Raw genomic sequence first — 57,671 nt, forward strand, 5'->3', positions numbered from 1 at the left:
GAGCAGCCCTTGATGGGTGACAATTCGTTCGATCAACTCCGACTTCGTCATATTTTTCCCTTCTTTTTCAAGCAGCTAGATCAGCGCTTGAAAGGTTTTAGCACGCCCGGAAGATTTTGAACAGCCCAGGGATTGACATATCTTCCTCGGCGTCGAAACGCCCATTTTCAGGACACAAGAGCACCAAACCGGATCAGCGCGCAGTCAGCGACACATCACCAGCATGGTTCGGGTTACATAGCCTGCGGGATTGAAGCCAAATGGAAACTCATCGTCATCCTTTGCGTCATCTGATCGAGTGATCACTTTATAACCCGCCCCCTTGCACTCCTTCGCCGCACGCCTTTGGCACTTCTCCCACCCCGAGCCCAAGCCGGAACAGTCGATCTCGATACCGCTGACCCCACGCACCGCATGCGTCTTGGCACTCGTGGTACAGCCAGCCAATACCAACACCGCCATGAAGACTATAAATCTGTTCATCCACTTCCTTATGCCAGGCAACGCCCGACTACTGCACGACTAACACCTAGCTTAGTCGCGAATAGGCGATTGATCCGATTAAAGAAACAGACAACCAGGCAACGGGATTGGTTTCACCTCCAACCCAATACATCCAGGTCGCACCACACCCGCCAAATCGCAGGCACAAAAAAGGGCGACCGAAGTCGCCCTTTTTCATGATCAAGCAGAACTTAGTTCTGTTTGGCCATTGCTTGCTTCAGCAGAGCAGCCATAGTGGTATCGGCTGGAGCTTCCTGAACAGAGTTCAGGCTCTGGATAGCTTCTTTCTCTTCAGCATCGTCTTTCGATTTGATCGACAGCTGGATTACGCGGCTCTTGCGATCAACGCTGATGATCTTGGCTTCTACTTGCTGGCCTTCTTTCAGAACGTTGCGCGCGTCTTCAACGCGGTCACGGCTGATTTCGGAGGCTTTCAGAGTCGCTTCGATATCGTCGGCCAGAACGATGATGGCGCCTTTGGCGTCAACTTCTTTCACGGTGCCAGTAACGATTGCGCCTTTGTCGTTAACCGAGACGTACTCGGAGAACGGATCGCTTTCCAGTTGCTTGATGCCCAGGGAGATGCGCTCGCGCTCTGGGTCAACCGACAGGATAACGGTGTCCAGCTCGTCGCCCTTCTTGAAACGACGAACAGCTTCTTCGCCAACTTCGTTCCAGGAGATGTCGGACAGGTGAACCAGACCGTCGATGCCGCCGTCCAGACCAATGAAGATACCGAAATCGGTGATCGACTTGATGGTGCCGGAGATCTTGTCGCCCTTGTTGAACTGGCCAGAGAAGTCTTCCCACGGGTTCGACTTGCACTGCTTGATGCCCAGGGAGATACGACGACGCTCTTCGTCGATGTCCAGAACCATGACTTCCACTTCGTCGCCGACTTGTACGACTTTCGAAGGGTGGATGTTCTTGTTGGTCCAGTCCATTTCCGAAACGTGTACCAGACCTTCAACGCCTTCTTCCAGCTCAGCGAAGCAGCCGTAGTCGGTCAGGTTGGTTACACGAGCGGTAACGCGAGTGCTTTCTGGGTAACGGGCTTTGATAGCAACCCATGGATCTTCGCCCAGTTGCTTCAGGCCCAGGGAAACACGGTTGCGTTCGCGATCGTATTTCAGAACCTTGACGTCGATTTCGTCACCAACGTTGACGATCTCGGAAGGATGCTTGATGCGCTTCCAGGCCATGTCGGTGATGTGCAGCAGGCCGTCCACGCCACCCAGATCGACGAATGCGCCGTAATCGGTGAGGTTTTTGACGATACCTTTGACTTGCTGGCCTTCCTGCAGGGATTCCAGCAGAGCTTCACGCTCGGCGGAGTTCTCGGCTTCCAGGACGCTGCGACGGGAAACGACAACGTTGTTGCGCTTCTGGTCCAGCTTGATGACCTTGAATTCCAGCTCTTTGCCTTCCAGGTGCGTGGTGTCGCGCACTGGACGGACGTCAACCAGGGAACCTGGCAGGAACGCACGGATGCCGTTAACGTCGACAGTGAAGCCGCCTTTAACCTTACCGTTGATAACGCCCTTGACCACTTCCTCAGCTGCGAAGGCTGCTTCCAGAACGATCCAGCATTCAGCGCGCTTGGCTTTTTCACGGGACAGCTTGGTTTCACCGAAACCGTCTTCAACCGAGTCCAGAGCAACGTGAACTTCGTCACCGACATTGATAGTCAGATCGCCAGCGTCGTTGTAGAACTGCTCAAGCGGGATGAGTGCTTCAGACTTCAGGCCAGCGTGAACGGTTACCCAGCGAGCCTGGTAATCGATATCAACGATAACACCGGTGATGATGGAGCCTGCCTGAAGGTTCAGGGTTTTTAGGCTTTCTTCAAAGAGTTCCGCAAAGCTTTCGCTCATTTTAATTCCTGTAAATGAGGGCGAAGGATACGCCCATCTCCACACCCCAGACGGTGTGGGTTAGTTTCATATAAAAGAAGCGCTGCAGGACTATGACTGGTCCCCTGCGGCCTTCTTGGTCACCCGGCGATATCGCGAATGGCGATCTCGCTCATGATGCGTTCAAGCACCTGATCGATGGACAACTCCGTGGAATCCAGCTGTATCGCATCAGCCGCCGGCTTGAGCGGGGCTACTGCGCGCTGGGTATCACGCTCGTCGCGTGCACGGATCTCATCTAGCAGACTCGACAGACTAACACCCTCGACTTTGCCCTTCAACTGCAAATATCGACGGCGCGCCCTCTCCTCGGCACTGGCGGTCAGGAAAATCTTCAGCGGCGCATCAGGAAAAACCACCGTTCCCATGTCGCGACCGTCGGCCACCAGGCCCGGCGCCTCCTGAAAAGCACGCTGGCGCTGCAGCAGCGCCTCGCGCACGGCGGGCAATGCAGCCACTTGCGAGGCGCCGGAGCCGACGCTTTCGGTGCGGATGACATCGCTGACTTCGTCGCCTTCCAGAATGATTCGCTGCAACTGACCTTCGGTCGCCGCAATGAACTGAACATCCAGATGAGCGGCGAGTTTCTTCAGCAGCTCTTCATTGGTCAGATCCACACCGTGGTTGTGCGCAGCAAATGCCAGCAAGCGGTACAACGCACCGGAATCCAGCAGGTTCCAGCCCAGACGCTTGGCCAGAATCCCGGCTACGGTGCCTTTGCCCGAGCCGCTTGGCCCATCAATGGTGATGACCGGTGCAATGTTTTTCACGACTGAGCCTCTTGCGCCACACGAATACCGACCTGCCCGCACAGCGCGAGGAAGTTGGGGAACGACGTCGCGACGTTGGCGCAATCATGGATGCGGATCGGTGCGGTGGCACGCAGGGAGGCCACACTAAATGCCATCGCGATACGGTGATCGCCATGACCATGCACTTCGCCGCCGCCAATCTGGCCGCCGTCGATGATGATACCGTCCGGGGTTGGCTGGCATTTCACGCCCAGCGCCAACAGACCGTCCGCCATCACCTGAATACGATCCGATTCCTTGACCCGCAACTCTTCGGCGCCAGTCAGTACGGTACGTCCTTCAGCACAGGCAGCAGCCACGAACAGCACCGGGAATTCGTCGATAGCCAGCGGAACCAGCTCTTCAGGAATCTCGATACCTTTGAGTTTAGCTGCTCGCACGCGCAGGTCAGCCACCGGCTCGCCGCCGACTTCACGCTGGTTTTCCAGAGTGATGTCAGCGCCCATCAGACGCAGGATGTCGATGACGCCGGTGCGGGTCGGGTTGATGCCGACGTGCTCGAGCACCAGTTCCGAACCTTCGGCGATCGAGGCCGCGACGAGGAAGAACGCCGACGACGAGATGTCGCCCGGCACTTCAATGTGAGTTGCGGTAAGTTTGCCGCCGGTTTCAACCGAAGCCGTAGCGCCTTCAACGCTGACCGGGTAGCCGAAGCCACGCAGCATGCGTTCGGTGTGGTCGCGAGTCGGAGCCGGCTCGGTCACGGTGGTCTTGCCTTCAGCGTACAGACCGGCGAGCAGCAGGCAGGATTTCACCTGCGCACTGGCCATCGGCATGGTGTAGGTCAGGCCCTTGAGCTTGTGGCCGCCGCGGATGGTCATCGGTGGACGACCTTCGGCGGCGGTTTCGATCACGGCGCCCATTTCACGCAGCGGATTGGCCACGCGATTCATTGGACGCTTGGACAGCGAAGCATCGCCCGTCAGCGTGCTGTCGAAGTTCTGCGCAGCCAGCAGGCCGGACAGCAGACGCATCGAGGTGCCGGAGTTGCCCAGATAGATCGGGCCCGGCGCAGGTTTCAGACCGTGCAGGCCGACACCGTGAATGGTCACGCGACCGTGGTGCGGACCTTCAATGACCACGCCCATGTCACGGAACGCTTGCAAGGTCGCCAGAGCGTCTTCGCCCTCAAGGAAACCTTCGACTTCGGTCACGCCTTCGGCCAGTGAGCCGAGCATGATCGAGCGATGGGAAATCGATTTGTCACCTGGTACGCGAATCCGACCGGACAGGCGGCCACCAGGTTGAGCCAGGAAAATCAGATCGTTGGAATTCATAGCGTCCACATAGGCCCTGCGGGCCAGGATTTTACTGAAATGCTCGCGGGCAACCCGGGCGCGCGTGAAGACGCCCAACAATTGGTGCCCATCCCCTGCATCGACCGCGTCGCGCAAGGCGTCGAGGTCGCTGCGAAATGTATCGAGTGTGCGCAGGACAGCCTCGCGATTGGCGAGGAAGATGTCGTGCCACATCACCGGGTCGCTTCCGGCGATTCTTGTGAAATCGCGGAAACCGCCCGCAGCGTAACGGAAGATCTCAAGGTTTTCATTGCGTTTGGCCAACGAGTCGACCAGACCGAAAGCCAGCAGGTGCGGCAAATGGCTGGTCGCAGCCAGCACTTCATCGTGACGCTCGACCTGCATGTGCTCGACGTCGGCGCCCAATTCGCGCCACAAGCGATCAACCACCGCCAGTGCGGCCGGGTCGGTTTGCTCGAGCGGCGTCAGAATCACCTTGTGCCGACGGAACAGCTCGGAGTTGGAAGCTTCCACCCCGCTCTGCTCGGAGCCGGCAATCGGATGGCCCGGGACGAAACGCGCCGGCATGCCGCCGAACGCTTCGGTCGCCGCACGCACCACATTGCCCTTGGCGCTGCCGACATCGGTCAGAATCGCCTGACCCAGATCAACGCTCGCCAAACGGGCCAGCACTTTCTCCATGGCCAGGATCGGCACCGCCAGTTGAATCACGTCGGCGCCCTGACAGGCAGCGATCAGGTCGTCCTCACAACGATCCACCACACCCAACTCGACTGCCAGCTTGCGCGATTGCGGATCGAGATCGACCCCGACCACTTCGCGGCAGATACCGCTTTCACGCAAGCCTTTGGCAAACGAACCACCGATCAACCCCAGACCGACCACCACAAGGCGACCGATCATAGGTGCAGCAGATTGCAGAGCAGTGACATCACCCACGAGCCAGAACCTTACGCAGCGCTTCGAGGAAGCGGCTGTTTTCCGCCGGCAGACCGATGGTCACCCGCAAATGGTTCGGCATGCCGTAGTTGGCCACCGGACGCACGATCACGCCTTCGCGCAGCAGGCCCTGGAAAACCGGCGCAGCTACCTGACCGAGGTCGACGCAGATGAAGTTGCCTTTGGACTCGATCCAGCTCAGGCCCAGCTCACGGAAACCGGCTTGCAGCTGCTGCATGCCCGATTCGTTGAGCTGACGGCTTTGCGCCAGATACTCTTCGTCCTTCAACGCCGCGCAGGCTGCCGCCAAAGCGAGGCTGTTGACGTTGAATGGCTGACGAACGCGGTTCAGCACGTCAGCAACAACCGGAGTCGACAGACCATAACCCACGCGCAACGCCGCCAGACCATAAGCCTTGGAGAAAGTGCGCGAAACCAGCAGGTTCGGATACGCCGCGAGGAAGTCCAGACCGTCCGGCAGGTCACTGCCTTCGGCGTACTCGATGTACGCCTCATCCAGCACCACCAGCACGTGCTCCGGTACGTCCTGCAGGAACTCGTCCAGCGCTTCGGCGCCGAACCAGGTGCCGGTCGGGTTGTTCGGGTTGGCGATGAACACCACGCGGGTGTTGGCATCGATGGCCGCGAGCATTGCCGGCAGGTCATGCCCCCAATCTTTGGCCGGAACCACTTTGGCCTCAGCACCCACCGCCTGGGTCGCGATCGGGTAAACGGCGAACGCATGCTCGCTGAATACCGCGTTCAGGCCCGGCGCCAGATAGGCGCGCGCCACCAGCTCGAGAATGTCGTTGGAACCGTTACCCAGAGTCACCTGATTCAGCTCGACGCGGCACTGCTCGGCCAGCAGGGATTTCAGCGCGAAGCCGTTGCCGTCCGGATAGCGGGTCAGCTCGGTCAGCGCTTCGCGGATTGCCGCCAGCGCTTTCGGGCTGGCGCCCAGCGGATTTTCGTTGCTCGCCAGTTTGACGATTTTGGCCGGATCCAGGTCCAGCTCGTCCACAGGCTTGCCCGGAACGTACGGCGAAAGTTGTTGCACGCCCGGCTGTGCCAGAGCGAGGAAGTTGCCACTCATTTGCTACCGCCCCTTAGAGAACTGCTTTCGGGTAGGAACCCAGCACTTTGAGTGCTACCGCTTCCTGACTGATCTTTTCCAGCACACTCTTGACCAATGGGTCGCGGTGGTGGCCGACGAAGTCAATGAAGAACACATACGTCCATTTGCCACTGCGCGACGGACGGGTTTCGATACGAGTCAGGTCGATGCCATTGTCGTGGAACGGCACCAGCAACTCGTGGAGCGCGCCAGGCTTGTTGCTCATCGAGACGATGATCGAGGTCTTGTCGTCGCCAGTCGGCGGCACTTCCTGGTTGCCGATCATCAGGAAGCGCGTCGAGTTGTCAGGACGGTCTTCGATCTTCTCGGCCAGACGCGTCAGGCCATACAAACCTGCGGCCATGTCGCCGGCAATCGCCGCCGAGTTCCACTCACCCTTGACCCGTTTCGCCGCTTCGGCGTTGCTGGACACCGCCACGCGCTCGACATTCGGATAATGTGCATCCAGCCACTTGCGGCACTGGGCCAGCGACTGGGCGTGGGAATAGATACGACTGATGCTGTCGGTCTTGGTGTTTTCACCAACCAACAGGTGATGGTGAATACGCAGCTCGACTTCGCCACAGATCACCATGTCGTGCTCGAGGAAACTGTCGAGGGTGTGATTGACCGCGCCTTCGGTGGAGTTCTCCACCGGCACCACGCCAAAATTCACCGCACCGGCTGCCACTTCACGGAAGACTTCGTCGATCGCCGCCATCGGCTTGCTGATCACCGCGTGACCGAAGTGCTTCATGGCCGCGGCCTGGGTGAAGGTGCCTTCAGGGCCGAGGTAAGCCACTTTAAGCGGCTGCTCCAGCGCCAGACACGAAGACATGATTTCGCGGAACAACCGCGCCATCTCTTCGTTACCCAGCGGCCCCTGATTACGCTCCATCACGCGCTTGAGCACCTGAGCTTCGCGCTCGGGACGATAGAACACCGGCACTTCGCCTTCGGCCAGCGAGGCCATCTTTACTCGCGCGACTTCCTGGGCGCAACGCGCACGCTCACTGATCAGCTCGAGGACTTTGGTGTCCAGAGCGTCGATGCGAACGCGCAGTGCCTTGAGTTCTTGCTCGGACATCAGCCGTGTTCCTTCTCGAATTCAGCCATGTACGCCACCAGCGCGTTGACGGCGTTGATGTCGACGGCGTTGTAGATGGAGGCGCGCATACCGCCCACGGAGCGGTGGCCCTTGAGGTTGAGCAGACCGCGCGCGTCGGCACCGGCCAGGAACGGCTTGTCCAGACGATCGTCAGCCAGACGGAACGGCACGTTCATCCACGAGCGATCCGACTTGTTGATCGGGTTGCTGTAGAGGCCGCTGGCGTCGATGAAGCCGTACAGCGTGCGCTGCTTGGCGTCATTGAGTTTGGCGATCGCTTCGACGCCACCCTGCTCTTTCAGCCACTGGAAGACCAGACCGGACAGGTACCAGGCCAGGGTCGGCGGGGTGTTGTACATCGAGCCGTTATCGGCCGCGACTTTGTAGTCGAGCATGGTCGGGCACAGCGCACGCGCCTTGCCCAGCAGGTCTTCGCGGATGATGTTGACGACGATGCCGCTCGGGCCGATGTTCTTCTGCGCGCCGGCGTAGATCATGCCGAAACGCGAGATATCGACCGGACGCGAGAGAATGTCCGAGGACATGTCGGCCACCAGCGGCACATCACCGGTTTCCGGGATCCACTGGAATTCCAGACCGCCGATGGTTTCGTTTGGCGCGTAGTGAACATAAGCGGCGTCTTTCGACAGGTTCCACTCGTTCTGGCCCGGGATGGCGAAATAATCGTAAGGCTTGGCGGTAGCGGCGACGTTGACGCGGCCGTAACGCGAGGCTTCTTCAATGGCTTTCTGCGACCAGATACCGGTGTCGATGTAATCGGCAGAACCGTTTTCCGGCAGCAGGTTCAGTGGAATCTGCGCAAATTGCTGGCTGGCGCCACCTTGCAGAAACAGCACTTTATAGTTCGACGGGATATTCAGCAGGTCACGCAGATCCTGCTCGGCCTGGGTGGCAATGGACACGAACTCATCGCTGCGATGGCTCATTTCCATGACCGACAAACCTTTGCCGTGCCAATCAAGGAGTTCACCTTGAGCACGTTGCAGGACAGCTTCAGGAAGCGCCGCAGGACCGGCGCAGAAGTTATAGGCTCGCTTGCTCACATCCAATCTCGCTCTGATTTGATATCACGCATTAAATCGCATTAATCGTCGACACCGGAACGGCACTGAAGCGCATCCCCCTGTAGGAGTGAGCCTGCTCGCGATTGCATCACTGCGGTGTTTCAGATGCACCGCGGCGCCTGCATCGCGAGCAGGCTCACTCCTACAAGAGATCTCCGATGTTTCATACCGGACAAATAACAAGGGGGCGAATTTTCATCCGCCCCCTCGCTTATCCGCTTATTCCTGCGGCTCTTCGTCAGCTGCGGCGTCGAGTTGCTGGTCTTCGGCAGCATCGTCGTTCACGACAGAGCCTTCGAATTCCTCACCCTCTTCACCTTCAAACTCTTCACCTTCGACTTCCGAAGGCTCCTGAACCCGCTCCAGACCGACCAGGGTTTCATCCTTGGCCAGCTTGATCAGGGTCACGCCCTGCGTGTTACGACCCAGGCTCGACACTTCGTCGACACGGGTACGCACCAGGGTGCCCTGATCGGAGATCAGCATGATTTCTTCGCCGTCCTGCACCTGAACCGCACCGACCAGACGGCCGTTACGCTCGTTGCTGACCATGGCGATAACGCCCTGACCGCCACGCTTGTATTCAGGGAACTCGGTGATGGCTGTACGCTTGCCATAACCGCGCTCGGAAGCGGTGAGGATCTCGCTGCCTTCTTCCGGGATCAGCATGGAGATCAGCTTCTGCCCTTCCGGCAGACGCATGCCACGCACACCGCGAGCGGTACGGCCCATGGCACGAACTTCAGATTCCTTGAAGCGCGTCACTTTACCGCCATCGGAGAACAGCATGATTTCCTGCTCGCCATCAGTGATGGCTGCGGAAATCAGGATGTCACCTTCGTCCAACTCCAGCGCGATCAGACCGACGCTGCGCTGACGACTGAAGGCCACCAGAGGAGTCTTCTTCACGGTACCGTTAGCGGTCGACATGAAGATGAACGGAGCCTTCTTGCGGTCAGCAGCCTTGATACGCGCACGACGCTCTTCGTCGGTCTCGTTGCTGTTTTCGATTTCTTCTACGTCAGTCTCGGCACCTTCAGCCTCTTCTTCGTCAGCCTGACGCTTCATGGCTTCGAGATCGACCGGCAGCATCGTGGTGATGTATTCGCCTTCGCTCAACGGCAACAGGTTGACCAACGGACGGCCACGGGCAGCACGGGATGCTTCCGGAATTTCGTAGGTCTTGAGCCAGTAAACCTTGCCCTTGCTGGAGAACAGCAGCAGCGTGGTGTGGCTGTTGGCAACCAGCAGGTGAGCGATGTAGTCCTCATCCTTGACGCCGGTCGCCGACTTGCCCTTGCCGCCACGACGCTGAGCCTGGTACGCAGCCAGCGGCTGGGTCTTGGCGTAGCCACCGTGGGAAATGGTCACGACGCGCTCTTCTTCCGGGATCATGTCACCCAGGGTCAGGTCGAGACGCGCATCGAGAATTTCGGTGCGACGCACGTCGCCGTATTCGGCACGGATCACTTCCAGTTCTTCGCGGATCACTTCCATCAGACGCACAGCGCTGTTGAGGATGCGGATCAGCTCGCCGATCTGGTTGAGGATCTCTTGATACTCGGCCAGCAGCTTCTCGTGTTCCAGACCGGTCAGACGGTGCAGACGCAGTTCCAGAATGGCTTGCGCCTGCTCTGGCGACAGGAAGTACTTGCCTTCGCGCAGACCGTATTGCGGATCGAGGTTTTCCGGACGGCACGAATCGGCACCGGCACGTTCCACCATCGCCACCACGGCCGAGGATTCCCACGGCGTGCTGACCAGCGCTTCTTTTGCTTCCGACGGGGTCGGCGAAGCCTTGATCAGGGCGATGACCGGGTCGATGTTCGACAGGGCAACGGCCTGCCCTTCGAGAATGTGACCACGCTCACGAGCCTTGCGCAGTTCGAACACGGTACGGCGGGTAACCACTTCGCGACGGTGACGGACGAAGGCTTCCAGCAGATCCTTGAGGTTAAGGATGCGTGGACGACCGTCGATCAGCGCCACGATGTTGATGCCGAATACCGATTGCAGCTGGGTCTGGGCGTAGAGGTTGTTGAGGATCACCTCAGGCACTTCACCGCGACGCAGTTCGATCACGACGCGCATACCGTCCTTGTCGGACTCGTCGCGCAGTTCAGTGATGCCTTCGAGCTTCTTCTCTTTTACCAGCTCGGCGATCTTCTCGATCAGACGCGCCTTGTTCAGTTGGTAAGGCAGCTCAGTGATGACGATCTGCTGACGGCCACCGACTTTGTCGATGTCTTCGATGATCGAGCGGGCACGCATGTAAATGCGCCCGCGACCGGTGCGGTAGGCTTCGATGATGCCGGCACGACCGTTGATGATCGCGGCAGTCGGGAAGTCCGGACCGGGGATGTATTGCATCAGCTCATCGACGGTCAGCTCAGGGTTGTCGATGAGGGCCAGGCAACCGTCGATGACTTCACCGAGGTTGTGCGGCGGAATGTTGGTCGCCATGCCCACGGCGATACCACTGGAACCGTTGACCAGCAGGTTGGGGATACGGGTCGGCATGACCGCCGGGATCATTTCGGTGCCGTCGTAGTTCGGCACCCAATCCACGGTTTCTTTGTGCAGGTCAGCCAGCAGCTCGTGCGCCAGCTTGGTCATGCGCACTTCGGTGTATCGCATGGCCGCAGCGTTGTCGCCGTCGACCGAACCGAAGTTGCCCTGACCGTCGACCAGCAGGTAGCGCAGGGAGAAAGGCTGAGCCATACGAACGATGGTGTCGTACACCGCAGTATCACCGTGCGGGTGATACTTACCGATCACGTCGCCGACAACACGGGCAGATTTCTTGTACGGCTTGTTGAAGTCGTTGCCCAGCTCGCTCATCGCGAACAGTACGCGACGGTGCACGGGCTTGAGGCCATCGCGCGCATCCGGCAGTGCACGGCCGACGATTACGCTCATTGCGTAGTCGAGGTAGGACTGTTTCAGCTCGTCTTCGATATTGACCGGGAGGATTTCTTTGGCCAGTTCGCCCATGAGAAGCCTGATTCCTTTTTCTGGTGAAACTTCGTCATGTCCATATGGGATGAACGAAGCTCGTCGGGGCAGGCTGAGTGCCGTGCGCCGACTTACGACAAATCAACTGGTTGAACCGTGGATTTGCGCAGTAAAGACAGCTCCGTGAAGCTGCCTCGGAAAACGCCGGATGTTATCACAAGAGCCGCCACGCACCTATCCCCCAGATGCGCATGGAGCATAGTTAGTTGACCGATGACAGGCGTAAAGGGGACGAGAGAGGCTCAGAGCCGCTGCGAATGCAGAATCGGGGGTTAATTTACCGATGTTTATTGACTTTTAGGGACCCTTCGCGAGCAAGCTCGCTCCCACAATGTTCTGTGGCGGTCACAAAACCTGTGGGAGCGAGCCTGCTCGCGAAGGGGGCGACGCAGGATTCAAGCCCCGTCAATGCAGGCGCTTACGGCACATCAACTGGGCCATTTTCGCCGTATCCGGACGCTCGACGATGCCCTTCTCCGTCACGATCGCATCGATCAGATCCGCCGGGGTCACGTCAAACACCGGGTTGAATGCCTCGACATCCGCGCCGACCCGCTTGCCACCCACTTCCAGCAACTCGGCACCGTCACGCTCCTCGATCGGGATCTCGTCGCCACTGGCCAGGTTCATGTCGATGGTCGAGCTCGGCGCCACCACCATGAACCGCACGCCGTGGTGCATGGCGTTGACTGCCAGTTGATAGGTGCCGATCTTGTTCGCCACGTCGCCATTGGCGGTGATGCGGTCAGCGCCGACGATCACCCAGGTCACGCCCTTGGTTTTCATGATGTGCGCGGCGGCGGAGTCGGCATTGAGCGTTACCGGAATGCCTTCGTTCGCCAGCTCCCACGCAGTCAGACGCGAGCCCTGCAGCCACGGCCGGGTTTCGTCGGCATAGACCCGCTCGACCATGCCTTCAAGGTAAGCCGCGCGAATCACCCCCAGCGCCGTACCGAAACCGCCAGTGGCCAGCGCGCCAGTGTTGCAGTGGGTCAGGATCGCCTGGGCGTTGCCCTGATGCTTGCGGATCAGATCGACACCAAGCTGGGCCATGGTCAGGTTGGCTTCGCGGTCGCTTTCATGAATGGCGATGGCCTCGGCTTCCAGCGCCGCCAACGGATCGGCGTTGCCCTTCAGTCGATCCAGTCGGTCGTGCATACGATTCAGCGCCCAGAACAGGTTGACCGCGGTCGGGCGGGAATCCGCCAGCAGCGCGAAATCCTCTTCCAGCGCTGCGTACCAGTCTCCGCCTTGCGCCACGCGGGCACGGGCCGCCAGCACCATGCCATAGGCCGCGCTGATGCCGATGGCCGGCGCGCCTCGCACCACCATCGAACGAATCGCCTCAGCCACGCCGGCAGCGCTGGTGTAGGCAATCCAGGTTTCTTCGAACGGCAAAATACGCTGATCCAGCAGGTGGAGCGCGCCATCTCGCCAATCGATGGCCTTTACTTTCTCCGCAGCCAACAGTCGATCGCGCATCCCTCACCCCGCACTCATGAACAAAAGCCGCCGATTATAGCGATCCCCCCGCGAAGACGCTCGGGTATACTTCGCCATCCTTTACAAAAGCACTGGAACCGACCCTCGATGCCGAAACCTGCCATTGCGCTCGACTTACTATTACTGCCAACCTGGCTGGTACCCGTCGAACCCGCAGGCGTTGTGCTCAAGGAGCACGGCCTGGGCATCCGCGACGGTCGCATCGTGTTTATCGGCCCACGCGCCGAAGCACTGAAGTGTAACGCCACTGAAATCCGTGAATTGCCGGACGTGCTCCTGGCCCCAGGTTTGATCAACGCCCACGGCCATGCGGCGATGACCCTGTTCCGTGGCCTGGCCGACGATCTGCCACTGATGACCTGGCTGGAAAACCACATCTGGCCGGCCGAGGCCAAATGGGTCGATGAAGATTTCGTGCGTGATGGCACCGATCTGGCGATTGCCGAGCAGATCAAAGGTGGCATCACCTGCTTCTCGGACATGTATTTCTTCCCGAAAGTCGCCAGCGAGCGCGTGCACAACAGCGGTATTCGCGCGCAGATCGCGATTCCGATCCTCGATTTCCCGATCCCGGGCGCCAGCAGTGCCGATGAGGCCATTCGTCAGGGCGTCGAGCTGTTCGGCGATCTGAAGCATCACGACCGGATCAAGATCACTTTCGGCCCTCATGCACCCTACACCGTGGGCGACGAGAATCTGGAAAAAATCCGCGTGATTGCCGAAGAGCTGGACGCGTCGATCCACATGCATGTCCACGAAACCGCCTTCGAAGTGCAGCAATCGCTGGAACAGCGCGGTGAGCGGCCACTGGCCCGTCTCGATCGTCTGGGCTTGCTCGGTCCGCGCTTCCAGGCGGTGCACATGACCCAGATCAGCGATGACGATCTCGCATTGCTGGTAGAAAGCAACACCAGCGTGATCCACTGTCCCGAGTCGAATCTCAAGCTGGCCAGCGGTTTCTGCCTGGTGGAGCGCCTGTGGCAGGCCGGGGTCAATGTGGCAGTCGGCACCGATGGCGCGGCGAGTAACAACGATCTCGACCTGCTCGGCGAAACCCGCACCGCCGCCCTGCTGGCCAAAGCCGTCGCCGGTTCGGCCACTGCGCTGGACGCCCATCGCGCGCTGCGCATGGCCACGCTCAACGGCGCCCGCGCATTGGGCATCGAAGCGCAGGTCGGCTCGCTGGAGATTGGCAAAGCCGCCGACATCGTCGCCTTCGACCTGTCCGGCCTGGCCCAGCAACCGGTCTACGACCCGGTCTCGCAGCTTATATATGCCACCGGCCGCGATTGCGTGAAACACCTGTGGGTCGCCGGCAAACAGTTACTCGACGACCGGCGCCTGACCCGCCTGGATGAACAACAGCTGGGCGCTACCGCCCGAGCCTGGGGCCAGCGCATCAGCGGCCATACCGAATCGTAAACACCCCGGCGCAGACTCCGGGGCTACAGCCTTTTTCAAGTTTTAGAGGAATACATCATGAGCAACGTCGACCACGCCGAAATCGCCAAATTCGAAGCCCTGGCCCATCGCTGGTGGGACCGCGAAAGCGAGTTCAAACCGCTGCACGACATCAACCCGCTGCGGGTGAACTGGATTGACGAGCGGGTCAATCTGGCCGGCAAGAAGGTCCTCGACGTCGGTTGCGGCGGCGGCATCCTCAGCGAAGCCATGGCTCAACGCGGCGCAACCGTGATGGGTATCGATATGGGCGAAGCGCCACTGGCGGTCGCACAGTTGCATCAGCTGGAATCCGGCGTCAGCGTCGAATACCGCCAGATCACCGCCGAAGCCCTGGCCGAGGAAATGCCCGAGCAGTTCGACGTCGTGACTTGCCTGGAAATGCTGGAACACGTGCCGGACCCGTCGTCGGTGATCCGCGCCTGCTTCCGCATGGTCAAGCCGGGTGGCCAGGTGTTCTTCTCGACCATCAACCGCAACCCGAAGGCGTATCTGTTCGCCATCGTCGGCGCCGAATACATCATGAAGCTGCTGCCGCGCGGCACCCACGACTTCAAGAAATTCATCCGCCCTTCCGAGCTGGGCGCCTGGAGCCGCATCGCCGGCCTGACCGTCAAGGACATCATCGGCCTGACCTACAACCCGCTGACCAAGCACTACAAGCTGGCCAACGATGTTGACGTCAACTACATGATCCAGACCCTGCGCGAGGAGTAAGCCGATGGCCATCAGAGCAGTTCTTTTCGACATGGACGGCACCCTGCTCGACACCGCGCCGGATTTCATCGCCATTTGCCAGGCGATGCGCGCGGATCGTGGCTTGCCGCCGATGAATGACCAGCACATCCGCGACGAGATCTCCGGCGGCGCCAAAGCCATGGTCGCCGTGACCTTTTCGATGGACCCGGAATCGCCGGGGTTCGAGGAACTGCGCCTGGATTTTCTCGAGCGCTATCTGGTGGGTTGTGCGGTGCACAGCAAACTGTTCGACGGCATGGGCGAACTGTTGGCAGATATCGAAAAGGCCAACCTGATCTGGGGCGTGGTCACCAACAAGCCGCTGCGCTTTGCCGAGCCGATCATGCAACAGCTGGGGCTGGCCGAGCGTTCGGCGCTGCTGATCTGCCCGGATCACGTGAAGAACAGCAAGCCGGACCCGGAACCGTTGATCCTCGCGTGCAAGATGCTTGATCTGGATCCATCGACCGTTCTGTTTGTCGGCGATGATCTGCGCGATATCGAATCCGGGCGCGATGCCGGCACTAAAACGGCCGCCGTGACCTACGGCTACATCCATCCGGACGACAACCCGCGGCACTGGGGCGCGGATGTGGTGGTGGATCATCCGCTGGAATTGCGCAAGGTGCTTGATAGCGCGCTCTGCAGCTGCTGAAAACGGCCGTTGTAGCGAGGGGATTTATCCCCGATGGGTTGCCAAGCAGCCCCCGCATTCTTTCAGGTCGATTCGCCATGCAGGTTTACGACTGCTTCGCAGCCGGTCGAGGATAAATCCCCTCACCACAGGGAAGCAGGTCTTCATGAATGGATTGTGAGGTTTTTATGTTTGATTACTCCGCTCGTCCCGAATTGCTCAAGGACCGGGTCATTCTGGTCACCGGTGCCGGTCGCGGCATCGGCGCGGCGGCCGCGAAAACCTATGCCGCCCACGGCGCCACGGTGCTGTTGCTGGGCAAGACCGAAGCCAATCTGACGCAGGTCTACGACGAGATCGAAGCGGCAGGCCATCCGCAACCGGCAGTGATCCCGTTCAACCTCGAGACCGCTCTGCCCCATCAGTACGATGAGCTGGCGGCGATGATCGAGACCGAATTCGGCCATCTCGACGGCCTGCTGCACAACGCCTCGATCATTGGTCCGCGCACGCCGATCGAACAGCTGTCGGGCGAGAACTTCATGCGGGTCATGCACGTCAACGTCAACGCCATGTTCATGCTGACCAGCACCCTGCTGCCGTTGCTCAAGCTGTCGCAGGACGCCTCGGTGGTGTTCACCTCCAGCAGCGTCGGACGCAAGGGCCGGGCCTACTGGGGTGCCTATGGGGTATCGAAGTTCGCCACCGAAGGCCTGATGCAAACCCTGGCCGATGAAGTCGACGGCGTGGCACCGGTACGCTCCAACAGCATCAACCCAGGCGGCACCCGCACCAGCATGCGTGCCCAGGCTTACCCGGGAGAAAATCCGCTGAACAATCCGACCCCGGAAGAGATCATGCCGCTGTACCTGTACCTGATGGGCCCGGACAGCACGGGCATCAATGGCCAGGCATTCAACGCGCAATAACTGCCATACGTCGCTTTTGTTGCCGTGGCGGATTACCGTCGCGGCACACAATTGCCGCTTCCCGTCATCACGCTTCAGTCAAATATCCGCCACCCAAGCTCAAAGCAAAACGCCATCCCATTGATTTACAACGGTTTAAATTTACATGAACCGAATGGCATGACTTTCGCTCTAATTTTCCTCAAAGCATGCCGTGTGAAAGCACTGGGGCCAGGCCGATTTCGATAGCTGACTAATCGTCATCAGGCAGACTAAACTTACGCCAAATGTCCTACGGGACTGATGGATCAGTATGACGCGCAGCCCATAGCCGCTCTCACCCAGCCTGTAAGACAGACTTACTGCTTAGGGGCTCACGCCATATGAAATCACCCTCCCAGACCAATGCAATTGACTTTGACAGTGCCAAATTGCAACGCCTGGGCTTTGGTCTGCTGCCTCCACTTCTGGAACGCCCGGCCAGTCTGGCGCAATTGCGCCAGCAAATGAGCCTGCAACTGCAAACCAGTCTTGAACCGCAACGCATCCTCGGTCTGTTTTTTCGCGAAGTTCAGCACCTCGTGCCGCTCGACGCCTTGAGCTATGTGCATCAGGGCAGCGACCTGCGCCTGGAGTTCGGCGCACGCGGTCATCATTCGGTCAGCTACAGCCTCAGCCATGAAGGCGAGCATCTGGGCGAGCTGGTGTTTCGCCGCAACCAGCGCTTCAGCGAGCAGGAACAGGGCAACCTCGAATCGCTGCTGTCGTCGCTATTGTTCCCGATGCGCAACGCCCTGCTCTACCGCGCCGCGACACAAAGCGCACTGCGCGACCCGTTGACCGGAACCGGCAACCGGATCGCCATGGAACAGACCCTGCAACGCGAGATCGACATGTCGCGGCGGCACCTGCAACCGTTGTCGGTGCTGATGCTCGACATCGACCACTTCAAACGAGTCAACGACAGCCACGGACACAGTGCCGGGGACGACGTGCTCAAGGCGGTGGCAGCGTCGATCAAGGGCCAGTTGCGCAACGTCGACATGGTGTTTCGCTATGGCGGGGAAGAGTTTCTGATCCTGCTGTCCAACACCGGGCGGGAGGCGGCAGCAATGGTCGGCGAGCGCCTGCGCCATGCCGCACAAGCCGCGGAATACTTCGCTGACGGCCATTTGATTGACCTGACCGTGAGCCTCGGATGCTCGACCCTGCTGCCGGGGGAATCGGCCGACAGCCTGCTGCGCCGCGCCGACAGCGCGTTGTATGTGGCCAAGCGCGAAGGTCGTAATCGCCTGGCGATGGCTGGCTAACGTCTGTTGACCACCGCAAAACAAATGCAGGAGCGGGCTTGCTCGCGAATGCGATCTGACATTCAACATCCAGTTGACTGAAAGTCCGCCTTCGCGAGCAAGCCCGCTCCCACATTTTTGCTGTGTGTTTCGCCGCTTGATCAGCTCTCGACTACAACCCGACGCTCTCGGCCGACCAACAGACGCTCCGAGGTTTCCAGTTGCATGCAGCGCTCAAGGAACAGGTACATGTAGTCGTAACTCTTGCAGACCGCCTGACGCAGTTCGGTCTGCAATGCCTTGCTCGGGTTCATCCCCGCCAGCGTACAGATGATTTCCAGCGCTTCCCAGGGATGGGCGTCGTCATACTGGGCATGCATCTTCAGCCACTTCATGGCGCGCTTGCGCTCCTCTTCAGGGAACGCCGCGGCGTATACGCCAGTGGAGCAGACGAGTGCCGACCATTCCCCGGTCGCGCCTTCGATTGCATAGTTGGTGGCGGCAATGGCAACGATCAGCGAATCCGCCGAACTTGTATGCCAGCACCAGTGACTCAGGGCATGCAGCTCGGGCGGTACTTGCTGGGCCTGCAGATCCTCCAGGCTCACCCCATGCGCGCGGCTCCAGTTCAGCCAATAGTCGGCATGGTTGAGCTCGACGCGGATGTTGCGCATCAGCCAGCGGCGCGCCATGTCCTCCCCAGGATGGCGGGCAAATTTGGTCTTGGTCAGGTTCTGCGCCATATACAACGCAAACTGTTCAACGACCGGCCAGCCCCCGATCAGGTACTGACGCATGGTCTTGGCGCTGAGCTTGTTATCGCGCATGCGCAGGTACAGTTCATGTTCGACAACCCGGCGCTTGCTCTCGCTGCAATCCACAATGAGCTGTTGTGCCCAGGCAGGATAACTTGCAGCTTCCATGAGTGGTCCGGTTCGGTTGAATGTGTCGATCACTGTTCGGCTCCTTTTGATTTGTGATTGTAAGGATCGGCAAGAGATTTCAACGGAACGTGCCAGGCGCCTTGAACAACAACGGCTGCGGCCTGGCGGGCCGACTTTGCAAACTGTCACAGGTAAACAATTGCGGGCGTTCGATGACATAACCCTGAGCGTAATCCACCCCGATTTCAAGCAATGCCTGCTCGATCTGGGTTGTTTCAACAAACTCGGCAATTGTCTGCTTACCCATGACATGCCCGATGTGATTGATCACTTCGACCATTGCGCGGTTAATCGGGTCGTCCAGCATATCCTTTACGAAACTCCCGTCGATCTTCAGGAAGTCTACAGGCAAATGTTTCAGATAAGCGAATGAAGACATTCCGGCACAAAAATCATCAAGTGAGAAGTAACATCCTAAGCCTTTGAGTTCATTAATAAATCGAATTGCACTCCCAAGATTTGCAATTGCACTGGTTTCGGTAATTTCAAAACAAATCATTTCAGGTGGTATGGAGTAACTAACAAACTGTTCCCGCAGAAAGTGCAAGAACGCCTCATCTCCGATAGTAATGCCTGAAAGATTAATCGCACACATTGCCAACGGGCCTTCATGTTGTTCGGCAATACATTGGGCAATGACTTTAAAAACATTCTCGACTACCCAGCGGTCGAGTTGACTCATCAGGCCATAACGTTCGGCAGCCGGAATGAAACTGTCCGGGAGAATCATCCGTCCGGACTCATCATGCAGGCGCAGGAGTATTTCGATGTGTCCTGCGCCACTCGCAGCAGGGCTCAGCGGGGCAATTTCCTGGGCGTAGAGGCAGAAACGGTTTTCTTCCAGCGCCATGTGCAGCCGCTGCACCCAGGCCATCTCGCCAAAGCGCAAGGACAGTTCGGAATCATCGGCATGGTAGACCTGCACGCGGTTCCGGCCCTTTTCCTTGGCCATGTAGCAGGCCATGTCGGCGGCGCGCAGCGAAGCTTCGAGGGTGGCCGGAGTCTGGGCGATGTGCACCAGGCCGATGCTCACGGTGGTCAGGAACGGTCGCCCCTTCCACACGAAATGCAGGTTCTGCACGGTCTGGCGCAGACTCTCGGCGATTTTCTCCGCAGCCTCCGGAGCGCAACTCTCCAGCAAGATACCGAACTCGTCCCCGCCCAGCCGCGCCAGGGTGTCGCCCTCGCGCAAGCCCGATTGCAACAACGTGCAGATGTGGCGCAACAACTCATCGCCGGCGGCGTGACCGCAGGTGTCGTTGACCAGCTTGAACTGGTCCAGGTCAAGGAACATCAGCGCATGCCGCCCGGGCTGCCGCGTCAGATTGTGCAGAGCCTGCTCCAGGCGATATTCGAATTCGCGGCGGTTGGCCAGACCCGTCAGGGCATCGTGGGTCGCCTGCCACGACAGGTTGGCGATGTACTGCCGCTCCTGGGTCATGTCATGCAGCACCAGCACCGTGCCACTGATCTTTTCGGCATTGCGGATCGGCGCGCCCACCAGTGTCACCGAAACCGTGCTGCCGTCCAGGCGCTGAATCAGCTTCGAGTGCTCGCTGCCACCGACCAGTTTGCCGCTGAGAATATGTTCGATCAGCGTCAGTCCTTCAGCCTGGGCATTGTCATCCAGCAGATTGAACAACGCCGCCAGCGGCAGACCTGCCGCGTGCTCGGCCTTCCAGTGGGTCATGGCTTCGGCTGCCGGGTTCATGTATTCGATGGCCCCGTCGACATCGGTGGTGATGACCCCGTCGCCGATCGATTGCAGGGTGATGTGCGCCCGATCTTTCTCCAACTGCAGCGCCTGGGCAAAGGCATGGCGCTGCTTGAGCAGCTTGTGCGTGCGCAACAGGGCCAGCACGATCAGCCCGAGCGCCGTGGCAAGGTTGGTGAACAGCAGCAGACGCAGAATCATCCGCGAGCCTTCGCCCAGGGCATCGCTGAACGCCTTGGCCGCTGGTGTCACACCGTCGTTGATGGCGAAAATCCGCGCTTTCCAATATTGAATATCAGCCGGTGTCGCGACGTTTTCGCTGATGCGCTGATGCATCTCGCGCGCGACGTTATCCAGCTGAACCAGATAGCCATCACCAATCGTCCAGCGATCGATCGCGGTTTCCAGATAGCTGAAATGACGAAAATTGAGATACAGCCAAATCAGGCTGGAGACGTCATCGGGATGGTTGCCGCCCTTCAGAATTCCGTCCCGCGCCGCCTGCAGATCCGGTGGCTGTCGATCAAGGGCCAGACGCAACTCATGCCCGCCCTGTGGCACGGCAATCGCTTGCTTGTACTTGAGAAAGATTGCCTCGTCGCGGCTGTCAGCGTAGAGATTCAGATAATAGATCGCGTCTTTCTGGCCCTTGGACCAGAGACTCTCACCGGCGACATAGCCACGCACGGCCGACAAGACGTAAAGACTCACGCCCCCCAATAACGCCTGAAATAACACGACGGCAATAAATGGCCAGACGATGCCCAACAGCCGTGGCGTTCCGAGAGTCCTTTTTTGCTTCATGAGGTCCTTAGTGCACGCACTGCCATCATCAAGAGGAGACCGCTGGAGCTAGCCTAGGGGGCGATCCCCCTTCCGGCAAGCCAGGATACTTTCAACCTGCGATACCTATATACCGCACCCCGGGTTCTCGATGCTTCGACACTGACGGCTTCCGATCATTTCAGAGCCGTCTCCCCCATGCAATCACCGATATCCACGCTGCAACGGCATATTGCCCAACAGGCTGAATACCGCTCGATGAACACCGCACTTCGCGCTGTTCTCGCGGCCTCGACCTCGCTGGACAGCTACTACCTGTCACCCCAAGCGCATTCGCGCCTCGGCACGGCGTACGAGCGGACGCAAACCCTTCTGCAAGCGCTGTTCGAAGAGGCGGGCAATCGGCCATTGAGCGAGTATTTGCAAGCCTCCAAAGACCGGCTGTTACAAGTCAGTGCCGTGGGCGATCAGTGTAGCTTTACGTTCAGCCGTCGCGATGACAGCGTCGCCCACCACACCATCGAGGATGTCAAAAAGGCATCCGCCAGAATTCAAGAGTTTCAGCTAGCGTTGCTGAGTATAGGCGCACACTTGCGTTCCGACAGAGTGTTGCCGCTGTCACAACTGCTGCGTGAGTCCGGGTTCACATTGCCCAGCACGCCTGACGCCGCGAGCCTGGGCCGACTGATCAACGAGGTAGAAGAACACCGCGCCAGCCACCGACTGAATCTGCGTCAGAACCCGGCGCTGACGCTACTGATGAGCGACGACGAAAAAGCCGCAGTCCAGGACCTGATTGGCGACTGGCTCACCGGCAAAACCCTGTCGGCCATCGACAGCCTGGCCGCTGAGGTCACGCCTGCGTTTACCCGCAAGCAGTTGGAGGATCAGCCTGCCACGTGCCTGGAACGCCTGCTCGATACGCCCAAGGCGCAGGATCTGGGCCGGCGTATTCTGCAAAAACTGCAGTGGTATGGCGCACAGCCTGATGAGCAGACTCTTCCTGACGTCGGCGCACGCCTGCTACTTGAAGCATTGTGCCTGTGGTACGAGGCGGCCCACGACGGCAGCTCGACCACAGTGGCTGGTTTTGCACTTGAACAACGGGCTCACTACGGAAGGAGCTACACCACCCTTCGCCGGGATTTCCTGCAACATCTGGAAGACTCCCGCCGCACGTCGACGGCGATTGAGAAACACCTGCTGGGATGGATATGTCTGACGCGCTTCCCACTGGAGTTTCAAGTCCGCGACATTCCTGAAGACTTGCCCTATGCCAGTTCGACGGTCTGGGTGAACTTCGTGCATGGCACCCACCTCGCCCACGCCCTTGATCCAGAGCTGCTGCGTTATCTGACGTTTCAACAGTTGCTTGACCTGCCCCTGACGAAAAGCGCAAACGCCAGCGCCGACTTGCAAGCCCTGATTGCCGCGACGCGTGCGCCAGCGGCGCAAACCTGGGCGCTGGCGACGGGCGCATTGACGCCCTCGGACGAGCCACAAACCGTGCAGCCTGCCATGCAAGCGCTGGAGGATCACGAGGCGCAACTGAACAAGGCAATCCTGCAACTGGATGTCGAGCCACCGCAACGCCTGCCACTGGCCAGACAGTTGCTGGAGCGCGCGCTGGCCAATGACCTTTACGACCACAAGAAAATCCACCTCAAGCGCCACCATCATCAATCCGCCAGCCGTCATCGACGCAACATTCTCGACACCCCCGACGTCGCGCTACCCACTTGGCCGTTGCTGGAGGTGTATGCCGGCGGCGGGCTGACCGCCGATGCCCGCTGGTACGTCAGCGACGATGGCAGGCGTGCCAGCGAATGGATCAGCCTGAGTGCACAACGCAAACTGCAAAGCGGATTTGTCGACAGCACAGGCCCGAGCCAACCCCCTGGCCGACGGTTGTCGAGGTTCCCGACCGATTGCACGTTGCCCGATATCAAGACCGTGTTCGACTCGCAGTTCGATACCTATCTGGCCAAGACCAAAAGTGCCTATGAGTACCTGATCAAGAGTCAACTGGTCACACTGCCATCGGCTGATCGTCAGGCGCTGGAACAGGGTGAAGTGAGAATCCTGAGCCTCAGGAAGCAGACCCGTCACATCGAGGCTCATCTGGAAACACCGGAAAACATCCTGCCCCACAGGACACGCATGGGGTTTGTGTTACAGGCCACTTATGAGGGGACATCGAGCTTCTACGAGTGCCTGCCGCGCGCCGGCATGATCCGCAAACGTTCGGACCTGACAGTCGGGCATGTCGGCGGGTTTCTGTTGCCGCCACTGCCACCAAAACGCGGGAGAACCAAGGGCCAGAGCATCAGTCGTATCGCCGCTCGCCCGCTGCCGTTCGATCACGATGCACACCGGAACGGCTCAATACCCAAACCGCAGGCCAGGTGCGTCGCCATCCTCGAACCGTTGGGCAATGCACTCGCACCGTCAACGCTGCCGTCGGCCCTTCACCCAGGCGTACCGAACCTGAACTTCACCTCGGTGCGAACCGGGCAGATCGCCTCTTTCGTCGCCACCCGGTTGTTCTATGTCGATGAACAGGCGCTGCGCCGCGAAGCCTGGGGCGAAACCCGCTTCGAGCGGGAATACAACAAGCAACACTGGATCTTCGGGCTCAAGGCATTCATCCCGTTCTGGGGCAGTCTCGACGACCTGCAATCAGACAGCCCCGGCACACGCTTGATGGGCGTGCTCGGGCTGCTGCTCGACATCGTTTCATTCGCGATTCCATTGGGCAAGTTCATCGCCGGCAGCATTCGCCTGGCCGCGGTGGCAGGAAAAATGGCGATTCGTGTCGCCCTGCCGCGCATGGCGCAACTGTCGAAAAACCTGGTGGTTGCCAGCCTGAGAAATCTCAACCCGCTGGACGCGGCGCCGGCCTTGCTCAAGCTCGGTGGCCGCGGCGTGATCAGCGCGGTGCGGGCCGCTGCACACCTGGAAAACCGTGCGCTATTGCGCCTGAAAAGACTGGCCGGCAGAAGCGGTGAATACGATTTGCTGCACAGCCTGCCGCAAACGCTGGATGCCGGAAGCTGGAAACCCCTGAGCCCGGCCGATCACCTGGCCGTGGTCAGGGGCATTGACGATGTACCGGTGCGCAACGTTGCCGTCAGCGGGATCCGGCATCACCTGCTCGACCCATTCTCCAACCGCCCCTATGGGCCGCGACTGATAGCGCAGGAACATGAGTTTTCACTCGGGCGCTCGCACTACCGTGGGGTGACGAAAACCGACGATCAAATCGTCATCGATCTGCCGCAGAACACCCGTGTGGAACATCTGCCCGAAATGAGTGGACGGACCACGGTGCTGATCGACGACGTGCCCTATCGACTCGACGGCGATGAACTGCGCCGCGTCGATCTTCTCGACGAGAGTCAGCACTGGAAGCTGTTGCCATGCCGTATCCGGCGCGCACCCGGGCCAGCAGGCGACTGCCGCGTCAGCTATATCACCGCAGAGCCGGCACCAACACCGCCCCTTGGCACGATCGACAAGGAAAAAGGCTATGCACCATGGTTCGGCGAGCGAGTCTCGGAACCGGCCCCGCTGCCCCGGCAAAATGGAACGTTCCTGGCCGTCGACGCCAAGCTGTATCGCATCGTCGACAACCGCCCGACACTGTTCACCGGTGACCTGCATCGCCTGGGGTTCAGTCGTGGCAGGCTGGTGCCGCGGCAACAGATTCAGGCCACGCTACAGTTTCGCAAAGGGATTTTCGCCCGCATCAAGACGGGTGGCACCTACGATGGAATCAACGATTCGCATCAGGTCGGTGCGGTGCTCGTGCCGGCCCTCGACGAGTCCTGCGCTCACGTGTTCTTTCGGGTGAACCACCATGAGTACTACCTCGCCAGCATTGCCAAGGGCGACATTCCCGGCAACCCGTTGACCTTCAAACGCCTGACACCTGCCGAACTGGCCGACGGCACGTTGGGCGCGGAACTGCTGACCGTCTACACCGGTTCGCTGCATGCCAACAATGTCGCGCATATCCATGGCCTCGAAGCCGTGCAACGCGCCATGCACACCATGGAACAGATCGCGATTCCCATCGGCACCCAGGCAAACCCTGCGAACAACATGAAATGGCTGAAAGTCGACACCAGTCCGGGCGAGGCGCTGATGTTCGATCACTCCACCCGGATGATCGTCACGCGCCTGCCCGAAGGTGCCGCCACCTGGGCACGCAGCAAAGAAGCACCGCAGGCCTTTCGAGAAAAAACCGCGGAAATTTTCGACACACTGTTCCTGTCACCCACCGTGCAGCCGGCCAACGCCAACGCGGCGCTGCGCATCGATGGCGCCATGCAGAAATTGCAGAACCTGCTGCCCGTGCGCGAGCGCCCGGTCAACGCACGCAACATCGCGTTCGCCGAAGTCACCACCGCCAGCGGCCAGCGTGAAATCTACGTCAGCGTCTCCGGCGCGCAAGGCAGCACGCAGCGCCTGCCGCTGTTTCGGCACATGGGCGCCAATCACGTGCGGATCGGTCAGACCACCTACATCAACATCGATTACAACCCGGCCTTCCCGCGCACTTCGCTGGAGGTGACCGAACAGAGTCAACTGTTGGCGGTGCCGCTGACCATCAAGGAGTTGAAAACCTATCAGCCGACCCAGACCAGCCGCCCCACTTCACTGGACAGCGAAAGCAAGTTGATCAGAGTGATTCGCGAAAAATACCCGGACCCGAAAGAAATACGCGCAGTCGACATCGCGACGACCATGCGCCCGTGCGAATCGTGTTCAGTAGTGATCAAGGAGTTTGGTTACGACGGCGCGGCCGATGCCCTGCAGGTTTTGTGGGGCTGACCTAAAGGCGCTGCAGATGCCCGTACAGCTTGGCGTACAAGCCGCCATCAGCGATCAGTTGCTGATGGTCGCCGTCCTCGGCCACCTGCCCGCCATCGAACACCAGCACCCGATCCGCCTGCTTCACCGCTGAGAGGCGGTGGGCAATGATCAGTGTAGTGCGACCATTGAGGAACCGCGCCATGGCCTGATGCAGGTTGTACTCGGTGGCGGCGTCGAGGGCCGAAGTGGCCTCGTCGAGGATCACCACTTTCGGCTCGGCAAGGATCATCCGCGCAATCGCCAGACGCTGACGCTGACCACCGGAAAGGCGCACACCGGAGCGGCCGACAATGCTGTCGAGGCCGTCCGGCAGTGCGCGAATTGCCGGTTCCAGCTGGGCGATTTCCAGCGCCTGCCAGCAGGCATCGTCGCTGCGGGTGCGGCCCATGGTCAGGTTGGCGCGCACGGTGTCGTTGAACAGCGCCGGGTGTTGCAGCACCACGGCGACGTTTTCCCTGACCAGCTCCAGGCCGATTTCCTGCTGGGTCGAACCACCGAAGCGGATAGTCCCGGACACTGGCGTATAGAGCCCCAACAGCAACTGCACAAGGGTACTTTTACCACCGCCACTGGCGCCGACAATTGCGACTTTTTCACCGGGTGCAATCGACAGATCCAGTTGATCCAGCACCAGCTCATCGCCATACCCGAAGCTCAAACCCTGAACCTGAATGCCCACGGTCTCGCGGCCCTTGAACGGATCGACGCCGCCGGGATATTGCGGCTCATCGGCGCGCGCCAGCAGTTCGTTGATCCGCGTCAGCGCACCGCCCGCTGCGTAGTAGGCGTATTGCAGATTGAGCAGTTGTTCGACCGGGCCGATCATGAACCACAGGTAACTGAACACCGCGAGCATCTGGCCGATCGACAGGTCGGAGAACAGCACCGTGAGCATGGCTGCGGCGCGAAAGATGTCGATACCGAACTGAAACAGCAGACCGCTGGCGCGGTTCGACGCATCGGTCTTCCACTGCGAGTTGACTGCGTAATTGCGCACTTCCTGCGCGCGCAATCCGAGTCGCCCGAGAAAGAAGCCCTGGCGGTTGCCGGCGCGCACTTCCTGGATCGCATCGAGGGTCTCGCTCAGGGCCTGAGTGAAGCGCGAGGTGCTGTCGTTTTCCAGTTTCTTCAGGTGCTTGACCCGCTTGCCCAACTGCACCGTGGCGTAAATCACCAACGGGTTGAACAGCAGGATCAGCAGCGCCAGTTTCCAGTGCATCCACATCAGGATGCTCGCGGTACCGACCAGGGTCAGCATCGCCACCAGAAAACGGCTGAGGGTTTCGCCGACGAACTTGTCGAGAGTGTCCAGATCGGTGACCAGGTGCGTGGTCACAGTGCCGCTGCCGAGACTTTCGTATTCACCGAGGGAGATACGTTTGAGGCGCTCGATCAGACGCACACGAATGCGGTAGACGATGTCCTTGGCCAACCGTGCAAACAGTCGCGCCTGCAACACGCCAAAGCACAGGGCACTGCAGCGCAGGGTCAGGGTGACCACCAGCATCAGGCCGATGTAACCCGCTGCCTGCTGCCACATCGACGGCAACACGTGGTTCATGATTTTCAGTGCAGCATCGCCATGCCCGAGCAGGACTTCGTCCACCAGCAATGGCAACAACAACGGAATCGGTACGCTGCACAGCGTCGCCAGGACGGCGACGCCGTTGGCGATCCACAGGGATTTTTTGTGATGCAGTGCCAGTCGCCGGACTTCTGCCCAGCTCAGCCGGTCGACACGCTTTACGGCTGGCGTGTCATCGGCCCGGTCAGGCACAGGCTGCGCGCTCCAGCCAGCGACCGAGTAATGGCGAGAGTTCACTGAGTGGTTGGTAGCCGTTGGTCAGCAGCGCCAGTTGGCCGTTGCGTTCGGCGAGCAAGGTCGGGAAACCGGCGATGCCCAGATCCTGCACCCAACTGAAATCGGCCTGAGTCGCCTTGTGCTGATCGGCATGATCGAACAGCGCGGCAAATTCGATACGTGGTACGCCTGCCTGCTCTGCCAGTTCCACCAGCACACCGGCCTGGGTCACATCGCGACCTTCAGCGTAGAACGCCTGCTGGATCAGGCCGACCAGTGTCCACGCGCAATCCGGCGCGAGGCTGCGCGCGGTGACGATCGCCCGGCAGGCAGGCTCGGTGTCATAGACAAAACCGTCGGGCAACGCGCCGTCGAACTTGAACGGCTGACCGGTGGCTTCGGTGACCGCTTGCCAGTGTTCAAGAATGTAGCGCCGCGTGGTCGGTTCCAGCGCCGAGCCACTGCCGGTGCGCAACCCACCGACCACCAAGTGCAGCTCGACCCCGGCTGCCTGCGCCTGCTCGACCAATGCCTTGGCCACCGGAGCGAACCCCCAGCACCAGGAACACATCGGATCCATCACATAGAGCAGGCGCGCAGACATGATCAGACCTCGGTGGATGCTTGCTTATAGTTGTAGCCGATCGGGTGCGGCATGTTGCGCGCCTTGGCCAGTTCGATCTGCTTCTGCCGATCGATGGCGCTGCGGCGGGTCTTCTCGCTCAGCTTGTCCCAGCAATGCGGGCAGCTGATGCCGGCCACGTAGTGCTCGCTGGCGCGATCTTCAACACTGACCGGTGTGCGGCAGGCATGACATTGATCGTAGTCGCCTTCGCTGAGGTCGTGACGCACGGTCACGCGGTTGTCGAACACAAAGCAGTCGCCCTGCCACTTGGTCTCTTCCTGCGGCACCTCTTCGAGGTACTTCAGGATGCCGCCCTTGAGGTGGTAAACCTCTTCGAAACCCTCGCCCAGCATGTAGCTCGAGGCTTTCTCGCAGCGAATGCCACCGGTGCAGAACATCGCGACCTTCTTGTGCACGGCCGGGTCGAAGTGCTCTTTGATGTAGTCGGGAAATTCACGAAAACTGGTGGTTTTCGGATCGATGGCACCTTCGAAGGTACCGATCGACACTTCGTAATCGTTGCGCGTGTCGATCAACAGCACTTCGGGGTCGCTGATCAACGCGTTCCAGTCTTGCGGATCAACGTAGGTGCCGACCTTTTTGTTCGGGTCCACGCCTTCGACGCCGAGGGTGACGATCTCTTTCTTCAGCTTGACCTTGGTGCGGTAGAACGGCTGCTCGTCGCAGTACGACTCTTTGTGGTCGATATCGATCATGCGCGGGTCGTTTTTCAGCCAGGCGAGCAGGCCATCGATGCCTTCACGGCTGCCGGACACCGTGCCGTTGATGCCTTCTTCGGCGATCAGCAGGGTGCCTTTGATGCCATTGTCGACCATCGCTTGCAGCAGTGGCTCGCGCAGGTTGACGTAATCTTCGAGGGTGACGAACTTATACAGTGCCGCCACGACAATCGGTTGTGTCATGGGTATTTCTCCAGGTGGCTACCCTCGCAAAGGGTGAACCGGATTCAAAAAAAAACGCGCCGCTTGAGCGGCGCGTTGCGGATTCTAGCAAAAACACAGTGTGTTTTGGATTTACTGAGGTTTCTGTGGCAACACAAAACCTGTGGTGAGGGGATTTATCCCCGATGGGCTGCGAAGCGGCCCCAAACCCTGAGAATGCGGTCTTTCAGGGAGATTGGGTTCTGTGGCTTTTGGGGCTGCTTCGCAACCCATCGGGGATAAATCCCCTCGCCACAAAAATCCAGCCACATCCAAAATCAGTGTTTGCTTCCGCCGGCACAGGTCGGCGACGCCGGAGCGGCGCCGATCTCTGCCCATTCCTGCGGCGTGTAGGTGTGCAGCGCCAACGCATGGAACTCGCCCATCAGCTCGCCAAGCGTGCCGTAGACTTTCTGGTGGCGCTTGACCCGATTGAGGCCGTCGAACTGCGCACTGACCACCACAGCCTTGAAGTGGGTCTGTAACCCGCGACTGTGCATGTGGCTTTCATCCAGCACCTGCAGATGTTCGGGCTGAAGCAGCGCCAGCGTCGATTCGATGCGTTGTTGCATGGTCATCACGAACTCCGCTTACTTCTTCTTGGCCGGTGCAGCGCCTTTCGGTGCCAGCTCGTTGGTCATGTCGTCGAGCAGCTTGTTGACAACAGGGACGGCGCTTTCCAGCTTGGCCTGAGTCATCTGGGCCGATTGCTGGGTCAGCTGAGGCATTTTTTCCAGGACTTTCTTGCCCAGTGGCGACTGGTAGAACGCGACCAGATCCTTCAGCTCGGATTCGCTGAAGTTGCTGGTGTAGAGCTTGACCATGTCCGGTTTCAGCTTGTTCCAGCCAATGGCTTGGTCCAGCGCAGCGTTGGCCTTGGCCTGATAGGTTTCCAGTACGGCTTTCTTGGCTTCCGGGGCTTTGGTCTGCTCAAAACGCTGAGCGAACATTTGCTGCACTTGCATGTACACCGGAGTGCCCAGCTTGTCAGCGTGCGCCAGGGTCAGAAAAGCTTCAGCACTGGCGTTGTGGCTGGCGGTATCGGCAAGCACCTGGCCGCTGGCGCAAACCAGTGCAACCGCGGTGCAGATGGCACGAAGACGAGTCATCGAGTTTCCTTTTCAGCTAGGCGAGGTAAAACCCCAAGGGCGACCATTCTGCGCCTAAAAAACCTCGTGGCTCAACCCCCGGCCCTTGCCGTGCTTGATTGACGGGGTTTTACCGGTCAACAATCGGTTCGAGGGAACCACCTGGGCCTGACCGGGCCTAAACTGCGCAAACAGACCAACAGGAGTGTGCACGATGAGCCGTATCGAAACCGACAGCCTGGGCCAGATCGAAGTCCCGGACGACGCCTACTGGGGTGCTCAGACGCAACGCTCGCTGATCAACTTCGCCATTGGTCAGGAACGCATGCCGCTGCCGGTACTGCACGCCCTGGCCCTGATCAAGAAAGCCGCCGCCCGGGTCAACGACCGCAACGGCGACCTGCCCGCCGACATCGCCCGCCTGATCGAACAAGCCGCCGACGAAGTCCTCGACGGCCAGCACGACGACCAGTTCCCGCTGGTGGTCTGGCAGACCGGCAGCGGCACCCAAAGCAACATGAACGTCAACGAAGTGATCGCCGGCCGCGCCAACGAACTGGCCGGCAACCCGCGCGGCGGCAAGACGCCGGTGCACCCCAACGATCACGTCAACCGCTCACAAAGCTCCAACGACTGCTTCCCCACCGCCATGAGCATCGCCACCGCCAAAGCCGTGCAGGAGCAATTGCTGCCGGCCATCGCCGAGCTGTCCGGCGGTCTGGCCGAACTGGCGGCACGCCACATGAAACTGGTCAAGACCGGCCGCACGCACATGATGGACGCGACGCCGATCACCTTCGGTCAGGAACTGTCCGGGTTTATCGCGCAGCTGGATTACGCCGAGCGGGCGATCCGCTCAGCGCTGCCAGCGGTGTGCGAACTGGCGCAGGGCGGCACCGCGGTCGGCACCGGTCTGAATTCGCCGCACGGTTTTGGCGAAGCGATTGCCGCAGAACTCGCCGCCCTGTCCGGCCTCCCGTTCGTCACCGCGCCGAACAAGTTTGCCGCACTGGCCGGACATGAACCGTTGACCAGCCTGTCCGGCGCCCTGAAGACCCTCGCCGTGGCCCTGATGAAAATCGCCAACGACCTGCGCTTGCTCGGCTCCGGCCCTCGGGCAGGTTTTGCCGAAGTGCGACTGCCGGCGAACGAGCCAGGCAGCTCGATCATGCCCGGCAAGGTCAACCCGACCCAGTGCGAAGCGCTGTCGATGCTCGCCTGCCAAGTGCTGGGTAACGACGTCACCATCGGCATCGCCGCGAGTCAGGGCCACCTGCAACTGAACGTGTTCAAACCGGTGATCATCCACAACCTGCTGCAATCGATCCGCCTGCTCGCCGACGGTTGCAGCAACTTCCAGCAGCACTGCATCGCCGGTCTTGAGCCCGACGCCGAAGTCATGGCCAAACACCTGGAACGCGGACTGATGCTGGTGACGGCGTTGAACCCGCACATCGGTTACGACAAGTCGGCAGAAATCGCCAAGAAGGCTTACAGCGAAGGCCTGACCTTGCGTGAGGCGGCGTTGGCGTTGGGGTATCTGACCGATGAAGAGTTCGACGCCTGGGTGCGGCCGGAGAACATGATCGAGGCCGGCGCCAAGGGCTGAGATTTGTAGCGCCTGAAAGTCCGTCTTCGCGAGCAGGCTCGCTCCCACAGTTGACCGCAATCCCATGTGGGGAATGCGATCCAATGTGGGAGCGGGCTTGCTCGCGAAGAACGATGACGCGGTCTAACTGGCTGCCATCTTCATTCGCCGCGCTTTCAACCCGGCAATCAACGAAGGCCCCAACGCCACCAGCGCTGACCCCAACACCACCAGCACCGCCCCACCATACCCAAGCCCATTGATCTGCTCGGCATGCACATATTCGGGCCAGACCCCCGCCGCAATCGCCACCGCGCCAAACGTCACCAACGGCGTGATCGCCAATGTCGCACTGACCCGTGACGCTTCCCAATGTGCCAGCGCTTCAGCAAAGGCGCCGTAGGCAATCAGCGTGTTCATGCAGCACGCCAGCAGCAACCAACCCTGCAGCGGATTGAGATCGAGGGCTTCCAGCGGATGCACCCACGGTGTCAGCAACAGCGCACAGAACAGGTAGATCACCATCATCACCTGCAGCGAATTCCACACCGTGAGCAATTGCTTCTGGCCCAGCGCATAGAAGGTCCACACCGTCGACGCCAACAGCACCAGCAAAACGCCTGCGGTGTAATCCGACAGTGAGGTCAGCAGCTCCGCCAGCCGCTGATTGAAGTACAGCACAAAACCGATCAGCAGCACCGCCAGACCAATCCCCTGACCGATGCTGAAACGCTCCTTGAACACGAACAGGCTGGCGATCAGCAACATGATCGGCCCCATCTGCACCACCAGTTGCGCGGTGCCGGGGCTGAGCAGGTTGAGGCCCATCAGGTACAGCACGTAGTTGCCCACCAGCCCGAGCACCGCCATCAGCACCAGCCAGCCGCCCCGGGGGCCGAGCACTTTACGGCTCGGCAGGCGCTTGACCGAGGCCAGATATATGAACAGGCAACCGCCGGAGACCAACAGGCGAAACCAGGTCACCGTGATCGGGTCCATCACCTGCAGCACTTGCTTGAGCTTGATCGGCAGGATGCCCCACAGAAACGCCGTCAGCAGCGCCAGGAACAGACCGTAGACCCAGCGACCGGATGAAATGTGCATGCGAACCCCAATGCCTGCTGACAAGAGCGGTCATTCTAGGCCCGCACGCAGGCGCAACACAGGGACAGTTCGGGCCAGGCCGCGAATGAAACTGTGCAGGTCGCAGCATTAAATTGACGAATCACCGTTGATCGCTTGCCCGGGCGTGCCAAGTGCTTCAGGCATAAGCTCATTGAAACCCTTTCAGCGCATCACTCAAGGAGGCCGATCATGTACGGAATGCGCGCCCAGGACAGCGCCCCCGCCACGCACTTTCGCAGCGACCGGATGTGTCGGGTCAATGGCGAACTGTTTTTCTGCACGCGGGAGAACACCCTTGAGGGGCCGTTCGACAGGCCGGAGACAGCCGAGCAGGAAATAAAGGCGTATATCGCGCGGATGCAGGTTCTGGATTCCAACCGATGAACCGAGTTGAAGCCTTCGCGAGCAAGCCCGCTCTCACATTTTGATCGGTGTACACCGTACTAATGTGGGAGCGGGCTTGCTCGCGAAGGCGTCCTGACAGGCATACAAATCTGCAGGGTCAGCGCACCGCCTCAAACAACCCCGTCGCCCCCATCCCGCCCCCCACGCACATGGTCACAATGCCGTAGCGCAAATTGCGCCGCTGCAACTCACGCACGAGATGCCCGACCTGCCGCGACCCGGTCATGCCGAACGGGTGGCCGATGGAAATCGAGCCGCCGTTGACGTTGTATCGGTCGTTATCGATCTCCAGACGGTCGCGGGCGTACAGACACTGCGAAGCAAACGCCTCGTTGAGTTCCCACAGATCGATATCCGCCACCTGCAAGCCTTTGGCCTTGAGCAGTTTCGGCACCGAGAACACCGGACCGATGCCCATCTCGTCCGGCTCGCAGCCAGCCACAGTGAAACCGCGGTAAAACGCCTTGGGCGTGAGTCCCAGTTGCAGGGCTTTTTCCAGGCTCATCACCAGGGTCATCGACGCACCGTCAGACAGCTGTGACGAGTTGCCGGCCGTCACTGAACCGTCCTCGGCAAACACCGGTTTCAGTCCAGCGAGGCTTTCGTAGGTGGTGTCCGGCCGGTTGCAGTCGTCGTGATCGACGATGCTGTCGAGGATCTGCACCTCACCGCTGTTTTTGTCCTCGACCCGGTACTTGACCGCCATCGGCACGATTTCATCATTGAACAGCCCGGCGGCCTGCGCCTGGGCGGTGCGCAGCTGGCTTTGCAGCGCGTAGCGGTCCTGTGCCTCGCGGCTGACGTCATAACGGCGCGCGACCACTTCGGCGGTCTGGCCCATCGTGCAATAGATGCCCGGCACCTGCTGCTTGAGCAGCGGGTTGATCAGGTGATCGGTGTTGACGCTTTTCAGGGTCAGGCTGATCGACTCGACGCCACCGGCAACAATGATGTCGCTGCAACCGGAAGCGATCTGGTTGGCAGCAATCGCAATCGCCTGCAGACCCGAAGAGCAAAAGCGATTGAGGGTCATGCCGGCCACATTCGTGCCCAGGCGCGAGAGCACCGCCACGTTGCGGCCGATGTTGTAACCCTGCGCGCCCTCGTTGGAGCCGGCACCGACGATGCAGTCCTCGACGCTGGCCGGGTCGATGTCGTTGCGCGACAGCAGCGCGTTGACGCAATGGGCCGCCATGTCGTCGGGACGGGTCTGGTTGAACTTGCCGCGAAAGGACTTGGCCAGGCCGGTCCGCACGCTGTCGACGATCACCACTTCACGCATGGCATACCTCAATTGTTGTTGTCGCAGGAGAGTGAACCGAGGATAAGTCCACCCCGCCGCCGACCGCGACAATCATTCACCCCGCGTATACGTGTCCATCGGTTCAGTCCTTGTGCTTTTTCGCGCGCTTGTCGGACTTCTCGAACGCCTCTTCGAGGGCGCGGTTGATCGTGCGCAGCACCTTGACTCGCGCCCAGCGCTTGTCATTGGCCTCGACCAGTGTCCACGGCGAAATCTCGGTGCTGGTGCGGTCGACCATGTCGCCCACGGCCGCACGATAAGCGTCCCACTTGTCGCGGTTGCGCCAGTCGTCCTCGGTGATCTTGAAGCGCTTGAACGGAATCTGTTCCCGGGCCTGGAACCGCTCCATCTGCGTGTCCTTGTCGATCGCCAGCCAGAACTTGACGACGATCACCCCGGCGTCGGCGATCTGCTCTTCGAAGTCATTGATTTCGCTGTAGGCCCGCAGCCAGTCGGCCGGGCTGCAAAAGCCCTCGACCCGCTCCACCAGCACCCGGCCATACCAGGAGCGATCGAACACGGTGAACTTGCCCCGCGCCGGCAGATGCCGCCAGAAACGCCACAAGTACGGCTGCGCGCGCTCCTCTTCGGTTGGCGCAGCAATCGGCACGATGCTGTACTGGCGCGGATCGAGCGCCGCGGCGACACGGCGAATTGCCCCGCCCTTGCCCGCCGCATCATTGCCTTCGAACACTGCCACCAAGGCGTGGCGGCGCATGCGCTTGTCGCGCATCAACCCGGACAGCCTCGCCTGCTCGGTGATCAGTTGTTCTTCGTAGTCTTTCTTTTCCAACTGCCGGTTCAGGTCGAGACTGTCGAGCAGGTTCAGTTGATCGACTGCGGTGCCCAGCGGTGCGGCGTTGACTTCCTCGGTATGAACATCCGGGCGTTTCAAGGCATTCTGCAAACCTTCGAGCAGAATCTTGCCGACCGCCAGACTGCGGTAATTGGCGTCCATGCCTTCGATGATGTGCCACGGCGCGTAATCCCGGCTGGTGCGGCGCAGCACACGCTCGCCGTATTTGACGAACTTGTCGTAGGTTTCAGATTGCTGCCAGTCCAGCGGGCTGATGCGCCAGCTGTGCAGCGGGTCGTCGGCCAGCGCCTTGAGGCGGGCCTTCATCTGTTTCTTGGAAAGGTGAAACCAGAACTTGAAGATCAGCGCGCCTTCATCGCAGAGCATCTTTTCCAGACGCTCGGCGGCGTTGATTGCCTGATCCAGACGCGGATCCTTGAACAAACCGTGGACTCGCCCCTGGAGCATCTGGCTGTACCAGTTGCCGAAAAACACCCCCATCCGCCCCTTGGCCGGGAGCATCCGCCAGTAACGCCAGGCAGGTGGTCGCGCCAGCTCTTCGTCGGTCTGCTGATCGAAGGTGCGGACCTCGATCAGGCGCGGGTCCATCCACTCGTTGAGCAACTTGACGGTTTCGCCCTTGCCCGCGCCTTCGATGCCGTTGATCAAAATGATCACCGGGAAACGCTTCTGCTGCTGCAACTCGAACTGGGCTTCCAGCAATGCTTCACGCAAGGCAGGAACGGCGGCCTCGTAAGTCTCTTTGTCGATGGCGTGACCGATTTCAGCGGATTCAAACATGGGGACGGCTCCTTCCAGGATTCAGCAAGACTAGCGGATTGGGCATGGGCGCGGCAGAGAAATTCCGCTCCTTTTGGCTTCAAGAAAAACTCTGTGGTGAGGGGATTTATCCCCGATGGGCAGCGCAGCGGCCCCAAAGCCATTCAACGCTCAGATGCAGCCGGTAGCGGGATTGCGACTGCTACGCAGTCGATCGGGGACAAATCCCCTCGCCACAGGTTGCTCTGATCAGCGCCCCAATCATCGATTGTCTTCGAGACCGCACAACCCAGCCTTGCCATGGATCAAGCAGCCTCCCCGCGATCGGCTAGAATGGCCGCCTTGTCGTTGCCGAGCCTGCCATGAAACCTGTATTGCCCCACGCCCAACTCGACTGGGATGACCACGGACGCCCGCGTTCGCGAGTGTTCGATGACGTGTACTTTTCCGACCAGTCGGGGCTGGATGAAACCCGCTACGTGTTCCTCGAACAGAACCGTCTGGCCGAGCGCTTTGCCGCGTTGCCAGCGCACGGGCGACTGGTGATCGGAGAAACCGGCTTCGGCACCGGGCTGAATTTTCTCTGCGCCTGGCAGTTGTTCGAGCAACAGGCGGTGGCCGGCGCCCGTCTGCATTTTGTCAGCGTCGAAAAGTACCCGCTGACTCCGGCCGACCTGCAACGAGCCTTGGCCTTGTGGCCGGAGCTCAAGCCGCTGGCCGATCAGTTGCTGACCCATTACGTGGCCATCCACCAAGGCTTTCAGCGGATCATGCTCGCTGACGGTCGAGTGACGCTGACGTTGTTGATCGGCGATGCGCTGGAGCAACTGCCGCAGCTCGATGCGCAGATCGACGCGTGGTTTCTCGACGGTTTCGCCCCGGCAAAAAACCCGGACATGTGGACCGCCGAACTGTTCATCGAGCTGGCGCGGCTGGCCGCGCCCGGCTCGACCATCAGCACCTTCACCAGCACTGGTTGGGTACGGCGTTTGCTCAATGCGGCCGGGTTCAAGATGAAACGCACGCCGGGCATCGGCCACAAGTGGGAAATCCTGCGCGGCGAGTTTCTCGGCTGGCCGCAGGACGTCGCGCCACCGCTGCCTAACAAACCGTGGTTCGCCCGCCCTGCCCCGCTGACCAGTGAACGTCGGGCGCTGGTGATCGGCGCCGGGCTGGCCGGTTGCGCCACCGCCGCCAGTCTCGCGGCGCGCGGCTGGCAGGTCAGCCTGCTGGAACGGCATGCCGACGTGGCGCAGGAGGCGTCGGGCAATCCACAGGGTGTGCTGTACCTGAAGCTGTCGGCCCACGGCACTGCGTTGTCGCAACTGATCGTCAGCGGTTTCTGCTACACCCGCCGTCTGCTGCAAACCCTGCAACGCGGCACGGACTGGGACGATTGCGGCGTGCTGCAATTGGCCTTCAATGCCAAGGAAGCCGAGCGTCAAGCGCAACTGGCCGCGGCGTTCCCGGAAGATCTGGTGCACTGGCTCGATCAACCGCAAGCCGAGATTCAGGCCGGCATTGGTCTGGCCCACGGCGGCTTGTACTACCCAGAAGGTGGTTGGGTGCATCCGCCGGCGCTGTGCCGGGCGCAAGCCGCGCAACCGAACATCGAATTGCTCAAGCATCACGACGCGCTGGAACTGCGCCAGGTCGAGGGCCAATGGCACGCCTTCGCTGGCGACCGCCTGCTCGCCAGCGCTCCGGTGGTGGTATTGGCCGGCGCAGCGGAGATCAAACGCTTTGTGCAAAGTGCCGAACTGCCGCTCAAGCGCATTCGCGGACAGATCACGCGCCTGCCACAAACCGCCGAGAGTCAGGCGCTGAACACCGTGGTCTGCGCCGAAGGTTATGTGGCGCCGGCACGCCTTGGCGAACACACCCTCGGCGCCAGCTTCGACTTCACCAGCGATGACCTGACCCCGACCACCGCCGAACACCTGGGCAATCTGGCGATGCTCGAAGAAATTTCCGGCGATCTGCTGGCGCGTCTGCACATCGCCGAACTGTCTGCAGAAACACTGGAGGGCCGTGCCGCCTTCCGCTGCACCAGCCCTGATTATCTGCCGATTGTCGGCCCGCTGGCGGATCGCGAAGCGTTCGATCAGGCCTACGCGACGTTGAGCAAGGATGCGCGACAAGTGCCGGACATTACCTGCCCGTGGCTCGACGGTCTGTACATCAACAGTGGCCACGGCTCACGCGGGCTGATCACCGCGCCGCTGTCCGGTGAGCTGTTGGCCGCGTGGCTGGACAACGAGCCGCTGCCACTGCCCAGGAGCGTCGCCGAGGCCTGCCATCCCAACCGTTTCGCGCTGCGCAAGTTGATTCGCGGCAAGTGAAAAATCGTGGCTGGCCGCTGGTCAGTCGCGCCCACTTATAACTCATCGTTCTAAAACTCCCACATCTGCAGCGGGTCAGTTTCTGAGTACCGGCCATTTTGGCCGGACGCGGAATCACCCATCCCCAACGGAAAAACCGGTAAGGACTTTATGTGCGGATTAGCTGGCGAGTTACGTTTTGATCATCAACCTGCAGACCTTGCAGCCATTGAGCGAATCACCCATCACCTGGCCCCTCGTGGCCCCGACGCGTGGGGCTTTCATGCCCAAGGGCCGATTGCCCTGGGTCATCGTCGCCTGAAAATCATGGACCTGTCGGACGGCTCGGCGCAGCCGATGATCGACAGCCAACTGGGCTTGTCCCTGGCCTTCAACGGCGCGATCTACAACTTCCCGGAACTGCGCGGCGAACTCGAAGCGCTCGGTTACGCCTTCTATTCCGGTGGCGACACCGAAGTGCTGCTCAAGGGCTACCACGCCTGGGGCGAAGCACTACTGCCGAAACTCAACGGCATGTTTGCCTTTGCCATCTGGGAGCGCGATGCCCAGCGCCTGTTCATCGCTCGCGACCGGCTCGGCGTGAAGCCGTTGTACCTGTCGCGCACCGGTCAGCGTTTGCGTTTCGCCTCAGCCCTGCCGGCACTGCTCAAGGGTGGCGACATCAACCCGATCCTCGATCCGGTGGCGCTCAATCACTACCTGAATTTCCACGCTGTGGTGCCCGCTCCACGCACCTTGCTCGCGGGCATCGAAAAGCTGCCGCCTGCGACCTGGATGCGCGTTGAAGCCGATGGCAGCACCGAGCAGAAAACCTGGTGGACCCTGCCCTACGGCCCACACGACGACGAGAAAAACCTGACCCTCGAAGACTGGCGTGACCGCGTGCTCGACAGTACCCGCGAAGCCGTGGCGATCCGTCAACGGGCGGCGGTGGATGTCGGCGTGCTGCTTTCCGGCGGTGTCGATTCGAGCATGCTGGTCGGGCTGTTGCGTGAAGTCGGCGTGGAAAACCTGTCGACCTTTTCCATCGGTTTCCAGGACGCTGGCGGCGAGCGCGGTGACGAGTTCCAGTATTCGGACTTGATCGCCAAGCACTACGGCACCCAGCACCATCAATTGCGCATCGACGAAAAAGAGATCATCGAGCAACTGCCCGCTGCGTTCCGCGCGATGAGCGAGCCGATGGTCAGCCACGACTGCATCGCCTTCTACCTGTTGTCCCGCGAAGTGGCCAAGCACTGCAAGGTGGTGCAAAGCGGCCAGGGTGCCGACGAACTGTTTGCCGGCTATCACTGGTACCCGCAGGTCGATGGCGCGGCCGATCCGTACGCGGCCTATCGCGCGGCGTTTTTCGACCGTAGCTACGACGACTACGCCGCCACCGTCCAGCCGAAATGGCTGACCGCCAATGACGCGGCCGGCGACTTCGTGAAGGAACATTTCGTCCAACCCGGCGCCAATGCCGCGGTGGACAAAGCCCTGCGGCTGGACAGCACGGTGATGCTGGTGGATGACCCGGTCAAACGCGTCGACAACATGACCATGGCCTGGGGTCTGGAAGCACGCACACCATTTCTCGACTATCGCCTGGTGGAACTCTCGGCGCGGATTCCCGGGCAGTTCAAGCTGCCCGATGGCGGCAAACAGGTGCTGAAAGAAGCGGCACGCCTGGTGATTCCAAGTGAAGTGATCGACCGCAAGAAAGGCTACTTTCCAGTACCCGGCCTCAAGCACTTGCAGGGCGACACGTTGAACTGGGTGCGTGAACTGCTGCTGGATCCGAGCCAGGATCGCGGCCTGTTCAACCCGGCCATGCTCGACAGACTGCTGACGGATCCACAAGGCCAACTGACGCCGTTGCGCGGCTCGAAACTGTGGCAACTCGCAGCCCTGAACCTGTGGCTCAGTGAACAAGGAATCTGATCGATGAAACCTCACGCCACGGCTATCAGCCAACGCCTGTTGCGCGGTCAGACACCGTCGTATGAACGCTTGCAGGCGCGTCTGGCCGAAGACGGCAGCGAACTCGGCGCCGACCCCATCGCCGTGCATTGCGGTTGGGGCCGGCTGCTGATCGGCCACACCTTTCCTGACCCGGCGACGCTTGCGCAGGAACTGCTCAACGAGCAGCCCGGCGAGCGCGATATCGCCCTGTACGTCGCCGCGCCGCAACAGATTCTGGGCCTGGAACCGGCTCAGTTGTTTCTCGATCCGTCCGACACCCTGCGCCTGTGGTTCAGCGATTACCGACAGGCCACCCGGGTGTTTCGCGGCTTCCGGATTCGCCGGGCGCAGAGCGAAGCGGACTGGCAGGCCGTCAATCAGTTGTATCAAGCTCGGGGCATGCTGCCGATCGACGCCACGCGGCTGACCCCGCATCATCAGGGTGGCCCGGTGTACTGGCTGGCCGAAGACGAAGACAGCGGCGCGGTGATCGGCAGCGTCATGGGCCTCAATCATCAGAAAGCGTTCAATGACCCGGAACACGGTAGCAGCCTGTGGTGCCTGGCGGTCGATCCGCAATGCTCGCGCCCCGGTGTCGGTGAAGTCCTGGTGCGGCACTTGATCGAGCACTTCATGAGCCGCGGTCTGAGCTATCTGGACCTGTCGGTGCTGCACGACAACCGTCAGGCGAAGAACCTCTACGCCAAGCTCGGTTTTCGCAACCTCTCGACCTTCGCCATCAAGCGCAAGAACGGCATCAACCAACCTTTGTTCCTCGGCCCGGGGCCGGAGGCGCAGTTCAATCCGTATGCACGGATCATTGTCGAAGAAGCGCATCGCCGTGGCATCGATGTGCAAGTGGATGACGCCGATGCCGGGCTGTTCACCCTCAGTCACGGCGGGCGTCGGGTGCGTTGCCGCGAATCGCTGAGCGACCTGACCAGTGCGATCAGCATGAGTTTGTGTCAGGACAAAAGCCTGACCCACAAAGTGTTGAAGGCCGCCGGCCTCAAGCTGCCCTCGCAGCAATTGGCAGGCAATGCCGACGACAACCTGGCGTTTCTCGACGAGCATCAGCGGGTGGTGGTCAAGCCACTGGATGGTGAACAGGGTCAAGGTGTGGCGGTGGATCTGCAGAGCATCGAGGAGGTGCAGCAGGCCATCGAGTCCGCCAAACATTTTGACAGCCGTGTGCTGCTTGAAAGTTTCCACGAAGGGCTGGACCTGCGAATTCTGGTGATCGGTTTTGAGGTGGTAGCGGCGGCGATTCGCCGTCCCGCTGAAGTGGTCGGCGACGGGCACCATTCGATTGGCGCGCTGATCGAGGCCCAGAGCCGACGCCGGCAAGCTGCCACTGGTGGCGAGAGCAAGATCCCACTGGATCAGGAAACCCAGCGCACCCTGCACGCGGCCGGGTATGACTACAGCAGCATCCTGCCGGCCGGCGAGCATCTGTTCGTGCGCCGCACCGCCAATCTGCACACCGGCGGCACGCTGGAGGACGTCACGGCGATTCTGCATCCGACCCTGGTCGATGCCGCCGTACGGGCGGCGCGGGCGCTGGACATTCCGATGGTTGGCCTCGACTTGATGGTGCCGGCGGCGGATCAGCCGGAGTACGTGTTTATCGAAGCCAACGAACGCGCGGGACTGGCCAACCACGAACCGCAGCCGACGGCAGAGCGGTTTGTCGATTTGTTGTTTCCGCACAGTCAGCCGGCCATTTAACCCTTTCCTGATCGTTCCCACGCTCTGCGTGGGAACGCCTCACTGGACGCTCTGCGTCCGCTCTTGGGACGCAGAGCGTCCCTGGCTGCATTCCCACGCAGAGCGTGGGAACGATCAGTGCTCAACCCATCAGGAGTTTCCATGACCACGCAAATCCCCGAACCGGATCTGAACTACCTGCAGAAAGTCCTCCTGGAAATGCTCGCCATTCCCAGCCCCACCGGGTTCACCGACACCATCGTGCGCTACGTCGCCGAGCGTCTGGAGGAACTCGGCATTCCCTTCGAAATGACCCGTCGCGGCACGATCCGCGCCACCCTCAAGGGCAAGAAGAACAGCCCCGACCGCGCCGTCTCCGCGCACCTGGACACCATCGGTGCCGCCGTGCGTGCGGTGAAGGACAACGGCCGCCTGACTCTGGCCCCGGTCGGCTGCTGGTCGAGCCGGTTTGCCGAGGGCAGCCGGGTCAGCCTGTTCACCGACAACGGCGTGATTCGCGGCAGCGTGCTGCCGCTGATGGCTTCCGGGCACGCGTTCAATACCGCTGTGGACGAGATGCCGATCAGTTGGGATCACGTCGAATTGCGCCTGGACGCGTACTGCGCAACCAAGGCCGATTGCGACTCACTGGGCATCAGCGTCGGCGATGTGGTGGCGTTCGACCCGCTGCCGGAGTTCACCGACAGCGGTCATATCAGCGCCCGTCACCTGGATGACAAGGCAGGGGTCGCGGCGTTGCTCGCCTCGCTCAAAGCCATCGTCGACAGCGGTCAGGAATTGATGATCGACTGCCATCCGCTGTTCACCATCACCGAAGAAACCGGTAGCGGCGCAGCGGCGGCCTTGCCGTGGGATGTCAGCGAGTTCGTCGGCATCGACATTGCACCGGTCGCGCCGGGCCAACATTCCAGCGAACACGCAGTGAGCGTGGCGATGCAGGATTCCGGCGGGCCTTACGACTATCACCTGTCGCGGCATTTACTGCGCCTGGCCAGTGAAAACGAGCTGCCGGTGCGCCGTGACCTGTTCCGCTACTACTTCAGCGATGCGCACTCGGCGGTGACCGCCGGGCACGATATTCGTACGGCGCTGCTGGCGTTTGGTTGTGATGCAACCCATGGCTATGAGCGCACGCACATCGACAGTCTGGCGGCGTTGAGCCGGTTGTTGGGCGCCTACATTTTGAGTCCGCCGGTGTTCGCCAGCGATGCAGCGCCGGCGAATGCTTCGCTGGATCGCTTCAGTCATCAGATTGAACACGACACGCAGATGGAGAGCGATACGCGGGTGCCGCCGGTGGACAGTCTGGTCGGGCAGCGTTCCGACTAGATAGATAATTGTTGTCTGTACCGGCCTCTTCGCGAGCAAGCCCGCTCCCACAGTTGGAATGCGTTCCCATGTGGGAGCGGGCTTGCTCGCGAAGAGGCTGGTGCGGTCAACGCAAAAACTGGCAGCCAACCGGCAATCGCCGTAGCATCCCGACATTGATTGAACCGAGGTGCCCATGCTGATCCCCTACGACGCTCTTGAAGTCGACACCCTCACCCGTCTGATCGAGGACTTCGTCACCCGCGACGGCACCGACAACGGTGATGACACACCGTTGGAAACCCGCGTGCTGCGCGTGCGCCAGGCACTGACCAAAGGCCAGGCACTGATCGTGTTCGACCCGGAAAGCGAGCAATGCCAATTGATGCTCAAACATGACGTGCCCAAGCATCTGTTCGACTGAGACTTCAGCGGACTTTTTCAGTGGCCTGTTTGCGCTGAATCCGCTCGTAGACTTCAGAGCGGTGCACATTGACCTTCTGCGGTGCTTCGACACCAAAGCGCACGCTGGAACCGTTGACCGACAAAACGCGCACGGAAATGTCGTCACCGATGGAAATCAACTCGCCCACAACACGGCTGAGTACAAGCATGGAGTTCGTCCTTCAGGGTTAGCCAGCCCTGAAGATGCGCGGTCGGCGCCCGCTCGACAATGCGTGGCGAGCAATTCAGTCTTGCCCTACACCCTAAAGCGCTGCGCCCGTCAGACATTTCCTGCAAATCGCTAAACAGTCTCGTCTCAAGCGGCGGAAAAACGCGGACCGAACAGAATCACGCTCGCCCCGATCACGCACAGCGCCACGCCGATCCAGTCCGAACCCAGCGGGCGCACGCGCTCGACCACCGCCAGCCAGCCGATCGACGCCACGATGTAGATCCCGCCATACGCGGCATAGGCGCGACCGGCGTAAGCCGCTTCAACACGGGTGAGCAACAGGGCGAACAGGGTCAGGCTGAGCAGCGCCGGAATGACCCACAAGGCACTTTTGCCCTGGCGCAGCCACATGAAAAAAGCGAAACAACCGGCGATTTCAAACAGCGCCGCGAGGAAGAACCACAGGTAATTGAGCATTGATGCGTCTCGACAGGGTGACCATTGCGGCCACCCTAACGACGCGACACCCACTGGGCAAGTTCAGCCGTTGGTTTGTTTGGTCTTGGCGCGCATTTTATCGGCCATGGTGGTCATTTCGTTGTAGATCAGTTGCGGGTTCTTCTGCTTGATCGCCCAGGCCATACGCCCCTGCTCGTGCGGCAGAGTCATGAACTCGCCGGCGGCCACTTGCTGGTAGATGTAGTCAGCAATGTCGGCTGCGCTGATCGGCGAACTTTCCAGCAACTTGCCAACCTGCGCTTTCATCGCCGGGGTCGGGCCACGGAACGAATCGAGCAAGTTGGTCTGGAAGAACGACGGGCAGACCACATGCACACCAACTTCCTGTTGCGCCAGTTCGACCAGCAGGCTTTCGGACAATGCCACCACACCGGCCTTGGCCACGTTGTAATTACTCATGGCCGGGCCTTGCATCAACGCCGCCATCGAGGCGATGTTAATGATCTTGCCTTTGCTCTGCTCCAGCAGCGGCAGGAACGCCTTGCAACCCTTGACCACGCCCATCAGGTTGATTGCGATCTGCCAGTCCCAGTCCTCCAGCGACAGTTCGCTGAAGAACCCGCCGGACGCCACACCCGCGTTGTTGACGATGACATCGATGCCGCCCAGCTTCACTTCGCAGGCCTGGGCAAACGCGGTGAGCTGGCTGTAGTCGCGCACATCGCAACGCTGGGTGAAACCGTCGCCACCGGCCTCACGCACCTGCTTCAAGGTTTCCTGCAGGCCAGGCTCGCTGACGTCGGACAAGGCCAGTTGCCAGCCTTCACGGGCCCAGCGCAGCGCGATTTCGCGACCTAAACCTGAGCCCGCGCCAGTGATCATCATGCGATTTTGCATAGCAGACAGCCTTGTTGTTCCGTAGGAGATGCGCGGAGTGTAGCGAAGGATCCGCGACCACCCACGCTCCATCAGATTGCTGAATGGTGGGGGCAAACCGTGGCGCGTTGGATTCGTTTGAAGCGACAGAGTTCTGAACTTGCGAGGCGGGAAAAAGGAAATAAACCTGCGGCCTAAATACATTAAAAAAACTTTGAATTTTCTGTCATTCGTGCCAGTCGGAATTTGTAAGCCGTCTGGATTTAATTAATCTCCAGTCGCCCTTGAATACCAAGACTTCTCGAACACTATCAACAAGGAAATCGACATGGGCACAATTCTTATCATTATCCTGATCCTGTTGCTGATCGGTGGTCTGCCGGTCTTCCCGCACTCCAGAAGTTGGGGTTATGGCCCGTCGGGCATTATCGGCGTGGTATTGGTGGTGCTGTTGGTCTTGCTGTTACTGGGCAGGATATAAAACCCCAAGACAAAAAAAGAGGCCCTCAGGGGCCTCTTTTTCATGCAGCGGTTTATCAGTCTGGCTTGCCGTTGACCACACCGGCGGTGTTGTCCATCAGGCTCTTGGTCGCTGTTTGCAGGAACGCTTCAAGCTTGAGCTTCAATTCTGCGGTACGCGGGGCGTCCGGAATGATCTCGGCAGAAGGGTTCGCGCCCAGTTGGTACTGATAGATCTTCGGCGCCATTTCCTTCTCTTTCGGCAGCACCAGGATCTGGTCGGCAGTCACGATGGCCGTGGTCTGCTCGCTGCCCGACGGCTTGATCACACCGAAACCGGTGTCGCCTGCCGGCAGGTTGAGCAAGTCGCGGCCCCAGCACTGATGACGCACTTCGCCGCCGAGACGGCCCATGATGGTCGGTACGATGTCGATCTGGGTGCCCACGGTGTGGTCACGGGTACCGAACTTCTCCTGAATGCCCGGTGCGATCATCAGCATCGGCACGTTGAAGCGGCCCAGGTCCATTTCGGTGATCTGACGCTCGTTGCCGAAACCATGGTCGCCGACGATCACGAACAAGGTTTCCTTGAAGTACGGCTCTTTGCGCGCCTTCTCGAAGAACTGACCCAGTGCCCAGTCGGCGTAACGCATGGCGGTCAGGTGTTCGTTGAGCGTGCCGCGATCGGTCACGCGCTCGACCGGCAATGGCGTCGGCAAGGCGTACGGCGTGTGGTTGGACAGGGTTTGCAGCAGCGCGTAGAACGGCTTGCCGTTTTCCCGCGCCTTCAGTTCCACCAGACCGCGGTCGAACATGTCCTGGTCGGACACGCCCCAGGTCGGATCAGAGAACACCGGGTTGACGAAGTCGTTACGGCCAACGAAGTTGGTCATGCCCTGGTTGCTGAAGAAGCCCGACTGGTTGTCCCAGGCGAAGTCACCGTTGTAGACGTAGACGTCGTCATACTTGCGCGCGCTGAGCAGTTGCGGCAGGCCGGAGAGCTTGTGGCTGCCTTCCGGGGTCTGCATCAGGTATTCGAAACCCGGCAGGTTCGGGAAGCACGCCATGGTAGCGAACATACCCTGGTGGGTATGGGTGCCATTGGAGAAGAAACGGTCGAACAGCAGGCCTTCCTTCGACAGTTTGTCGAGGTACGGCGTGATGTTGCCCGGCGCGCCCAGGGCGCCCACCGAGTGACCGGCCATGCTTTCCATCAGGATCACGACCACGTTCTTGATCGGCAGGGTCTTGTCGGCAGGTGGCGTGTAGTCACGACGCACGGCAGCGATGTCGGCATCGACCAGTTTGTCGTCCGGCATCACCAGCATCTCGCGCACGACTTTCTGCGCTTGTTCCTGCGGCAGCGTGGCTTTCCAGATGTTGTTGCGATCTTCGCCCATGCGGTCCTTGGCGGCCGCAATCAGCGACAGTGTGCCGTTGAGGCCGAGCTGGTTGGCGAAGTTCGATTCGGTGGTGTACACGTCACCCCAGCGCAGCGGCGGGCCCTGACGCAGGGTGCCACGGGCAGCCACCACGCAGATCAGCAGGCAGACCACGAACACCGCGAGGCGGGTGTACCACGGCGCCACCTGACGGGTGCCGACGTTGCCGCCACTGAACGGACCGCGTGGACGGGTCGCGCGGTCGGCGCCCTTGAAGGCCAGGGTCAGGATCACAGTGCCAACGGCCCACGCCAGCAGGTAGCGCACCACCGGAAAACCGTACCAGAGCATGCTCATTACGGTTTTCGGGTCTTCCTTCACGTACTGGAACACCAGGCCGTTGAGGCGCTGGTGAAACTCGCGGTAGAAGTCCATTTCCATCAGGCCGAGGAACAGCGCGATACTGGATGCAACGGTCAGCCACAGACGGAAGAAGCCGCGAGCAGCCATCGCCCGCGCACTGAACAGTGCCAGCAGCAGCGGAACGCAGATGTAGACCACCAGGCGCAGGTCGAAACGCAGGCCGTTGGCGAAGGCTTCGAGGAAGGTCGAAGCCGGGGTGTCGAGGATCATCTCGCGGTTGTAGACCAGCAGCGCGAGGCGCAGCACGGAAAACATCACCATCATGACCAGGGCACACAACAGTGTGTAGGCCAGATGCGATTTGACGGTCGGTTGCAGCAGGCGAGTGGAAGATCGCTGCTGATTCAGGGCGTCCGGGTTTGCCATGTCGTTTTAGGACCCATTGGAAGTTGAAGTTGCAAAATACAGCTGCGCCATGCCCTCTATTGGCCTATCCAGGCCCCGGGGCGTGCGCGGTGCGCAAATGTTGCACGATCAACGGCAGCATTGCCATTGATTACTGCCCCACTGCCCGACTCTTTCATACCGGCTGCCGCATAGGGACGACGTGAATTGCGCGGGCGAATTGTCTGGAACGCTTTGTGAAAATTTCGTTCAACGCATATCTGGAAACACAATATAGCGACAAAACAAAAACGCCCCGAATCGATCGGGGCGTTTTGCGCAAAGCGCGAGGATTACTTCTCGGCGCGTTCTTTCAGGGATTTAAGGGTGTTGAACGGCGCGTCGACCACAAACTTGTTGGCAATCATGCTCGGCACGCTGCCGCCTGGCTCGGTGTGTACCTGATAAGTCACTTCGACCTGATCACCTTTGGGCACGAACTTCCAGAAACCTTTGACCTGGGCGACACGGACAAAGCCTTTCTCTTCGGGAATGTACTTCGGTACGCCTTCGAGGTTGCGGGTCAGGCTGCCATCGGCACCTTCAACGGTGGTGATGTGCAGCACCGAATCACGCGGAGTCACTGGCCACGGCGTATTGAACTGGGTGTAGGTCCAGCTCTGATCGCCTTCATGCTTGAGCAGCTTCTGGGTCTTGCACTCGTGAATCCAGGCGCAAGCTGCGGACACGTCTTCCTGCAAGGCACGCAGTTTGGCAACGGTGGTCTTCATCAGGGCAACACCCTGATAGGACTTGTAATCGGAACCCGGCACTTCGGCCAGCGAGACCTTGATCCCGTCCTGCTCCTTGGCGACTTTCCAGTCCTCGGCCTGAGCAACCGAAGTGGCCAGCACGGCCGTCAAACCACACAACACAGCGATACGATGCAGCGAACCCATAGTCTTATTCCTTATTGTTGAAGTTCCGTTCGTTTGACACATCACGCCGCTGTCATCTGCTCCCACCAGCCGATCAGTTTGATCGCTTCTTCCGAGCTGCTGCCACAGACTTCGACATCAGCCGCGAAGCCGGAACAGACCGCCGGACGCTCCGGTTGACCGAAAATATTGCACAGGTTTTCGACCGACAGCTGCACGCAACGTTCGCCGGCGGGTTTGCCATTGGGCATGCCCGGAATGGCAGAACTGATGGAAGGGGCAATACAGCAAGCGCCACAGCCTTCACGGCATTTCATGACGAGCAAGTCCTCGCGACGGGCAATGTGTTAAAGAGACACGGACAGAGTAACCGCTAAAACGGTTGTTTCAAATTCCCTGAACCGGGGTTTTTACCGATAACTGAATGTGACTGACCAGTCTCCGACAAAGCGTCTGGTCTGCGGGTCACGGATCGATTGAATTTACTGCTTGAACTCGAAATCCAGCGCTGCGCCTTCGACTTCGCGGCGTTCTTCGTTGCGCAGTTGCAACTGCATTTCGTTGCTGAGCAGACGGCCGTTGAGCTGGAATCCGCTGTTCTTCTCGCCAAACATCTGCGGCAGGATCGCGTCGTGTTTAGGCATCGGCACGGTACCGGCCGGTTTGAGCTGCTGGACCATGTCCTTGGGCAGGCTCAGGTCCAGCTTGGCTGGAGGCAATCTGGTTTTCACCACCTCACTGGCCGGTTTCGACTTGGAAGCGACCGGAGGCCGTTTCTTCACCGGGGCGGTTTTCTTCTGCAGGGCCTTTTTATCCTGAGCTTTCTTATCTGCTGCGGCTTTTTTGCTGGCGACCGCTTTGCTCACCGGGGCAGACGTTGCGGTTTTTTCCTGAACGGCGGCTGCCAAGACACCGGGCACGTGGCCCATCGTCAACACACCAAGCAAAATCCAGGCGGCAGGAAAAATCGCTTTCATGAACCCAACAACACTAACGGCAGAGGGCCATATGCTCGCTTGTTGAGCGTCACAAGACAAGCTCGACGCACCGCTCGTTCAAAATCCGCCAGCAGTTTCCTGGCACAGTTGAGTCGCCAGTAAACCGAGGGTCATCAGCGCCCTTTCCGCCTCGCGATTCCACGGTGTGCCGCAATTGAGGCGGATACAGTGATTGAACTGCTCGGTATTACTGAAGATCAGCCCCGGCGCGATGCTGATGCCCTGCTGCAATGCGCGCACGTGCAATTCCTGGGTATTGACCCTGCCCGGCAGACTCACCCAGAGGATGAAACCGCCGGTGGGCCGGGTCATTTGCGTGCCTTCGGGGAAGTACTGCTGCACCGCCAGCTGGAAGGCGCTGAGGTTTTTTCGGTATTCCTGGCGGATGTACCGTAAATGCCGGTCATAACCGCCATTTTCCAGATAAGCGGCTATCGCCATTTGCGTCACGCTGCACGCCGAGTGCGTGGTGAACGTCTGCAGGCGCTGGATTTCCTGCTGATACTTGCCGGCAATCATCCAGCCGACACGCACTCCCGGCGACAACGTTTTGGAGAAGCTCGAGCAGTAGATCACCCGGTCGAGCCGGTCATAGGCTTTCAGGGCTTTGGTGCGGCCCTGTTCGAACATCAATTCGCCATAGATGTCATCTTCGACAATCTGGATATCGAAGTCCGAGGCCAGACGCAGCAATTGTTTCTGCCGCTCTTCGGGCATGGTGCCGCCCAGTGGATTACTCAGTCGCGTGGTCAGCACCAGCGCCTTGATCGACCATTGGTTGGCGGCCAGTTGCAAAGCCTCAAGGCTCATGCCGGTGGCTGGATCGCTGGGAATCTCGATCACTTTCAGGCCCAGCAGGTCGGCCAGTTGCAGCAAGCCGTAATAGGTCGGCGACTCGGCGGCAATCAGGTCACCCGGACGGGTCAACACGCGCAACGACATCTGCAACGCATCGACACAACCGTGGGTAATCACCACTTCTGACGGATCGACCACGACGCCGGCGTCGCGCATGCGGATAGCCACTTGCCGGCGCAACGGTTCAAAACCGGGGCTGAACATGTAACTGAATGCCCGCGGGCTATGGAAACGGGTGACTTTGGCCAATTGCTGATGCAGGGCGCGAACCGGCAAATATTCGACACTCGGCACCGCCGCGCCCAAGGGAAATACGCCTTCGCGACGCGATTCGACCAACACTTGCTGAATGATGCTGGCGCGAGTGACCAGCCCTGGCCGTTCGACCCGGGCGATATCCGGCGTCGGCGCCGTCAGCGCCGGTGTCTGGTGCACGTAGTAACCGGACTGCGGCCGCGCACGGATCAGGCCCTGGTCTTCGAGATTGGCGTAAGCCTGCAACACCGTCGCATGGCTGACATTGAGCTGCGAACTCATCTTGCGCACCGACGGCACGCGTTCCCCGGGCTGATAGACGCCACGGCGGATGTCTTCAGCCAGTTGTTGAGCAATACGTTGGTAGAGCAAGAGATTGGTCATGACGCAGCACTCGATTTCACGGGCATTTTATTCTTGTATGAAACAATACCGGAACAGTTTAGAAGTGTACTGGGACAGTTGCCACTTTAGTCAACCATACAGTGCGGTGTCAGCTACAACTGTATGGATTTGCGCGCCAATCGACAGACGTAAAAAAGCCCGGCGCTGCATGACAGCCCGGGCTTTCCAGAGACGCAGCCCTCAGCGGGCGGCGCCGAGCTGGCCTTTTTCGTCGGAGAACACAATTTCCACCCGACGATTCTGTGCCCGCCCGCGCTCGGAAGCGTTGGCGTCCACCGGGTACTCGTCGCCGTAACCTTCGACCTGAATGCGCTTGTCCTCGATGCCGAGGTCCATCAGCACATCGGCCACCGCTTGTGCGCGATCACGCGACAGCTTGAGGTTTTCCTGTTTGCCGCCGGTGCTGTCGGTGTAGCCCTCGATACGCACCACGCGTTTCGGGTTGAGCTGCAGGAACTGCACAATTTTCAACACTACGCGGTTAGCCGAGTTCTTCAGCTCCGCTTCGCCGGTGTCGAACAGCACATCGCCGAGGGTCATCACCAGGCCGCGATCGGTCTGAGTAGTGGCCAGCGCGACGATCTGCTCTTCGAGCCACTTGCCCTGCTGCTGCACGCTCAGCAGTTTGGACTCGCGAAGGGCCAGTTGCAGGCGCTGGCGTTCCAGCTCGAGCTTCGCCGCACGCTCTTCGTTGAGCACCAGAGTGGTGTGCTCGCGGGCGATTTCGCTGTAGCGCTGGCTCAGGTAAGCGTAATGCGCAACGTCCCAGCCGCTGCCCCAATAGGTCGACAGCCGATCGGCCCGGGCCAGCGACTCACCCGCGCGGATCACGTCTTTCGGCGCGATGCGCAGCACGTTGGAGTCTTCCTTGACCTTCTGGAAGTCGCTGCTGGCCTGCTGCAGGGCGGCTTCGCTGTGTTGGCCGGCGCAGCCGTAGAGGCTCGCGCAACCGGCCAGAATCAGTCCGCCGAGGGCTTTTGACTTGAGGTTCATTGGGCATCTCCCAGTTGCTTGCGCAGACGGATGATGCGGGTGTTCAGCACATTCAATTGCTCTTCGCTCTTTTGCGTCAGCACTTTGGCTTCGGCCAGACGCGCATCCAGCTCGGCCTGCTCGGAACGCATGCGCGCGTTCTTGAACGACTCATCGGCCATGTTGCCCTTGGCCCGGTTGAACTTGTCTTCGGCCAGTTTCATTTCCGGCATTTCATCGGCGGTCGCACCCACGGCCTTGGCCTGGGCGATGGCCTGCTCGGTCAGACGCATTTGTTCATTGGGTGCCGGATCGTTGGCGCAGCCGGCCAGGGCCAGAACGGCCATGGCCGCGAAAAGAGGTCGAATACTCACTAAGAATCCCTACTGTTTTGGGGCACTGACAGATGGCTGCGGCTGTTGCTGCTGCGCCTTCCAGCGCTCGATGTTGCGTTGCAGCGCGGCTTCGGTCAGTCCGGACGCGGGCAATTCTGTCATCTTTTTAGCGAGCTGTCCGCGCAACCACGGATCGTTGCAGGCCGAGTTGTGCGAAACCGCGAGGAACAGGCCCGGTCGGTCGATCGGTTGCTCGAAGGCCAGCAGGTCATTGGCCATGCCCAATGCCTGCGCGGCAGCCATGCCCGAGTAGCGCCCGGCGAGTACATATTCCACTTCACCCAGCAGAAGTTTCTGAAAGGTCTGAGTGATGTTTGCCGTGCGCGTCAGGGTCAGATTCTGCTCGGCGAAAGTACCGAATTCGTGAGTCATTCGAGACTTTTCCGACAGCCCGCCAGTGTGCCCGTGCAGGTCTTTGGCTTCGCGGTAGATCAGCGTCGAGCCTTTGCGCGTCCACACCAGGTAGTCGTTTTCCAGCAGTGGCGGATAGATGTAGTCGAGGTTTTCCAGCTCGTTGAACATCAGCGGCGTGTCGGCCAGCATGTCCATGCGCCCACTGCGCACCTCATCGAGGGCCTGCGCGCGTTTGCCGGCGTAAAGCAGCTCGACCTTGATGCCGAGGTCCTTGGCCACTTGCTGCAACAGGTCGGCACTGGCGCCGATCAACTGTTTAGGGTTCTGCGGGTCCTGCCACAGGTACGGCGGTGCGTCCGGGCTGCCGGTAACGACGAGGCGCTCGCATTTGCCGGCAGCCGCAGCCATCCCCGGCAAGAGGATCAATCCCAATAACAACCTGCGGCGCAGATCCATGGCAACACGCTCCACTCAAATCCGAAACAAAAAAAAGCCCGACCAGAAGGCCGGGCTCTTTATAAGTGAAGCCGCCGGATTAGACCAGCTTCTCCAGCTCAGGGACTGCTTCGAACAGATCCGCCACCAGGCCGTAATCGGCCACCTGGAAGATCGGCGCTTCTTCGTCCTTGTTGATCGCAACGATCACCTTGGAGTCTTTCATGCCGGCCAGGTGCTGAATCGCGCCGGAGATACCGACGGCGATGTACAGCTGAGGCGCAACGATCTTGCCGGTCTGACCGACCTGCATGTCGTTCGGAACGAAACCTGCGTCGACCGCGGCGCGCGAAGCACCGACGGCTGCGCCCAGCTTGTCGGCCAGCGCGTACAGGTGTTTGAAGTTGTCGCCGTTCTGCATGCCGCGGCCGCCGGAAACGACGATCTTGGCAGCGGTCAGTTCAGGACGATCGGACTTGGCCAGTTCTTCGCTGACGAAGCTGGAGGTGCCGGCATCGTGCGCAGCAGCAACGGCTTCAACAGCCGCCGAACCACCTTCAGCAGCAACCGGGTCGAAACCGGTGGCACGTACGGTGATCACTTTGATTGGAGCAGTCGACTGCACGGTAGCGATGGCGTTACCGGCGTAGATCGGGCGCTTGAAGGTGTCAGCGCTTTCCACCGAGATGATCTCGGAGATCTGGTCAACGTCCAGTGCAGCGGCTACGCGCGGCAGGATGTTTTTGCCGTTGGAAGTGGCGGCAGCCAGGATGTGGCTGTAACCCTTGCCCAGCTCAGCAACCAGCGGAGCAACGTTTTCTGGCAGCTGATGCGCGTAAGCGGCATTGTCAGCATTCAGGACTTTACTCACACCAGCGATTTTTGCCGCAGCTTCAGCCACGGCGCCAGCGCCTTGACCTGCAACCAGCACGTGGATGTCGCCGCCGATTTTGGCAGCAGCAGCAACAGTGTTCAGCGTGGCCGGGGCCAGCACTTTGTTGTCGTGTTCAGCAATAACCAAGATAGTCATTTAGATTACCTTCGCTTCGTTTTTCAGTTTCTCGACCAGTTCAGCCACCGACTTGACCTTGATGCCCGCGCTGCGTGCAGCCGGCGCTTCGACTTTCAGGGTCTTGTTGGTGGAAGCGGTGGAAACGCCCAAAGCGTCCGGAGTCAGCACTTCGAGAGGCTTCTTCTTGGCTTTCATGATGTTTGGCAGGGACGCGTAGCGCGGCTCGTTCAAACGCAGGTCGGTGGTGACGATGGCCGGCAGTTTCAGCGAAACGGTCTGCGCGCCGCCGTCGATTTCGCGGGTCACGGCAACGCTGTCGCCGGAGACTTCGACTTTCGAGGCGAAAGTGCCCTGACCGTAGCCGCTCAATGCAGCGAGCATCTGGCCGGTCTGGTTGTTGTCGCTGTCGATAGCCTGTTTGCCCAGGATCACCAGCTGAGGCTGTTCCTTGTCGACCACAGCCTTGAGCAGCTTGGCCACGGCCAGCGAAGTCAGGTCTTCAGCGGATTCGACGAGGATGGCGCGGTCGGCACCCAGAGCCAGTGCGGTACGCAGCTGTTCCTGAGCGGTGGACGGGCCGATGGAGACGACGACGATTTCAGTCGCAACACCTTTCTCTTTCAGGCGTACGGCTTCTTCCACTGCGATTTCGCAGAACGGGTTCATCGACATCTTGACGTTGGCGAGATCGACGCCGGAATTGTCCGCCTTGACGCGAACCTTGACGTTGTAATCCACAACGCGTTTGACAGCTACAAGAACCTTCATGGATTCCTCGTTACTCTCCGGTGAAAAGAAAGTCGCCTAGGCGAACCTGGCGGTTGATGCTCATCGGGCACAAGGGCACCTCTAAAAACGCCGGCTGGGGGCGATGACCGTTCGTCAGTGGTGACCAACAAGTCATGGATCTGCACGGTGTGTAAACTGCGCGCCGGACCTGCGCTGCGCATCACCTTCAACTGCCTGTGCCCTGTCTTTAGAGGTGCTCTTGAAACCGCCAGTCTGCCTACGACGAGCGCAAAACCGCCCGTATCTTGACCGGAACGCCTATTCCGGTCAATACGGCAAAATGGTCGTTCATAAGCCGCGCTTCTTTGATTTCTCTGGGCTGGAGCCAATTCAAACAAACGTTTGTATTGGACGCTCGGAGTGGTGTAGATATAATGCGCCGCCTAGAGAGAAAGGTGGTTTGCCCATTATTACCCTTGACGTTAACGTAAAGGCAATAACGGATGCGACACCGAACCTCCAAATTAGAAAAAAAACTGTTGAGCCTTGAGTAGGAGATAGCCTGTGGAACGCGAATACATGGAATTCGACGTGGTCATCGTCGGTGCCGGCCCCGCTGGCCTGTCCGCCGCCTGCCGTCTGAAGCAGAAGGCCGCCGAAGCCGGTAAGGAAATCAGCGTCTGCGTGGTCGAAAAAGGCTCCGAAGTCGGCGCACACATCCTTTCCGGCGCCGTATTCGAACCACGCGCTCTGAACGAACTGTTCCCGGACTGGAAAGAACTCGGCGCCCCGCTGAACACTCCGGTCACCCGCGACGATATTTTCGTGCTGAAAAACGCCGAAAGCGCGCAGAAAATCCCTGACTTCTTTGTGCCCAAGACCATGCACAACGAAGGCAATTACATTATTTCCCTGGGTAACCTGTGCCGCTGGCTGGCTCAGCAGGCCGAGAACCTGGGCGTGGAAATCTACCCGGGCTTCGCCGCTCAGGAAGCATTGATCGACGAAAGTGGCATCGTGCGCGGGATCATCACCGGTGATCTGGGCGTCGACCGTGAAGGCAACCCGAAAGAAGGCCTGTACACCCCGGGCATGGAACTGCGTGGCAAGTACACGCTGTTCGCCGAAGGCTGCCGTGGCCACATCGGCAAGCAACTGATCAAGCGCTACAACCTCGACAGCGATGCCGACGCCCAGCACTACGGCATCGGCCTGAAAGAGATCTGGGAAATCGACCCGGCCAAACATCAGCCAGGCCTGGTGGTGCACACCGCCGGCTGGCCGCTGGACATCATGGGCACCGAGAACACTGGTGGCTCGTTCCTCTATCACCTGGAAAACAACCAGGTCGTGGTCGGTCTGATCGTTGACCTGTCCTACAGCAACACTTACCTGTCGCCGTTCGA

48 protein-coding genes (2 of these 48 only partly in view) are annotated in these 57,671 nt (G+C 60.1%); 15 read left to right on the forward strand and 33 right to left on the reverse strand.

Annotation, left to right across the window (positions count from 1 at the left end; all coding sequences use genetic code 11):
• From ihfB to mtnA, 10 genes are all read right to left on the reverse strand, one after another.
• A protein-coding gene (gene ihfB / locus PseAD21_RS00795) for an integration host factor subunit beta (RefSeq protein ID WP_003189779.1) crosses the window boundary here: on the reverse strand, positions 1 to 51 show its 5' end (the start). Its footprint begins 246 nt before the window's first position; 51 of the gene's 297 nt are visible here — the first part of the coding sequence; the start codon lies at positions 49 to 51; its stop codon lies off the left edge, out of view.
• A 153-nt stretch (positions 52 to 204) separates the two neighbouring features.
• Positions 205 to 483 (reverse strand): hypothetical protein, encoded by a 279-nt coding sequence (locus tag PseAD21_RS00800; protein WP_102354079.1) that lies wholly within the window; start codon positions 481 to 483, stop codon positions 205 to 207.
• A 212-nt stretch (positions 484 to 695) separates the two neighbouring features.
• Entirely contained in the window at positions 696 to 2,378 is a 1,683-nt protein-coding gene (rpsA, locus tag PseAD21_RS00805; RefSeq protein WP_025113090.1) for a 30S ribosomal protein S1, read from the reverse strand.
• Positions 2,379 to 2,497: 119 nt separating this feature from the next.
• Complete coding sequence (gene cmk, locus PseAD21_RS00810) at positions 2,498 to 3,187, reverse strand: (d)CMP kinase (RefSeq protein WP_064391442.1); 690 nt, start codon at positions 3,185 to 3,187, stop codon at positions 2,498 to 2,500.
• Complete coding sequence (locus tag PseAD21_RS00815) at positions 3,184 to 5,391, reverse strand: bifunctional prephenate dehydrogenase/3-phosphoshikimate 1-carboxyvinyltransferase (protein ID WP_256588087.1); 2,208 nt, start codon at positions 5,389 to 5,391, stop codon at positions 3,184 to 3,186. Before PseAD21_RS00815 ends, cmk begins: the two co-directional genes overlap by 4 nt.
• A 28-nt stretch (positions 5,392 to 5,419) precedes the next feature.
• Positions 5,420 to 6,520, reverse strand: a complete 1,101-nt coding sequence (gene hisC / locus PseAD21_RS00820) for a histidinol-phosphate transaminase (RefSeq protein ID WP_102354081.1) — start codon at positions 6,518 to 6,520, stop codon at positions 5,420 to 5,422.
• A gap of 13 nt (positions 6,521 to 6,533) precedes the next feature.
• Positions 6,534 to 7,628 (reverse strand): prephenate dehydratase, encoded by a 1,095-nt coding sequence (pheA, locus tag PseAD21_RS00825; protein ID WP_025113086.1) that lies wholly within the window; start codon positions 7,626 to 7,628, stop codon positions 6,534 to 6,536.
• Positions 7,628 to 8,713 (reverse strand): 3-phosphoserine/phosphohydroxythreonine transaminase, encoded by a 1,086-nt coding sequence (gene serC, locus PseAD21_RS00830; protein WP_102354082.1) that lies wholly within the window; start codon positions 8,711 to 8,713, stop codon positions 7,628 to 7,630. Before serC ends, pheA begins: the two co-directional genes overlap by 1 nt.
• Before the next feature lie 240 nt (positions 8,714 to 8,953).
• Positions 8,954 to 11,728 carry a DNA gyrase subunit A gene (gene gyrA, locus PseAD21_RS00840; RefSeq protein WP_102354084.1) on the reverse strand — a complete coding sequence of 925 codons (2,775 nt, stop codon included), beginning with the start codon at positions 11,726 to 11,728 and terminating at the stop codon, positions 8,954 to 8,956.
• A gap of 426 nt (positions 11,729 to 12,154) precedes the next feature.
• Complete coding sequence (mtnA, locus tag PseAD21_RS00845; protein WP_102354085.1) at positions 12,155 to 13,231, reverse strand: S-methyl-5-thioribose-1-phosphate isomerase; 1,077 nt, start codon at positions 13,229 to 13,231, stop codon at positions 12,155 to 12,157.
• Between the two features lie 108 nt (positions 13,232 to 13,339).
• Between mtnA and PseAD21_RS00850 the strand changes: the two genes are divergently transcribed.
• The 5 genes from PseAD21_RS00850 (at position 13,340) to PseAD21_RS00870 (ending at position 18,303) form a co-directional block, all read left to right on the forward strand.
• The gene (locus tag PseAD21_RS00850; protein WP_102354086.1) at positions 13,340 to 14,674 is read left to right on the forward strand and encodes a TRZ/ATZ family hydrolase; all 1,335 of its coding nucleotides are present in this window, start codon (positions 13,340 to 13,342) and stop codon (positions 14,672 to 14,674) included.
• 57 nt (positions 14,675 to 14,731) lie between these two features.
• Positions 14,732 to 15,430 carry a bifunctional 2-polyprenyl-6-hydroxyphenol methylase/3-demethylubiquinol 3-O-methyltransferase UbiG gene (gene ubiG, locus PseAD21_RS00855; protein WP_102354087.1) on the forward strand — a complete coding sequence of 233 codons (699 nt, stop codon included), beginning with the start codon at positions 14,732 to 14,734 and terminating at the stop codon, positions 15,428 to 15,430.
• A gap of 4 nt (positions 15,431 to 15,434) precedes the next feature.
• Positions 15,435 to 16,106, forward strand: coding sequence for an N-acetylmuramic acid 6-phosphate phosphatase MupP (mupP, locus tag PseAD21_RS00860; RefSeq protein WP_102354088.1), 672 nt, complete (start codon positions 15,435 to 15,437; stop codon positions 16,104 to 16,106).
• 167 nt (positions 16,107 to 16,273) lie between these two features.
• Complete coding sequence (locus PseAD21_RS00865; RefSeq protein WP_102354089.1) at positions 16,274 to 17,014, forward strand: YciK family oxidoreductase; 741 nt, start codon at positions 16,274 to 16,276, stop codon at positions 17,012 to 17,014.
• A gap of 362 nt (positions 17,015 to 17,376) precedes the next feature.
• Positions 17,377 to 18,303, forward strand: a complete 927-nt coding sequence (locus tag PseAD21_RS00870) for a GGDEF domain-containing protein (RefSeq protein WP_102354090.1) — start codon at positions 17,377 to 17,379, stop codon at positions 18,301 to 18,303.
• Positions 18,304 to 18,443: 140 nt separating this feature from the next.
• Here PseAD21_RS00870 and PseAD21_RS00875 read toward each other — a convergent pair whose 3' ends face one another.
• Together PseAD21_RS00875 and PseAD21_RS00880 are read right to left on the reverse strand one after the other, a co-directional pair.
• Positions 18,444 to 19,238, reverse strand: coding sequence for a TenA family transcriptional regulator (locus PseAD21_RS00875; RefSeq protein WP_102354091.1), 795 nt, complete (start codon positions 19,236 to 19,238; stop codon positions 18,444 to 18,446).
• Positions 19,239 to 19,284: 46 nt separating this feature from the next.
• Complete coding sequence (locus tag PseAD21_RS00880; protein ID WP_102354092.1) at positions 19,285 to 21,744, reverse strand: EAL domain-containing protein; 2,460 nt, start codon at positions 21,742 to 21,744, stop codon at positions 19,285 to 19,287.
• A gap of 177 nt (positions 21,745 to 21,921) precedes the next feature.
• Here PseAD21_RS00880 and PseAD21_RS00885 point away from each other — a divergent pair, with 177 nt between their 5' ends.
• A complete protein-coding gene (locus tag PseAD21_RS00885) occupies positions 21,922 to 26,559 on the forward strand; it encodes a deaminase domain-containing protein (protein WP_102354093.1) in 4,638 nt (1,545 codons plus the stop codon).
• Between the two features lies 1 nt (position 26,560).
• Here the strand turns inward: PseAD21_RS00885 and PseAD21_RS00890 are convergent, their stop codons facing one another.
• The 5 genes from PseAD21_RS00890 to PseAD21_RS00910 form a co-directional block, all read right to left on the reverse strand.
• On the reverse strand, positions 26,561 to 28,378 hold the full coding sequence (locus tag PseAD21_RS00890) for an ABC transporter ATP-binding protein (protein WP_102354094.1): 1,818 nt from the start codon (positions 28,376 to 28,378) through the stop codon (positions 26,561 to 26,563).
• Positions 28,371 to 28,973, reverse strand: coding sequence for a DsbA family protein (locus PseAD21_RS00895; protein ID WP_178082076.1), 603 nt, complete (start codon positions 28,971 to 28,973; stop codon positions 28,371 to 28,373). Before PseAD21_RS00895 ends, PseAD21_RS00890 begins: the two co-directional genes overlap by 8 nt.
• 35 nt (positions 28,974 to 29,008) lie before the next feature.
• On the reverse strand, positions 29,009 to 29,950 hold the full coding sequence (locus tag PseAD21_RS00900) for a rhodanese-related sulfurtransferase (protein ID WP_102354096.1): 942 nt from the start codon (positions 29,948 to 29,950) through the stop codon (positions 29,009 to 29,011).
• A 296-nt stretch (positions 29,951 to 30,246) separates the two neighbouring features.
• Complete coding sequence (locus tag PseAD21_RS00905; protein WP_007908388.1) at positions 30,247 to 30,546, reverse strand: BolA family transcriptional regulator; 300 nt, start codon at positions 30,544 to 30,546, stop codon at positions 30,247 to 30,249.
• A 12-nt stretch (positions 30,547 to 30,558) separates the two neighbouring features.
• On the reverse strand, positions 30,559 to 31,077 hold the full coding sequence (locus PseAD21_RS00910; RefSeq protein WP_102354097.1) for a DUF2059 domain-containing protein: 519 nt from the start codon (positions 31,075 to 31,077) through the stop codon (positions 30,559 to 30,561).
• Positions 31,078 to 31,270: 193 nt separating this feature from the next.
• Between PseAD21_RS00910 and PseAD21_RS00915 the strand changes: the two genes are divergently transcribed.
• The gene (locus PseAD21_RS00915) at positions 31,271 to 32,665 is read left to right on the forward strand and encodes a class II fumarate hydratase (protein ID WP_102354098.1); all 1,395 of its coding nucleotides are present in this window, start codon (positions 31,271 to 31,273) and stop codon (positions 32,663 to 32,665) included.
• 123 nt (positions 32,666 to 32,788) lie between these two features.
• On the opposite strand, the gene PseAD21_RS00920 is transcribed toward PseAD21_RS00915, so the two are convergent.
• The gene (locus tag PseAD21_RS00920) at positions 32,789 to 33,748 is read right to left on the reverse strand and encodes a DMT family transporter (RefSeq protein ID WP_102354099.1); all 960 of its coding nucleotides are present in this window, start codon (positions 33,746 to 33,748) and stop codon (positions 32,789 to 32,791) included.
• 210 nt (positions 33,749 to 33,958) lie between these two features.
• Here PseAD21_RS00920 and PseAD21_RS00925 point away from each other — a divergent pair, with 210 nt between their 5' ends.
• Positions 33,959 to 34,153, forward strand: coding sequence for a DUF6316 family protein (locus PseAD21_RS00925; protein WP_102354100.1), 195 nt, complete (start codon positions 33,959 to 33,961; stop codon positions 34,151 to 34,153).
• Between the two features lie 118 nt (positions 34,154 to 34,271).
• Here PseAD21_RS00925 and PseAD21_RS00930 read toward each other — a convergent pair whose 3' ends face one another.
• Positions 34,272 to 35,456 (reverse strand): thiolase family protein, encoded by a 1,185-nt coding sequence (locus PseAD21_RS00930; RefSeq protein ID WP_102354101.1) that lies wholly within the window; start codon positions 35,454 to 35,456, stop codon positions 34,272 to 34,274.
• 103 nt (positions 35,457 to 35,559) lie between these two features.
• Positions 35,560 to 37,074: a polyphosphate:AMP phosphotransferase gene (pap, locus tag PseAD21_RS00935; RefSeq protein WP_102354102.1), complete on the reverse strand. Its 1,515-nt coding sequence runs from the start codon at positions 37,072 to 37,074 to the stop codon at positions 35,560 to 35,562.
• Between the two features lie 341 nt (positions 37,075 to 37,415).
• Here pap and mnmC point away from each other — a divergent pair, with 341 nt between their 5' ends.
• The 5 genes from mnmC (at position 37,416) to PseAD21_RS00965 (ending at position 44,799) form a co-directional block, all read left to right on the forward strand.
• Positions 37,416 to 39,395, forward strand: a complete 1,980-nt coding sequence (gene mnmC, locus PseAD21_RS00940; protein WP_102354103.1) for a bifunctional tRNA (5-methylaminomethyl-2-thiouridine)(34)-methyltransferase MnmD/FAD-dependent 5-carboxymethylaminomethyl-2-thiouridine(34) oxidoreductase MnmC — start codon at positions 37,416 to 37,418, stop codon at positions 39,393 to 39,395.
• 150 nt (positions 39,396 to 39,545) lie between these two features.
• Positions 39,546 to 41,318 (forward strand): N-acetylglutaminylglutamine amidotransferase, encoded by a 1,773-nt coding sequence (locus PseAD21_RS00945; RefSeq protein ID WP_102354104.1) that lies wholly within the window; start codon positions 39,546 to 39,548, stop codon positions 41,316 to 41,318.
• Between the two features lie 3 nt (positions 41,319 to 41,321).
• Positions 41,322 to 43,067 (forward strand): N-acetylglutaminylglutamine synthetase, encoded by a 1,746-nt coding sequence (ngg, locus tag PseAD21_RS00950; RefSeq protein ID WP_102354105.1) that lies wholly within the window; start codon positions 41,322 to 41,324, stop codon positions 43,065 to 43,067.
• 141 nt (positions 43,068 to 43,208) lie between these two features.
• Positions 43,209 to 44,396: an osmoprotectant NAGGN system M42 family peptidase gene (locus PseAD21_RS00960; RefSeq protein WP_102354106.1), complete on the forward strand. Its 1,188-nt coding sequence runs from the start codon at positions 43,209 to 43,211 to the stop codon at positions 44,394 to 44,396.
• Between the two features lie 175 nt (positions 44,397 to 44,571).
• The gene (locus tag PseAD21_RS00965) at positions 44,572 to 44,799 is read left to right on the forward strand and encodes a YheU family protein (RefSeq protein WP_003192759.1); all 228 of its coding nucleotides are present in this window, start codon (positions 44,572 to 44,574) and stop codon (positions 44,797 to 44,799) included.
• A 4-nt stretch (positions 44,800 to 44,803) separates the two neighbouring features.
• Here PseAD21_RS00965 and csrA read toward each other — a convergent pair whose 3' ends face one another.
• The 3 genes from csrA to PseAD21_RS00980 form a co-directional block, all read right to left on the reverse strand.
• The gene (csrA, locus tag PseAD21_RS00970; protein ID WP_102354107.1) at positions 44,804 to 44,989 is read right to left on the reverse strand and encodes a carbon storage regulator CsrA; all 186 of its coding nucleotides are present in this window, start codon (positions 44,987 to 44,989) and stop codon (positions 44,804 to 44,806) included.
• 146 nt (positions 44,990 to 45,135) lie between these two features.
• A complete protein-coding gene (locus PseAD21_RS00975) occupies positions 45,136 to 45,468 on the reverse strand; it encodes a YnfA family protein (protein WP_003226957.1) in 333 nt (110 codons plus the stop codon).
• 63 nt (positions 45,469 to 45,531) lie between these two features.
• Positions 45,532 to 46,347 carry an SDR family oxidoreductase gene (locus PseAD21_RS00980; protein ID WP_102354108.1) on the reverse strand — a complete coding sequence of 272 codons (816 nt, stop codon included), beginning with the start codon at positions 46,345 to 46,347 and terminating at the stop codon, positions 45,532 to 45,534.
• Positions 46,348 to 46,648: 301 nt separating this feature from the next.
• Here PseAD21_RS00980 and PseAD21_RS00985 point away from each other — a divergent pair, with 301 nt between their 5' ends.
• The gene (locus tag PseAD21_RS00985; RefSeq protein ID WP_169432680.1) at positions 46,649 to 46,807 is read left to right on the forward strand and encodes a DUF3309 family protein; all 159 of its coding nucleotides are present in this window, start codon (positions 46,649 to 46,651) and stop codon (positions 46,805 to 46,807) included.
• Between the two features lie 55 nt (positions 46,808 to 46,862).
• Here PseAD21_RS00985 and PseAD21_RS00990 read toward each other — a convergent pair whose 3' ends face one another.
• The 10 genes from PseAD21_RS00990 to PseAD21_RS01035 form a co-directional block, all read right to left on the reverse strand.
• A complete protein-coding gene (locus PseAD21_RS00990) occupies positions 46,863 to 48,956 on the reverse strand; it encodes an LTA synthase family protein (RefSeq protein WP_102354109.1) in 2,094 nt (697 codons plus the stop codon).
• 311 nt (positions 48,957 to 49,267) lie between these two features.
• Complete coding sequence (locus PseAD21_RS00995) at positions 49,268 to 49,873, reverse strand: START domain-containing protein (protein WP_102354110.1); 606 nt, start codon at positions 49,871 to 49,873, stop codon at positions 49,268 to 49,270.
• Positions 49,874 to 49,914: 41 nt separating this feature from the next.
• Positions 49,915 to 50,169 (reverse strand): YkgJ family cysteine cluster protein, encoded by a 255-nt coding sequence (locus PseAD21_RS01000; protein ID WP_102354111.1) that lies wholly within the window; start codon positions 50,167 to 50,169, stop codon positions 49,915 to 49,917.
• Between the two features lie 165 nt (positions 50,170 to 50,334).
• Complete coding sequence (locus PseAD21_RS01005; protein WP_102354112.1) at positions 50,335 to 50,829, reverse strand: translation initiation factor 2; 495 nt, start codon at positions 50,827 to 50,829, stop codon at positions 50,335 to 50,337.
• Positions 50,830 to 50,907: 78 nt separating this feature from the next.
• Entirely contained in the window at positions 50,908 to 52,347 is a 1,440-nt protein-coding gene (locus PseAD21_RS01010) for a PLP-dependent aminotransferase family protein (RefSeq protein ID WP_064588649.1), read from the reverse strand.
• Between the two features lie 201 nt (positions 52,348 to 52,548).
• The gene (locus PseAD21_RS01015; RefSeq protein WP_102354113.1) at positions 52,549 to 53,361 is read right to left on the reverse strand and encodes an OmpA family protein; all 813 of its coding nucleotides are present in this window, start codon (positions 53,359 to 53,361) and stop codon (positions 52,549 to 52,551) included.
• On the reverse strand, positions 53,358 to 53,714 hold the full coding sequence (locus PseAD21_RS01020; protein WP_174823771.1) for a DUF4398 domain-containing protein: 357 nt from the start codon (positions 53,712 to 53,714) through the stop codon (positions 53,358 to 53,360). Before PseAD21_RS01020 ends, PseAD21_RS01015 begins: the two co-directional genes overlap by 4 nt.
• Before the next feature lie 9 nt (positions 53,715 to 53,723).
• Entirely contained in the window at positions 53,724 to 54,545 is an 822-nt protein-coding gene (locus PseAD21_RS01025; protein ID WP_102354115.1) for an ABC transporter substrate-binding protein, read from the reverse strand.
• 79 nt (positions 54,546 to 54,624) lie between these two features.
• Positions 54,625 to 55,554 (reverse strand): electron transfer flavoprotein subunit alpha/FixB family protein, encoded by a 930-nt coding sequence (locus tag PseAD21_RS01030; RefSeq protein WP_086794169.1) that lies wholly within the window; start codon positions 55,552 to 55,554, stop codon positions 54,625 to 54,627.
• The gene (locus tag PseAD21_RS01035; RefSeq protein ID WP_003226982.1) at positions 55,555 to 56,304 is read right to left on the reverse strand and encodes an electron transfer flavoprotein subunit beta/FixA family protein; all 750 of its coding nucleotides are present in this window, start codon (positions 56,302 to 56,304) and stop codon (positions 55,555 to 55,557) included.
• Positions 56,305 to 56,829: 525 nt separating this feature from the next.
• Here PseAD21_RS01035 and PseAD21_RS01045 point away from each other — a divergent pair.
• Positions 56,830 to 57,671, forward strand: the 5' portion of a protein-coding gene (locus PseAD21_RS01045) for an electron transfer flavoprotein-ubiquinone oxidoreductase (RefSeq protein ID WP_102354117.1). Its footprint extends 823 nt past the window's final position; 842 of the gene's 1,665 nt are visible here — the first part of the coding sequence; it begins with the start codon at positions 56,830 to 56,832; its stop codon lies off the right edge, out of view.

It is taken from the genome of Pseudomonas sp. AD21 (genome assembly GCF_002878485.1).
Classification (GTDB): Bacteria; Pseudomonadota; Gammaproteobacteria; order Pseudomonadales; family Pseudomonadaceae; genus Aquipseudomonas.

Bases quoted from the DNA above. Each gene is read 5' to 3' on its own strand.
- PseAD21_RS00800 (WP_102354079.1), bottom strand. From the start codon at position 483: ATGAACAGATTTATAGTCTTCATGGCGGTGTTGGTATTGGCTGGCTGT.
- PseAD21_RS00980 (WP_102354108.1), bottom strand. From the start codon at position 46,347: ATGCAAAATCGCATGATGATCACTGGCGCGGGCTCAGGTTTAGGTCGC.
- mtnA (WP_102354085.1), bottom strand. From the start codon at position 13,231: ATGCGCGATCGACTGTTGGCTGCGGAGAAAGTAAAGGCCATCGATTGG.
- PseAD21_RS00880 (WP_102354092.1), bottom strand. From the start codon at position 21,744: ATGAAGCAAAAAAGGACTCTCGGAACGCCACGGCTGTTGGGCATCGTC.
- PseAD21_RS00865 (WP_102354089.1), top strand. From the start codon at position 16,274: ATGTTTGATTACTCCGCTCGTCCCGAATTGCTCAAGGACCGGGTCATT.
- rpsA (WP_025113090.1), bottom strand. From the start codon at position 2,378: ATGAGCGAAAGCTTTGCGGAACTCTTTGAAGAAAGCCTAAAAACCCTG.
- PseAD21_RS00965 (WP_003192759.1), top strand. From the start codon at position 44,572: ATGCTGATCCCCTACGACGCTCTTGAAGTCGACACCCTCACCCGTCTG.
- PseAD21_RS00870 (WP_102354090.1), top strand. From the start codon at position 17,377: ATGAAATCACCCTCCCAGACCAATGCAATTGACTTTGACAGTGCCAAA.
- PseAD21_RS00910 (WP_102354097.1), bottom strand. From the start codon at position 31,077: ATGACTCGTCTTCGTGCCATCTGCACCGCGGTTGCACTGGTTTGCGCC.
- PseAD21_RS01025 (WP_102354115.1), bottom strand. From the start codon at position 54,545: ATGGATCTGCGCCGCAGGTTGTTATTGGGATTGATCCTCTTGCCGGGG.
- mnmC (WP_102354103.1), top strand. From the start codon at position 37,416: ATGAAACCTGTATTGCCCCACGCCCAACTCGACTGGGATGACCACGGA.
- mupP (WP_102354088.1), top strand. From the start codon at position 15,435: ATGGCCATCAGAGCAGTTCTTTTCGACATGGACGGCACCCTGCTCGAC.
- PseAD21_RS01010 (WP_064588649.1), bottom strand. From the start codon at position 52,347: ATGACCAATCTCTTGCTCTACCAACGTATTGCTCAACAACTGGCTGAA.
- PseAD21_RS00920 (WP_102354099.1), bottom strand. From the start codon at position 33,748: ATGCACATTTCATCCGGTCGCTGGGTCTACGGTCTGTTCCTGGCGCTG.
- PseAD21_RS00895 (WP_178082076.1), bottom strand. From the start codon at position 28,973: ATGTGTTCCTGGTGCTGGGGGTTCGCTCCGGTGGCCAAGGCATTGGTC.
- gyrA (WP_102354084.1), bottom strand. From the start codon at position 11,728: ATGGGCGAACTGGCCAAAGAAATCCTCCCGGTCAATATCGAAGACGAG.
- pap (WP_102354102.1), bottom strand. From the start codon at position 37,074: ATGTTTGAATCCGCTGAAATCGGTCACGCCATCGACAAAGAGACTTAC.
- PseAD21_RS00975 (WP_003226957.1), bottom strand. From the start codon at position 45,468: ATGCTCAATTACCTGTGGTTCTTCCTCGCGGCGCTGTTTGAAATCGCC.
- ubiG (WP_102354087.1), top strand. From the start codon at position 14,732: ATGAGCAACGTCGACCACGCCGAAATCGCCAAATTCGAAGCCCTGGCC.
- PseAD21_RS00925 (WP_102354100.1), top strand. From the start codon at position 33,959: ATGTACGGAATGCGCGCCCAGGACAGCGCCCCCGCCACGCACTTTCGC.
- PseAD21_RS00915 (WP_102354098.1), top strand. From the start codon at position 31,271: ATGAGCCGTATCGAAACCGACAGCCTGGGCCAGATCGAAGTCCCGGAC.
- PseAD21_RS00945 (WP_102354104.1), top strand. From the start codon at position 39,546: ATGTGCGGATTAGCTGGCGAGTTACGTTTTGATCATCAACCTGCAGAC.
- PseAD21_RS01035 (WP_003226982.1), bottom strand. From the start codon at position 56,304: ATGAAGGTTCTTGTAGCTGTCAAACGCGTTGTGGATTACAACGTCAAG.
- PseAD21_RS00995 (WP_102354110.1), bottom strand. From the start codon at position 49,873: ATGGGTTCGCTGCATCGTATCGCTGTGTTGTGTGGTTTGACGGCCGTG.
- PseAD21_RS00885 (WP_102354093.1), top strand. From the start codon at position 21,922: ATGCAATCACCGATATCCACGCTGCAACGGCATATTGCCCAACAGGCT.
- PseAD21_RS01015 (WP_102354113.1), bottom strand. From the start codon at position 53,361: ATGAACCTCAAGTCAAAAGCCCTCGGCGGACTGATTCTGGCCGGTTGC.
- hisC (WP_102354081.1), bottom strand. From the start codon at position 6,520: ATGAGTGGCAACTTCCTCGCTCTGGCACAGCCGGGCGTGCAACAACTT.
- csrA (WP_102354107.1), bottom strand. From the start codon at position 44,989: ATGCTTGTACTCAGCCGTGTTGTGGGCGAGTTGATTTCCATCGGTGAC.
- PseAD21_RS00960 (WP_102354106.1), top strand. From the start codon at position 43,209: ATGACCACGCAAATCCCCGAACCGGATCTGAACTACCTGCAGAAAGTC.
- PseAD21_RS00905 (WP_007908388.1), bottom strand. From the start codon at position 30,546: ATGACCATGCAACAACGCATCGAATCGACGCTGGCGCTGCTTCAGCCC.
- PseAD21_RS00990 (WP_102354109.1), bottom strand. From the start codon at position 48,956: ATGGCAAACCCGGACGCCCTGAATCAGCAGCGATCTTCCACTCGCCTG.
- PseAD21_RS00930 (WP_102354101.1), bottom strand. From the start codon at position 35,456: ATGCGTGAAGTGGTGATCGTCGACAGCGTGCGGACCGGCCTGGCCAAG.
- ngg (WP_102354105.1), top strand. From the start codon at position 41,322: ATGAAACCTCACGCCACGGCTATCAGCCAACGCCTGTTGCGCGGTCAG.
- pheA (WP_025113086.1), bottom strand. From the start codon at position 7,628: ATGTCCGAGCAAGAACTCAAGGCACTGCGCGTTCGCATCGACGCTCTG.
- PseAD21_RS01005 (WP_102354112.1), bottom strand. From the start codon at position 50,829: ATGAAAGCGATTTTTCCTGCCGCCTGGATTTTGCTTGGTGTGTTGACG.
- PseAD21_RS00815 (WP_256588087.1), bottom strand. From the start codon at position 5,391: ATGATCGGTCGCCTTGTGGTGGTCGGTCTGGGGTTGATCGGTGGTTCG.
- PseAD21_RS01030 (WP_086794169.1), bottom strand. From the start codon at position 55,554: ATGACTATCTTGGTTATTGCTGAACACGACAACAAAGTGCTGGCCCCG.
- PseAD21_RS01000 (WP_102354111.1), bottom strand. From the start codon at position 50,169: ATGAAATGCCGTGAAGGCTGTGGCGCTTGCTGTATTGCCCCTTCCATC.
- PseAD21_RS00900 (WP_102354096.1), bottom strand. From the start codon at position 29,950: ATGACACAACCGATTGTCGTGGCGGCACTGTATAAGTTCGTCACCCTC.
- PseAD21_RS00850 (WP_102354086.1), top strand. From the start codon at position 13,340: ATGCCGAAACCTGCCATTGCGCTCGACTTACTATTACTGCCAACCTGG.